General features: G+C 40.7%; 48 protein-coding genes and 1 pseudogene (1 of these 49 running past the window's edge). 23 read left to right on the top strand and 26 right to left on the bottom strand.

The genetic code is table 11. The features are described 5' to 3' along the window. Window positions 1–150: 150 nt before the first annotated feature. Entirely contained in the window at window positions 151–1,434 is a 1,284-nt protein-coding gene (locus CWB85_RS12745) for a LysM peptidoglycan-binding domain-containing protein (RefSeq protein ID WP_138555091.1), read from the bottom strand. A gap of 66 nt (window positions 1,435–1,500) precedes the next feature. After that, window positions 1,501–2,364, bottom strand: coding sequence for a LytR/AlgR family response regulator transcription factor (locus CWB85_RS12740; protein ID WP_138555094.1), 864 nt, complete (start codon window positions 2,362–2,364; stop codon window positions 1,501–1,503). A 183-nt stretch (window positions 2,365–2,547) separates the two neighbouring features. Here CWB85_RS12740 and CWB85_RS12735 point away from each other — a divergent pair, with 183 nt between their 5' ends. Beyond that, window positions 2,548–3,828 (top strand): acyltransferase family protein, encoded by a 1,281-nt coding sequence (locus CWB85_RS12735; protein ID WP_138555090.1) that lies wholly within the window; start codon window positions 2,548–2,550, stop codon window positions 3,826–3,828. A gap of 129 nt (window positions 3,829–3,957) precedes the next feature. On the opposite strand, the gene CWB85_RS12730 is transcribed toward CWB85_RS12735, so the two are convergent. Both CWB85_RS12730 and CWB85_RS12725 read right to left on the bottom strand, forming a co-directional pair. Then, window positions 3,958–5,274, bottom strand: coding sequence for a sensor histidine kinase (locus CWB85_RS12730; RefSeq protein WP_016710462.1), 1,317 nt, complete (start codon window positions 5,272–5,274; stop codon window positions 3,958–3,960). 2 nt (window positions 5,275–5,276) lie between these two features. After that, window positions 5,277–6,695, bottom strand: coding sequence for a sigma-54-dependent transcriptional regulator (locus CWB85_RS12725; RefSeq protein WP_138555089.1), 1,419 nt, complete (start codon window positions 6,693–6,695; stop codon window positions 5,277–5,279). Between the two features lie 224 nt (window positions 6,696–6,919). Between CWB85_RS12725 and CWB85_RS12720 the strand changes: the two genes are divergently transcribed. The 5 genes from CWB85_RS12720 to CWB85_RS12700 all read left to right on the top strand — a co-directional run bounded on the left by CWB85_RS12720 (window position 6,920) and on the right by CWB85_RS12700 (window position 14,429). Next, window positions 6,920–8,173 (top strand): efflux RND transporter periplasmic adaptor subunit, encoded by a 1,254-nt coding sequence (locus CWB85_RS12720; protein ID WP_138555088.1) that lies wholly within the window; start codon window positions 6,920–6,922, stop codon window positions 8,171–8,173. A gap of 11 nt (window positions 8,174–8,184) precedes the next feature. Next, window positions 8,185–8,889, top strand: coding sequence for an ABC transporter ATP-binding protein (locus CWB85_RS12715; RefSeq protein WP_016710465.1), 705 nt, complete (start codon window positions 8,185–8,187; stop codon window positions 8,887–8,889). A gap of 1 nt (window position 8,890) precedes the next feature. Next, complete coding sequence (locus tag CWB85_RS12710; RefSeq protein ID WP_138555087.1) at window positions 8,891–11,293, top strand: ABC transporter permease; 2,403 nt, start codon at window positions 8,891–8,893, stop codon at window positions 11,291–11,293. Window positions 11,294–11,395: 102 nt separating this feature from the next. Beyond that, window positions 11,396–13,816, top strand: a complete 2,421-nt coding sequence (locus CWB85_RS12705) for an ABC transporter permease (RefSeq protein WP_138555086.1) — start codon at window positions 11,396–11,398, stop codon at window positions 13,814–13,816. 166 nt (window positions 13,817–13,982) lie between these two features. Continuing rightward, on the top strand, window positions 13,983–14,429 hold the full coding sequence (locus CWB85_RS12700; protein ID WP_138555085.1) for an REP-associated tyrosine transposase: 447 nt from the start codon (window positions 13,983–13,985) through the stop codon (window positions 14,427–14,429). Window positions 14,430–14,573: 144 nt separating this feature from the next. Here CWB85_RS12700 and CWB85_RS12695 read toward each other — a convergent pair whose 3' ends face one another. Then, on the bottom strand, window positions 14,574–15,104 hold the full coding sequence (locus CWB85_RS12695) for a sugar O-acetyltransferase (protein WP_138555084.1): 531 nt from the start codon (window positions 15,102–15,104) through the stop codon (window positions 14,574–14,576). A 12-nt stretch (window positions 15,105–15,116) separates the two neighbouring features. Beyond that, entirely contained in the window at window positions 15,117–16,019 is a 903-nt protein-coding gene (locus CWB85_RS12690; RefSeq protein WP_138555083.1) for a pepsin/retropepsin-like aspartic protease family protein, read from the bottom strand. 213 nt (window positions 16,020–16,232) lie between these two features. On the opposite strand from CWB85_RS12690, the gene CWB85_RS12685 reads away from it, so the two are divergent. Continuing rightward, window positions 16,233–16,991: a DeoR/GlpR family DNA-binding transcription regulator gene (locus CWB85_RS12685; protein ID WP_016710471.1), complete on the top strand. Its 759-nt coding sequence runs from the start codon at window positions 16,233–16,235 to the stop codon at window positions 16,989–16,991. A 114-nt stretch (window positions 16,992–17,105) separates the two neighbouring features. Next, window positions 17,106–18,926, top strand: a complete 1,821-nt coding sequence (gene glmS / locus CWB85_RS12680) for a glutamine--fructose-6-phosphate transaminase (isomerizing) (protein WP_016710472.1) — start codon at window positions 17,106–17,108, stop codon at window positions 18,924–18,926. Between the two features lie 141 nt (window positions 18,927–19,067). Here glmS and CWB85_RS12675 read toward each other — a convergent pair whose 3' ends face one another. From CWB85_RS12675 to CWB85_RS12665, 3 genes are all read right to left on the bottom strand, one after another. Beyond that, entirely contained in the window at window positions 19,068–20,459 is a 1,392-nt protein-coding gene (locus CWB85_RS12675; protein ID WP_016710479.1) for an MATE family efflux transporter, read from the bottom strand. A gap of 277 nt (window positions 20,460–20,736) precedes the next feature. Then, window positions 20,737–23,961, bottom strand: a complete 3,225-nt coding sequence (locus CWB85_RS12670; RefSeq protein ID WP_138555082.1) for a TonB-dependent receptor — start codon at window positions 23,959–23,961, stop codon at window positions 20,737–20,739. Window positions 23,962–24,360: 399 nt separating this feature from the next. Next, window positions 24,361–25,902 (bottom strand): phosphoenolpyruvate carboxykinase, encoded by a 1,542-nt coding sequence (locus CWB85_RS12665; RefSeq protein ID WP_138555081.1) that lies wholly within the window; start codon window positions 25,900–25,902, stop codon window positions 24,361–24,363. Window positions 25,903–26,397: 495 nt separating this feature from the next. Between CWB85_RS12665 and CWB85_RS12660 the strand changes: the two genes are divergently transcribed. The 4 genes from CWB85_RS12660 (at window position 26,398) to CWB85_RS22795 (ending at window position 30,172) form a co-directional block, all read left to right on the top strand. Then, window positions 26,398–27,591, top strand: coding sequence for an alpha/beta hydrolase-fold protein (locus CWB85_RS12660; protein ID WP_138555080.1), 1,194 nt, complete (start codon window positions 26,398–26,400; stop codon window positions 27,589–27,591). 192 nt (window positions 27,592–27,783) lie between these two features. Continuing rightward, on the top strand, window positions 27,784–29,082 hold the full coding sequence (locus tag CWB85_RS12655; RefSeq protein ID WP_016710483.1) for a DEAD/DEAH box helicase: 1,299 nt from the start codon (window positions 27,784–27,786) through the stop codon (window positions 29,080–29,082). A 185-nt stretch (window positions 29,083–29,267) separates the two neighbouring features. After that, entirely contained in the window at window positions 29,268–29,768 is a 501-nt protein-coding gene (locus CWB85_RS22800) for an NYN domain-containing protein (protein ID WP_249314861.1), read from the top strand. A 29-nt stretch (window positions 29,769–29,797) separates the two neighbouring features. Continuing rightward, on the top strand, window positions 29,798–30,172 hold the full coding sequence (locus CWB85_RS22795) for a hypothetical protein (protein ID WP_249314859.1): 375 nt from the start codon (window positions 29,798–29,800) through the stop codon (window positions 30,170–30,172). 128 nt (window positions 30,173–30,300) lie between these two features. Here the strand turns inward: CWB85_RS22795 and CWB85_RS12645 are convergent, their stop codons facing one another. Further along, the gene (locus tag CWB85_RS12645; RefSeq protein ID WP_138555079.1) at window positions 30,301–31,707 is read right to left on the bottom strand and encodes a 5-methyltetrahydrofolate--homocysteine methyltransferase; all 1,407 of its coding nucleotides are present in this window, start codon (window positions 31,705–31,707) and stop codon (window positions 30,301–30,303) included. A gap of 31 nt (window positions 31,708–31,738) precedes the next feature. After that, entirely contained in the window at window positions 31,739–34,156 is a 2,418-nt protein-coding gene (locus CWB85_RS12640; RefSeq protein WP_138555078.1) for a TonB-dependent receptor, read from the bottom strand. Between the two features lie 196 nt (window positions 34,157–34,352). On the opposite strand from CWB85_RS12640, the gene CWB85_RS12635 reads away from it, so the two are divergent. The 7 genes from CWB85_RS12635 (at window position 34,353) to CWB85_RS12605 (ending at window position 39,978) form a co-directional block, all read left to right on the top strand. Continuing rightward, window positions 34,353–34,838, top strand: a complete 486-nt coding sequence (locus CWB85_RS12635) for a Fur family transcriptional regulator (protein WP_064713886.1) — start codon at window positions 34,353–34,355, stop codon at window positions 34,836–34,838. After that, window positions 34,835–35,263: a MerC domain-containing protein gene (locus tag CWB85_RS12630; RefSeq protein WP_016710274.1), complete on the top strand. Its 429-nt coding sequence runs from the start codon at window positions 34,835–34,837 to the stop codon at window positions 35,261–35,263. The genes CWB85_RS12635 and CWB85_RS12630 overlap by 4 nt, the downstream gene beginning before the upstream one ends. Then, complete coding sequence (folE2, locus tag CWB85_RS12625) at window positions 35,260–36,174, top strand: GTP cyclohydrolase FolE2 (protein ID WP_016710275.1); 915 nt, start codon at window positions 35,260–35,262, stop codon at window positions 36,172–36,174. Before CWB85_RS12630 ends, folE2 begins: the two co-directional genes overlap by 4 nt. A 159-nt stretch (window positions 36,175–36,333) precedes the next feature. Beyond that, on the top strand, window positions 36,334–37,110 hold the full coding sequence (locus CWB85_RS12620; RefSeq protein WP_138555076.1) for a hypothetical protein: 777 nt from the start codon (window positions 36,334–36,336) through the stop codon (window positions 37,108–37,110). Continuing rightward, a complete protein-coding gene (locus CWB85_RS12615) occupies window positions 37,107–38,204 on the top strand; it encodes a hypothetical protein (RefSeq protein WP_138555075.1) in 1,098 nt (365 codons plus the stop codon). Before CWB85_RS12620 ends, CWB85_RS12615 begins: the two co-directional genes overlap by 4 nt. A gap of 118 nt (window positions 38,205–38,322) precedes the next feature. Continuing rightward, on the top strand, window positions 38,323–39,324 hold the full coding sequence (locus CWB85_RS12610) for a 5'/3'-nucleotidase SurE (protein ID WP_138555074.1): 1,002 nt from the start codon (window positions 38,323–38,325) through the stop codon (window positions 39,322–39,324). A gap of 9 nt (window positions 39,325–39,333) precedes the next feature. Further along, a complete protein-coding gene (locus CWB85_RS12605) occupies window positions 39,334–39,978 on the top strand; it encodes a hypothetical protein (RefSeq protein ID WP_138555073.1) in 645 nt (214 codons plus the stop codon). Between the two features lie 48 nt (window positions 39,979–40,026). Here the strand turns inward: CWB85_RS12605 and CWB85_RS12600 are convergent, their stop codons facing one another. Both CWB85_RS12600 and CWB85_RS12595 read right to left on the bottom strand, forming a co-directional pair. Beyond that, window positions 40,027–40,272, bottom strand: a complete 246-nt coding sequence (locus CWB85_RS12600) for a DUF3297 family protein (protein ID WP_171039015.1) — start codon at window positions 40,270–40,272, stop codon at window positions 40,027–40,029. A 79-nt stretch (window positions 40,273–40,351) separates the two neighbouring features. Further along, window positions 40,352–40,798, bottom strand: coding sequence for an energy transducer TonB (locus CWB85_RS12595; protein WP_171039014.1), 447 nt, complete (start codon window positions 40,796–40,798; stop codon window positions 40,352–40,354). Window positions 40,799–40,968: 170 nt separating this feature from the next. Between CWB85_RS12595 and CWB85_RS12590 the strand changes: the two genes are divergently transcribed. From CWB85_RS12590 to CWB85_RS22640, 3 genes are all read left to right on the top strand, one after another. Further along, complete coding sequence (locus tag CWB85_RS12590; protein WP_138555070.1) at window positions 40,969–43,047, top strand: TonB-dependent siderophore receptor; 2,079 nt, start codon at window positions 40,969–40,971, stop codon at window positions 43,045–43,047. Then, on the top strand, window positions 43,037–44,182 hold the full coding sequence (locus CWB85_RS12585) for an acetyltransferase domain-containing protein (protein ID WP_138555069.1): 1,146 nt from the start codon (window positions 43,037–43,039) through the stop codon (window positions 44,180–44,182). The genes CWB85_RS12590 and CWB85_RS12585 overlap by 11 nt, the downstream gene beginning before the upstream one ends. An 83-nt stretch (window positions 44,183–44,265) precedes the next feature. Beyond that, window positions 44,266–44,634, top strand: a complete 369-nt coding sequence (locus CWB85_RS22640) for a hypothetical protein (protein WP_016710284.1) — start codon at window positions 44,266–44,268, stop codon at window positions 44,632–44,634. A 21-nt stretch (window positions 44,635–44,655) separates the two neighbouring features. On the opposite strand, the gene CWB85_RS12575 is transcribed toward CWB85_RS22640, so the two are convergent. The 7 genes from CWB85_RS12575 to CWB85_RS12545 form a co-directional block, all read right to left on the bottom strand. Continuing rightward, window positions 44,656–45,966, bottom strand: coding sequence for a mechanosensitive ion channel family protein (locus tag CWB85_RS12575; protein ID WP_016710285.1), 1,311 nt, complete (start codon window positions 45,964–45,966; stop codon window positions 44,656–44,658). Window positions 45,967–46,108: 142 nt separating this feature from the next. After that, window positions 46,109–46,552: a dihydroneopterin triphosphate diphosphatase gene (gene nudB / locus CWB85_RS12570; RefSeq protein WP_016710286.1), complete on the bottom strand. Its 444-nt coding sequence runs from the start codon at window positions 46,550–46,552 to the stop codon at window positions 46,109–46,111. 65 nt (window positions 46,553–46,617) lie between these two features. Then, window positions 46,618–47,346, bottom strand: a complete 729-nt coding sequence (locus tag CWB85_RS12565; protein WP_138555068.1) for a sulfite exporter TauE/SafE family protein — start codon at window positions 47,344–47,346, stop codon at window positions 46,618–46,620. A 12-nt stretch (window positions 47,347–47,358) separates the two neighbouring features. Beyond that, entirely contained in the window at window positions 47,359–48,048 is a 690-nt protein-coding gene (locus CWB85_RS12560; protein ID WP_016710288.1) for a pirin family protein, read from the bottom strand. Window positions 48,049–48,168: 120 nt separating this feature from the next. After that, window positions 48,169–49,065 carry a LysR family transcriptional regulator gene (locus tag CWB85_RS12555; protein ID WP_138555067.1) on the bottom strand — a complete coding sequence of 299 codons (897 nt, stop codon included), beginning with the start codon at window positions 49,063–49,065 and terminating at the stop codon, window positions 48,169–48,171. Continuing rightward, the gene (locus CWB85_RS12550; protein WP_138555066.1) at window positions 49,058–50,911 is read right to left on the bottom strand and encodes a monovalent cation:proton antiporter-2 (CPA2) family protein; all 1,854 of its coding nucleotides are present in this window, start codon (window positions 50,909–50,911) and stop codon (window positions 49,058–49,060) included. The genes CWB85_RS12555 and CWB85_RS12550 overlap by 8 nt, the downstream gene beginning before the upstream one ends. 107 nt (window positions 50,912–51,018) lie before the next feature. Next, complete coding sequence (locus CWB85_RS12545; RefSeq protein ID WP_138555065.1) at window positions 51,019–51,441, bottom strand: DoxX family protein; 423 nt, start codon at window positions 51,439–51,441, stop codon at window positions 51,019–51,021. Window positions 51,442–51,575: 134 nt separating this feature from the next. Between CWB85_RS12545 and CWB85_RS12540 the strand changes: the two genes are divergently transcribed. Further along, window positions 51,576–52,121 (top strand): hypothetical protein, encoded by a 546-nt coding sequence (locus CWB85_RS12540; protein WP_138555064.1) that lies wholly within the window; start codon window positions 51,576–51,578, stop codon window positions 52,119–52,121. 1 nt (window position 52,122) lies between these two features. Here CWB85_RS12540 and CWB85_RS12535 read toward each other — a convergent pair whose 3' ends face one another. From CWB85_RS12535 to CWB85_RS12510, 6 genes and pseudogenes are all read right to left on the bottom strand, one after another. Further along, window positions 52,123–53,013 carry a DUF4097 family beta strand repeat-containing protein gene (locus tag CWB85_RS12535; RefSeq protein ID WP_138555063.1) on the bottom strand — a complete coding sequence of 297 codons (891 nt, stop codon included), beginning with the start codon at window positions 53,011–53,013 and terminating at the stop codon, window positions 52,123–52,125. 195 nt (window positions 53,014–53,208) lie between these two features. Continuing rightward, window positions 53,209–54,051: a DUF4198 domain-containing protein gene (locus CWB85_RS12530; protein ID WP_016710294.1), complete on the bottom strand. Its 843-nt coding sequence runs from the start codon at window positions 54,049–54,051 to the stop codon at window positions 53,209–53,211. A gap of 60 nt (window positions 54,052–54,111) precedes the next feature. After that, window positions 54,112–54,615: a DUF2271 domain-containing protein gene (locus tag CWB85_RS12525; protein WP_016710295.1), complete on the bottom strand. Its 504-nt coding sequence runs from the start codon at window positions 54,613–54,615 to the stop codon at window positions 54,112–54,114. Further along, window positions 54,615–55,247 (bottom strand): PepSY-associated TM helix domain-containing protein, encoded by a 633-nt coding sequence (locus tag CWB85_RS12520; protein ID WP_138555062.1) that lies wholly within the window; start codon window positions 55,245–55,247, stop codon window positions 54,615–54,617. Before CWB85_RS12520 ends, CWB85_RS12525 begins: the two co-directional genes overlap by 1 nt. A gap of 236 nt (window positions 55,248–55,483) precedes the next feature. After that, window positions 55,484–55,864, bottom strand: a pseudogene (locus CWB85_RS12515) (YbaN family protein); the annotation flags it as partial. Between the two features lie 239 nt (window positions 55,865–56,103). Beyond that, window positions 56,104–57,385, bottom strand: partial view of a TonB-dependent receptor domain-containing protein gene (locus CWB85_RS12510; RefSeq protein ID WP_138555060.1) — the 3' portion only. The gene runs 1,349 nt beyond the window's last position; the window shows 1,282 of its 2,631 coding nt (coding positions 1,350–2,631); the start codon falls outside the window, past its right edge — the gene reads right to left on this strand; its stop codon occupies window positions 56,104–56,106.

Raw genomic sequence — 57,385 nt, 5'->3', positions numbered from 1 at the left:
AATCTACCCAATACCCCACCTCCCAATAACACAACAAAAACTCGAAACTCGAAACTCGAAACTCGAAACTCGAAACTCGAAACTCGAAACTCGAAACTCGAAACTCGAAACTCGAAACGAAAATACTATCCACAGTCCTCAGGGTTAATTTTAACTATTAGATAAAAACACTGTGAGCTTATCACCTACTTTTAAACGGTCGCCTGAAAGGCTGTTCCATTGTTTTAGTTTAGTGATGCTGACTTTGTAATGATTGGCTATTTTCCATAAGCTTTCGCCTGATTTCACTTTGTGCTCAATTTGTGTATCGGCTAACTGCGGTAGCACCAACTTTTGCCCAATACGTATGGTACTACTTTTTAAATTGTTGAATGCTTTTAGTTGGTTCACGCTCACTTTGTAGCGCTTAGCTATCACACTTAAGCTATCACCACGTTTAACGGTGTACTGTTGCCATTGGCTGTAATCGTTGCTTTTTTGGTTTGCGATCATGGTCTCAAATTGTATTTTCTCACTGGCAGGAACGACGAGGTGCGGCGCATCAATAATTGCTGGGAAGCGAATAACCCCGTAGTTTAAAGGCTCTAACAGTTGCCATTGACTTTTATTATCTAAAATGACTGAACCAGAAATGGTCACTGTGGCGATTGCATCTTTATTTGCTATGGCAGGGAACGTCATCTTTTGACTTTTTAATAACTGCGCCGCAGCAAGTAACTTTGGTACATATTGACTGGTTTGTTTCGGTAGTTTTAAGCTAAAAAAATCTGTTGGTTTACCTTGTTTTTTATTGTTACTGATTGCTCTAAGTACACGTCCTTCACCTAAATTATAGGCTGCAATAGCATGATACCAATCACCATCAAAGCGTTTATATAAGTACTCCATAAAATCAAGCGCTGCACGAGTGCTGTCGATCACATCTTGGCGACCATCGTACCAAGGGCTAATTTTTACCTTAAAATATTTAGCTATAGAAGGGGTTAGTTGCCAAAGCCCAGATGCATGTTTGTGCGAATAGGCACTGGCATCAAAGTCACTTTCAATCAGTGGCATTAGTGCTAATTCTATCGGTAGATCCCGCTTTTCAACTTCAGTGACTATGTAGTAAAGGTAAGGCTCAGCACGGCGACTTATTTCATCCATGTAATTTGGGTGGGATAAATACCAAGCAATGCGCTGCTGCACTTCTGGGTGACTAGAATTGGCAAATGTTAGCTGGGCTCGGATACGTTGCCAAACATCATCAAGCTCCTGAGGGCTCAAGGGGGCTATTTGTGCAAGATCTTCGTTTTGTTCACTAAAGATCGTTTTAGGGTTTGCCTTAACTTTCACTTCAGGTTTAGGTTGTGAGGCTGGCTCTTCTTGTGTAGTTTCACAACCGGTTAAAATAATAACTAAAGGCAGAATGCGGATAAATTGACTTGAAAACACGTACTACACTACTCCAAAAATATGAATGTGGCTAACCTAAAGCAGACTAGCTTAACATAGAGTGATTTATACCCAAACGGCAGATGAATTAATCTGTCCCTTAAATTGCTCTTTGTAGCGACGGGATAGGTTAAGTACTTTTCCTGTTATTAACTTTACTTCGCTATCGCCACTGGATAAAGGCGTTATTGATTCAATCGCATCGAGTCTAATAGCATGAGAGCGATGAATCCGGCAAAAGCCTTGTGGCTCTAACCGAGATATAAGATGGGTCATGGTTGCACGTAGCGGGTAAATCCGAGTGCCAATATGCAGGTTTACGTAATTGCCGCTAGACTCAAGCCAGTCAATTTGATCAGTACAGATAATAAATTCTTTACCTAGTTTTTTAACGAGTAATCGGTCGAAATTCAAGTCCTGCGGTGCGTCCTCTGCATGTGTGATTGGTGTGGCTTGACCGGTTAATTGGCCAACAACATATTGATACGTTTTAATAACCACGATTAAAAACAAAAACCCCCATAGGTCTTTACGGTATTCATAGAGTAGCTCAAACCACACTAACCCAAAGTCATACTGCATGCCTTGTACGTTATAAATGATCTTGCGAATAGCGACCATGATCCCTACATGTAGTAATGAAAAAATAACACTCGCAATGAAATAAATGAATAATGAACGTGTTATTTTTTGCCAATTAAGGGGTTGGGCTTGTAATAACCAAACTAAAGCAGGAAACAACAACAAGGTGCCAATAGCGCTGGAATATTCCCATACAAACGGCTCCCAGATCATAAATGGGAGTTCGCCATCGCGCTGAGCTTCCATAATGTTTGAGCTGGCATTAATCGTGTTGTTGATAAAAATATAACTAGATAAAAAAAATGCCGCATACCAAGTTTGGTAGCGTTGAAAGTGCGTTAAGGAGATCATTATTATTGTTACTCTTTAAAAGCCTTATTATCAGATTACCAACATAGTGAACAATCACCAAACTTATCATCCCTGTTATCCACCGTTTATCCCTACTGACTGTTTTCTCAGCCTTTTTTTATTGTAATACGCAGTGTGTTGTTCATAGTTGCTATTAATTAGTCGCAAGTTAAATCTAATATGAAACTTAAAATAGTCATTAAAAACACAGCCCGTATGCTATTACAGCCATGGCTACATGTGTTTAATAAAACCGTTGAATTGCCACTGCGTCGCTATGATTTAGATTGGCTGCGAGTACTTGCCTTTGGTCTACTAATTTTTTATCACACCGGCATGTTATACAGTGAAAACTGGGGTTTTCATTTTAAAAGCCAGTATTTATCCAGCAGCATTGAAAATATTATGCTCTTACTGTCGCCATGGCGGATGGGACTAATTTGGTTTATTTCAGGTGTGGCGCTGCGCTTTATTGTTGCGCGTTTTAACCTAGGTATGTTTTTAACTACGCGCAGTGTAAAAATATTACTGCCTTTATTGTTTGGCATTTGGTTTATTGTGCCTATCCAGCTTTATGCGCAAATGAGCCAAGAGGTTGGTTTAGCTATGAGCTTTTGGCAGTTTTACAGCCAGTTTTTTGATTTAACCAATCCGTTATTTGAGCACTATCAAGCAGGTATTTGGCCGCATGTTGATGTAAACCACCTGTGGTATTTACGTTCCTTATGGCAATTTACTTTATTGCTGGTGTTAGTGCTGCCGTTGCTTCATCATGCTACAGTGCAAGCAACAATCACGCGTTTGTGTAATCGATCGTTACTGATGATTTTCATCACCTTGTTACTGCCGCTGTGTATTTTAAAGTTGAGCTGGCCAAGTGATACATTCAGATACCCCATGGGCGCGCTGTTTTTATTATACGGTTACTTGCTTGCGTGGCAGCCTGCATTTTACAGCCAGCTACTTCGCCATTGGCGAGTGTTACTCGGTGCATTTATTGTTGGTTATTTGCTTGTGGTAGTGGGTTATCACATGATTTGGCAAAACCCTGCTGCTAGCCAATGGCAAATTACCAGCATGGACATGCTGTATACAACGCAAAGATTAGTGGGCGTGTTGTTAATGCTGGCATTAGCAAAACGCTTTTTGAATCACGATCACCCTAAACTGGCTTTATTAAACTCAGCTGTATTTTCGTTTTACTTATTACATCAAAGTGTAATTATTGGTCTTGCGTTTTATTTATCGAAGCTGCAATTAGGTGGTTTTGTGGAGCCATTACTTATACTGAGCCTCACTTTCATTATTTGTTGGCTAGTATTTATTGTTGCGCGCCGAGTCGATCTATTAAGCCCATTGTTAGGGGTTAAAGTCACAGGTAAATATAAAGCATGGCAAATTAAAGTGGGCTTTGGTTGCGGACTTATATTGATAAGCCCGCTGATCTTTAGGTTGATTTAATTACCTGTATTTCAACCTTATTGTCGCCGTAAACGACGACCTACGAGATATGCTGTGCAATTTTGTAGGTCGTGTTTTAGCGCGAAAGTGCCAATGCTAATGAGTCATCATCTTAAATGGTGCCTACACTCAACCAAACACACATCTAAAGCATGCGCCTTGTGGCTTTTGCACATAAATTAAATCACCTCCGTGGTTGAGCATAATTTGCCTAGATAGGCTTAAACCGATGCCGGAGCCTTGTTGCTTGGTGGTAAAAAATGGCACGAAGATCATATCAACCACATGTTCGCTGATGCCTGGGCCGTTGTCGCTGATTTCTATATAAAGTTGTTGGCTGGTGTTTTGTGCCAAGCTAATTTCAATCCTTGCTTGAACTGCATTCTCAGCGCTGTATTTTTGGCTACTCTTTAGTACTTCAAGTGCATTTTTTATTAAGTTTACTAATACCTGCTCTATTTGGCTGCTATCAAGCATTACTAGCTGGTGATTTTTAATCGACAGTTCAATATGGGTGTGTTGATCGTGTGCTTGTTGCTGATGTAAAGCGACTATGCGCGATAGCATATCAGCTAAATTTGCGGGCGCTAAGTTGGGCTTAGGTAAGCTACTCACTTGGCGAAAACGAGCAATAAAATCACCTAAATGTGCCGTTCTTGATGCTAACGTGCTTAGTGCAAGCTGTAAGTCTTGTTTATCTTCAAGCTCATCAAAACATAACTCTTGTGGTAGTAAATTGCTACAGGTATCAGCTAACGATGAAAGTGGCGTAATAGAGTTGGCAATTTCGTGAGTGAGCACTTTAGTTAAGCGTTTATACGCTTGTTGTTCTTTGAGCTGTAATTGGTCGTGAATTGACTGTAAGCTCACTACACGGCGAACTTTACCTTGTATTTCAGCGATACTAAGTTGAATTGATAGGGTGTCGTGCTGCTCGCCATTTTGCCAGTAGGTAGTGCTGCGGATACTATGTTCGGCGTTTAAAATTAACTCTCCCACAGCGCCTAACTCATGTAAGTGTTGAAAACTCTTCCCCAGTAATTTACTAACGGCTGGGTTTGATTCGATTACCTTACCATTGTCATCACATACCAATACGGCTAAATCAACATGGATGAGTAAAGCTTGTAAAAACTGCGCTTGTTGCTCGGCATTAAACCGTGCTGTTTGCATTTGTGTTTTTACTTGCTCAAATTGCTTAAGCATAGGGTGGTGTTGGCCAAGTCCCAAAGTGCTGTCGCCATTGGCAAGGGCACGAATGACCATTTCAGCTTGTTTTTGTTGGCGCTTAAACAGCGTAAAAATATGCGCTATTAACGCCATGGCGACTAAAATTATTAACAATGTCGTCGCTGAAAAGCCATGTGTTTGTAATACATAGCTAAGCAACGCACTTGCACTTATAAGTGCGATAATATTAAACGAAAGCAATAAATTAGCACGCATGATTACAACCCATATTTTTCAAGGCGGCGGTACATAGCACCGCGGGTTAAACCGAGCGCTTTGGCGGCATGACTAACATTACCTTGATGGTGCTTAAGTGCTGCGCGAACTGTGCGTTGTTCAAGTATCTCTAAATCGAAAGTATCGTACTGCACCTCACTGTTTAATCGCCCAGAGCTTTGCTCTATATTGTTGGCGTTAAGTACTGCTATGTTGCCAACCACTGAGTTTATATCTAGAGTATCCCCTTCAGTTAAAATAACCGCTCGCTCTATTGCGTGGGCTAGCTCTCGGACATTGCCTGGCCATGAATACTGGCAAAGTGCGTTCATATCATGATCGCTAATGGTTAAGTCACGCTTATATTTTTGCGCAAAGTGGTTTAGGTAGTAATCAGCCAATAATGGAATATCATCACTTCGCTCACGTAATGCCGGTAGGCGAATTTCAACGGTGTTTATTCGGTATAACAAATCTTGGCGAAAACGCCCTTCAATAACTGCTTGTTCAAGGTTATCGTTAGTGGCACAAATTAGGCGGATATCAATATCAACTGCTTTACTGCCGCCAACAGGCGTAATTTGCCTATTTTGTAGTGCAGCCAGTAATTTAGCTTGATGCTCTAGGGGTAAATTACCCAGCTCATCTAAAAATAAGCTGCCACCTTGGGCAAGTTCAAATTTACCAATTCGATCGCTTTTTGCATCGGTAAACGCGCCTTTTTTATGGCCGAATAGCTCGCTTTCAAATAAATTCTGCGCCACTGCGCCCATGTCTAAACTCATAAAGGTTTGGCTGTGCCGCTTGCTTGCTTGATGAATGGCGTGCGCGGTGAGCTCTTTACCTGTGCCGCTTTCACCGGTTATTAGTATATTGGCATCAGTTTGTGCGGCTTTTTCTATAGTGCTAAATACCTGTTGCATAGCCGCACTTTGGCCCAAAAACTCGAAGCTTGGTGTGTTTAAAGCTTGGTTTAACTCTTGCTTTTGCCGCGTTAATTGACCGACTTGCTGCTTGTCTTTGGCGTGTGAAAATGCGGCGGCGACTGCGCCAAGTAATTGCTCGTTTTGCCAAGGCTTGGCAATAAAGTCAGAGGCCCCCGCTTTAATTGCATCGACTGCCAGTTGAATATCGCCGTAGGCAGTCATTAACAAAACAACGATATTAGCGTCTTGCTCGATGATTTTTTTTAGCCAATAAAAGCCTTCTTTGCCACTGATTGAGTCTTGAGTAAAGTTCATATCAAGCAATACTACATCAATTGGTTGATCAGCTTTGCGTTGCTCGTCAATGATGCCTGCAATCTCAAATGGGGTGTCAGTGGTTTTAACACTTTGATAGTGCTGTTTGAGCAATAACCGTGCAGCAATGAGGATATCCGGGTTGTCATCAACAATTAAAAGTGAGCCTGTGTGTTTCATGATTATTATTTTTATAGGGTTTTATTTAGCCTAAAACAAAAAAGGAACAGTGTCCATAAATGGACGTTCATAAAATAACAAAGTGTTCTATTAGCGGACACTATGAATATGTGAATAATTAAATGTAACTTTAACTAATTGAATTTATTAGTTAAACAAAGTTGGCACAGTGATTGTAATAACTATCGGTAATTAGTTATTAAACCTGTATCAAGGTAGCCAACATGGACAAAAAAATAGAACGCTCATTTACTCAAAAGTATTTTAAAAAATTCACCTTTGCAGCGCTGGCTTTAGGTGTTGCTGCCGCTGCATACGGTTTTACGCAAAGCAGTGATACAGGTCGTAGCCAGAATATTGATCGTAGCAGCCTTACGGTTAGCACGGTTAAACAAGGTGCCTTTAAAGATGCACTGAGCCTACGGGGTCAAGTGGTACCAAAAACCAGCATTTATCTCGATACTATTGCTGGTGGTCAAGTAGAAGAGCGCTTAGTTGAACAGGGCGAGTATGTAGAAAAAGGCCAACCGCTAGTGCGCTTAAGCAATACTAACCTGCAACTAGATGTAATGAGTCGCGAAGCGCAGGTAACTGAACAGCTTAATTTTTTACGCAACACGCAAATGACCATGGAAACCAGCCGTTTAAATTTACGTCGTGACTTATTAGAAATCGAGCTAAAAATAACTCATTTAACACGTCGTTTAAAACAAACAAAGCCCTTGGTTAAAAGTGGCGTATTGGCGCAAGACCAACTTGCAGAGCTAGAAGAAGATTTAAATTATTACCAAGCGCGTAAAGAGCTCACCCTTGAGCGCCAAAAACAGGAAAACTCAATTCGTGAGGTGCAAGTGGCACAGCTTTCAGACAGCGCTAAAATGCTGGAAAAAAACCTGCAGTTTGCGCGCAGAAATCTCGACAACTTATTAATCAAAGCACCCGTTTCAGGTTACCTAAGCGAGCTTGATGTGGAAATTGGTGAATCTAAAAACAGTGGCGCGCGGTTAGGCCAAATAGATATTCCTAATGAATATAAATTAGTGGTGCGCCTTGATGAATTTTATTTAAACCAAGTGCAGCGTGACATGACCGTGATGATTGAACTTGAAAGCGGCACGGTGAATGCCAAAGTGAGCAAAATTGATAGCCGCGTACAGCAGTCACAATTTCAAATTGAAGTGGATTTACCCAGTAACACCAAAAGCATTAAGCGCGGCCAAAGTATTGATATTGAGTTAATGCTGGGAGGCGATAAAAACAATGCCTTACTGCTTAAACGTGGCGCCTTTTTTACCAATTCTGGCGGTAACTGGGTTTATGTAATTGACCCTAATGGTGACAAAGCACTGCGTCGTGATATTCGCTTAGGCAAGAAGAATCAACACTATTTTGAAGTGCTTGAAGGGCTAAACGCGGGAGATCGAGTAATTACCTCAAGCTACAGCAATTTTGATAAAGCACAGCAACTACAATTTTAAGGATAATAACAATGATTAAATTAACTAATTTAAGCCGCGTATTTCGTACTCAAGATGTTGAAACTACAGCGCTCAGTAATATCAATCTAACTGTAAATGAAGGTGATTTTCTAGCGATTATGGGGCCGTCTGGCTGCGGCAAATCAACACTACTTTCTATTTTGGGTATGTTGGACTCACCAAGCTCTGGCAGTTTTGATTTTGCGGGAACTGACATTGCAGGGTACAGCGAAAAGCAATTGTCGGAGCTTCGCAAAGCCTCTATTGGTTTTGTATTTCAAAGCTTTAATTTAATTGACGAGCTAACCGTTTATGAAAACGTAGAGCTGCCATTACAGTATCAAAAAATATCAAAAAGTGAGCGTAAGCAACGCGTTGAAGCGATTTTAAAAAGAGTAGGTATTGATCATCGCGGTGAGCATTTACCTCAGCAGTTATCAGGTGGTCAACAGCAGCGGGTAGCCGTTGCGCGTGCATTAGTGATTAACCCTAAACTTATTTTAGCCGATGAGCCAACTGGTAACCTCGACTCTAAAAACGGTGATGAAGTGATGGCCATGCTACGCGAATTGAATAAAGAAGGCACCACGGTAATTATGGTGACTCACTCAGAAAAAGAAGGTGCCTATGCTGACCGCCTAGTACGCCTACTAGATGGCCAAGTGATGCTTGATAAGGCGAATGTTGTACAGCAAAGTGCTGTTGAGGTTGCTTAACATGTTTATTAATTATTTAGTAACCGCCTTACGGGCATTCAAACAGCAAAAACAGCACTTTTTACTCAATATAATTGGCTTGAGTGTTGGCTTAGCTGCGGCAATTTTAGTGGCTATGTTTGCCTTTAATGAAGCCTCGTATGACGAGCAACAACCTCATGCGGATCGTGTGTATCGTATCTATCAATATTTTCCGTCACTGGGTATGGGAGCACCAGTGGTCAATAAAGATGTGATCGCGTCTTTTAAAGACATGACTGAAATTGAAGACATTATGTCACTTGAAATGGTCCCGCCTGGCTCTGAATTTGTGCGTGATGGCGTTGGCTTTAAATTAGAAAATGTACTCGCGGCGAGTAGTAATGTGGCTGATTTCATCAATATCGATATTGTAGCTGGGGAACTGGCAACAGTACTTGCAACGCCAAATATGATTGCACTCAATGAGCAGTATGCAATACGGATTTTTGGTAGCACAGCGATTATTGGTGAAACTTTAATTCAGGGCAAGAAGCGTTGGCAAGTTGGTGCGGTATTTGCTGATCTGCCAGATAATACTCACTTTTTCTTTCAAGCGTTAATTAAAGAGACTCCTGCAAATAATTACTATCAGAACAATAATGGTTATTCTTACATTCGTGTTGCGCCAGGTACTAAGGTAAATAAATTGGCTAGCACTCTTGAGCAGCGTTATACAGAGGTTGCTTATAATGACTCAGAATATGATTCCACACAATTGGCTCTGCACCCATTAACATCTTTACATTTAACGGCAAGCTCTAGTTATGAAATGAAAATGAATGGTTCACTTTCAACGCTGCGTATTTGTATTGGTTTAAGTATTTTGTTGGTGCTGCTAGCGGCTTTTAATTTTATCAATATGAGTATTGCGCAATCTGCAAAGCGCGCAAAAGAAGTGGGGGTGCGTAAGGCGCTTGGTGCGAGCAAATCACAAATTGTTAGCCAGTTTTTAGTTGAATCACTGCTTATTACCATTATTGCAGCACTGATAGCGTGCATGCTGGTTGAGTTACTTACACCGACTTTTAATCAATTAGTTGACCGTCAGCTAGCGCTTAATTACAGCTCAGCTTTAGGGGCAGCAATAGCCTTTGTTGTCTTGTTGGTAGGTTTACTAGCTGGGATTTATCCAGCGATGTTTATGTCGGCTTTTAGTGCTAAGCGGGTGCTCAGTGGCGATATGCAACGGGGACGAACAGCCATTGTCGTTAGAAAAAGCTTATTGGTTTTACAGGCTGCATTATCGGTTGGGTTGATTATTTCGGCACTGCTATTGCAACAGCAACTAGCGCATTTACAGTCGCTGCCAATTGGATTTGCTAAGGAAGGTAAGTTGATTGTCAGTGATATCGATGCGGGAGATATATTCTACAACCAAAACAATGTGCTGTTAGATCGCATTAACGCTATTAATGGTGTGAAGCAAGCTAGTGTTATAGACATTTCTTTAACGGGTAACTATAACTCATACCGTATGTTTACTGCAGATAATGGTCAGTTTAGTAATCAAACATTACCATTTGTTGGCGCCGGTACAAATATAGTAAGTGCATTGGATTTATCACTAATTGCAGGGCGTGATTTTAGTAAAAAAATGGCAGCTGATTGGTTTAATAAAGTCAGTGATACTCAAGCTACTGCGTCTGCAATATTGACTGAATCTTTAGCTAAGCAGGCGGGTTATGCTACACCCGAAGATGCGATAGGTAGTGTTTGGCACACAGACACGGGCTTTGGTCAGCAACTAACAGTCAACGTTGTTGGTGTGGTTAAAGATATTAAAGTGGGCAGTGTCAAAGATGCGCAACCAGCGACTATTTTTATTTGTGGCTATACCAGCAGCTGGATGGGAAGAATTGTTATTAATTTAGATTTAGCACAGCTCCCCCATGTTAAAACGCAACTTGCTACTATTTTGGCCGAAACGCTTGATATTTATGACCCAAAAATAGAAATGATGGCGGACAACTACCGTGCACTTTATCGTAATGATGAACGTGCAACTGAGTTTGTCACTTTATTCTCCGGCTTAGCTGTATTTTTAGCGTGTGTTGGCACATTTGGTTTAGCATCATTTTCGGTATTACGCCGCCAAAAAGAAGTGGCGGTACGTAAAGTGCTTGGCGCATCACGCATCAGCATTATGAACCTACTGGCAAAAGAATTTTTAATTTTAGTACTGGGAAGTGTAGCCATAGCATACCCGCTAACCTATTGGCTGGTGGGTGATTGGCTTGCCAATTTTAACGAGCGTGTTGATCAAGCGCTGTGGGTTTATTTGGTTGCTGCTTTGAGTGTTGCTGCAATCACTTGGCTGACTGTTGCAAGCCTTGCGTTTAAAGCCGCCAGTACAAGACCATCGCTGACGTTACGGTATGAGTAATTCTGCTTTATTGCTATAACATTCGTGGCGGAAATTAATTTTTATTCCGCAAATCTATTACTTTAATCAGTGAAAACATTATTAATTCACAAGGAATAAAAAGTGCTCGTAAACTATTTTAAAACGGCGATTGGTGCCGCTAAACGTCAACCGTTAATCTACAGTCTCAATCTATTTAGTTTAAGTGTGGGTTTAGTCGCTGTTTTTTTTATGGCGTTATACATTAATTATGAGTTTAGTTATGACCAGCAATGGCAAGATAGCGAGCATGTTTATCGAGTTGAACTACATAATAACCAACAAGGTACTCACTCAGCCTTTGTTAACGCATTGCTGGCTAAAAGCTTTGAGAGTATTAGTAATATTGAATCGGTACAAAAGTTAGCGCCAATGGATTATTGGTTTTGGTTTGAGCAGCAGGTCTCTATTAATAATAAGTCGTTTAAATTAACTAAAACGATAGCCGCAACACAGAATATTACCGATATATTTTCATTCACTATGCTTCACGGAGAATTATCTACAGCATTAAGAAAGCCAAACAGTATTGTTTTATCAAAATCGGAAGCTATCCGTTTATTTGGTGAAAGTAATGTTGTGGGTAAGCGCTTACAACGTGATGCGGATACTTTAATAGTAACTGCTGTTTTTGCCGATTTAGCGCAGAATACGCATCTCGATTTTCGCTCTATAGTGCCGCTATCTGAACGATACCTTGGTTATATTCGAGAATATCATGACGATAGTTTTGTGTATGTAAAGCTCAATGCAAGTGCACAAATTAACGTCATAGAGCAGTCGTTATCGCAGCTTATGAATCAGCGTAAATTAGCAAAAGAGCCTCAGCTAACCGTTAAGCTTAATCATATTAGTAATATACATTTGCAAGGTGCAGGAACCGAAGAAATGAAAGCAGGTGGCGCGATAGAGTCGGTATTGATTTGTATTGCGGTGTGCGTGGTGTTGTTATTAGTTTTAGCTATTAATTTTATTAATATGAGTGCTGCAGCACTAAGTAAGCGCGGTCGAGAAATAGGGATTAAAAAGGCGCTTGGTGTTACTTGGGGGCAATTGTTTGGTCAATTTTCGGTAGAGTCATTTTTGTTGGTAGCTTTCACTATATTATTGAGTGTAGGCGTATGTGAGCAATTGCTTCCTTGGTTTAGTGATCTTGTTGGACGTCCTTTGAGTATCAGTCAGGCTTGGTGGCAAATCGCTATCATCGCATTTTTTACTTTGTTTTTTGGGATGTTGCTCACAGCCTATTCGGTATTTATTGTTGCGAAAAAGCCAATAACCTACTTATTAAGCGGCAGTATGAGCAGTGGTAGAAAAGCATCAAAATTCAAATCAACCTTGATCATATTGCAAACAAGCTGCGCGATTGTACTTATTATTGGTGCAGTTAACCTTAATAAGCAGCTTGATTTTTTACAAAATCTACCTGTTGGTTATGATAGTCAAAATCGCTTGTATATTCCTAATATAGATAGATCCGCCTTTGAGCCACAGAGTTCATTACTCGCTAGAATAAATACGTTACCTGATGTTGATAGTGCCACTTTTGTTGATAGTGATTTAACGAAAGAAATGCCTATTTCTATGCCTATTAGTTGGGTTAATAAGCGAAATAATGAAGCATCAGTGCATTTTTCTGGTGTGGGTTATCAAGCTGCACAAGTATTAGGTTTATCGCTAATAGCGGGGCGTGACTTTTCTGCTGAATTTGGTGGCGATTGGTATCATAAAGTTACCAAGGTTGAGGCTGATAAAAGTTACGCCGCCAGTGTTATTGTTACCCGTAGTTTAGTGGCTCAAATGGGAATAGAAAGCGCTGAGTTGGCTATTGGTCATTCTTTCACGAGTGTTGATTCAGGTAGATTAAACACTTTTACTATTATTGGCGTGGTGAATAACGTAAAAATAGGAAATGTTCGACAAAGCACTAAGCCTTTATTTTTTGCGTGTGGTTTGTCATGGATGGGCAAGGTTGCTATTCAAACACGGTTAAAACCAGCAGCCAGTTATGCTGTTAAAGCCGAAATAAATCAGTTAATAACCAAAAAATTAGCTATGGCCGAGCTATCAATTGAAAATTTGGCTGATAATTACGGCGCTATTTATCAGCAAGAGCAGTTTTTAGGGCGAGTTATTAACCTATTTACAGGGCTATCGATATTACTAAGTTGTATAGGCGTTTTTGCATTAGCGGCTTATGGCGTAAGGTCACGGCAAAAAGAAACCTCAATACGAAAAGTATTAGGGGCTTCGCGCTTAGGTTTAATTAATTTATTCGCACGTGAATATTTATATTTAGTGTTAGTTAGTACTGTTGTAGCCTTACCGATAGCTTACCTCTTTGTTACCGATTGGCTTGCCAATTTTAACGAGCGTGTTGATCAGTCGCTGTGGGTTTATTTAATAGCAGCCCTTAGTGTTGCTGCGATTACTTGGCTCACGGTTGCAAGCCTCGCGTTTAAAGCCGCCAGTACAAGGCCGTCGCTTATCTTACGTGATGAATAGATAAGTCATTATATAAAATTAGTTACAATCTTCTAACTAAGGCCTTTCGTTTACCGAGAGGCCTTTTATATTATAGTCGCCATGAATGACGGACCTACCGTAGGACGTGCTTTAGCGCGTAAATAGGCTATATTTTATTTCTGCTTTAGGAAAAGGAATTTATCAAATGAGCTGGAGTAACTTAAAGAAAGGGCGTGTATCAATTCAATCAGGCGAATACTTCATTACATTTACATGCCACCGCAGAGAAGGGATATTTAGTAATTTCGATCATGCTAATATCTTTTGTAGATGCATTGCGAGTAATGAGCTCAAGTATCAATGCCGTTGGTTAACTTGGGTTTTAATGCCTGATCATTTCCATGGTTTGTTGCAGCTTAAAAACAGTGAATTAGGGGTTGTAGTGGGTCACTTGAAAGGCGCATCAGCTCGGGAAGTTAATAAAGTACGAGATTTAAATCAGCCTGTATGGCAAAGAGCGTATTATGATCATGCGCTGCGAGAAGAAGAAAATAGAGTTGAAATAGCAAGGTACATTGCTGCAAATCCTTTGAGGCGCAAGTTGATCACTAGAATTGGTGATTATCCGTATTGGAATTCAGTTTATTTGTAAATTTAATATCGCAGGGAGTTGTCGCCGTAAACGACGACCTACAGGATGTGTTTGAGATTATGTAGGACGTGCTTTAGCGCGTAAAGTGTAACTTGGGTTTTTTGTGTTCTTGTCGCCATGAATGACGACCTACAAAATATACGATCAAACCTCTTTAATTTTCACTGCGGGATTACCAGCAACTACTGTATTTTCGGCAACATTTTTGGTGACGATAGAGCCTGCGCCCACGACAGCATTATCACCAATGGCAACCCCCGCTAACACTATAACCCCCGCGCCAATCCACACGTTATTGCCTATAGTTATTGGCGCTGCAAAGTTTTCTTTTTGTAGCCTTTGCTTAGGCTCAATTGCATGAGAAACGGCCAATAGCTGAACGTTTGGGCCAATTAAACAATCGTCGCCAATGCTTATTGCACCCTCATTAATTGGTGCATCTAACACAGTGCAGTTAATGTTTATAAACGTACGATCACCAACTTGCACTTGTGAGCCATAGTCGAAGTGGAAGCCAGCTTCAATGATCACTCCTTCACCACATATTGCAAACAAACTCTTAATACGTTTTAAGTTGCCTTTACTCGGGCTTTTTGAAAATAACCGGCAAGTCTCATGAGCTGTTTTACGCAGCTCTAAATATGATTTATCAAGGTTGTTGAATTTAGTATTCATTATTACCCTTAATTATTTTTCGTCAGGCAAGCCAATATGGGCGTGGCCATTTTTATAATCAATAGTTATCAAAAAATGCTTTAGTACATCATAACCTATCAAGCCTTGAACCTTACGTCCTTTAATACGTGACCCTGTCGCTTCGTATTGGCTTTCTAGATACGCTTTTTGTCCTTCAGCAGGTATACTGACTAAAACATTTTCAAGCTCAAAAGGGCCAAACTTTAAAGTCGGTATTCGAAAACTTTCTGTTGTTGCTATTGAGTTTGCTCCCATGCTAATGCCTGATGTGATATCTAAATTATCCAACCAACCCATTTGCCGAGCTACTTTACGCTCAATGACTAGACCGCCGTTATTCCCAGTATCAAGTAGCAACCAGACAGATTGACCATCTTGCAAGCCAACTTCGACTATGGGCATGCCTGACCCTTTCTGCGTTTGCATTTTAATATTTTCAAGGTCGCGTAACTTAATAGAATCATGGGTTATTAAACGCATTTTTTGGTTTGGGTAATCAAGCTGCATTACAAACTGATTAAAAAAGCCTGCGCCAAATAGTAGTGAGGTAGTGTGAAATCCCAAATTAACTTCGGTTAAATTATCAAGTTCAGTATTAATGCCAAAAAAGCTAGTTGGTACGTTATTGTAGGATTTCTTATCTTCAATACCATAAATCCCCTTAACCCTGACTTTTTTACCTTTATCAAAACTTAATTGGTGTTTATTGATAAAGCGCGGGTTAATAGCATTGAGTTGCGCACCTGTGTCTAATAGTGCGTAGCCATCTATACCTGCCACAATAACGGGTATTTTTACATGACCACTTTCGAGCGTAAAATCAATCCACTGCGTTGCGCCGGCAATACTATTTACACTGTAGAACAGCATGCTTAATAGAAGTAGCAATTTCATTTTAGTCCTTTAAATTATTGTTATTTATACTAATGAGTGTATATAAGTTACACCCTTAAATCGAGAGTAGTTTGGTAAGATCTGGGTATCAATATCAAAGAGTTTGCTTCTAGTTAGATTAAATAAGCCGGATTTTTATACATTTACTTGCCATTTACTTAGTTTCGTTTAAAATCCCCTAACTTTCGAAACGAAACTTAAATGGTTCACTTAATGACTAAACGAAACACTCAGCAACGTCGTCACCTTATTCTTACTCAAGTTAATGAGTTAGGTGAGGTAGCCGTAGATATTTTAGCTGAACAGTTTCAAACCTCTGAAGTAACCATTCGTAAAGACCTAACTGCGCTTGAAAAAAGCGGCTTACTATTGCGCCGTTATGGCGGTGCAATTGCGTTGCCACAAGAAATCGTTAGTGATGATATTGATTCAAAACGTAAAGTAGCGATTGCTAAAGCCGCTGCTGGGCTGATCAAAGATCATAACCGCATAATAATCGACAGCGGTCGCACAACGGCGGCGATGATCCCAGAGTTGGGTAATAAGCGCGGTTTAGTGGTGATGACCAATGCAATTAAGGTCGCCAACCGATTGTTAGCGCTTGAAAACGAGCCAACACTTTTGATGACTGGGGGCACTTGGGACCCGCATTCTGAGTCATTCCAAGGCCAAGTTGCAGAGAACGTTTTACGTTCGTATGACTTTGACCAGCTATTTATTGGTGCAGATGGCATTGATGTTGAAAGAGGGACTACCACTTTTAACGAGCTGGTGGGTTTAAGCCAAGTAATGGCTGAATCTGCTCGTGAGGTAATTGTGCTAGTTGAGTCTGAAAAAATAGGTCGTCGAATACCCAATTTAGAATTGCCTTGGCAGCAAGTCACCACACTCATCACAGATAGCAATTTGGCGCTTGATACCCGCCAAGCAATTGAAGCGTGTGGCGTACAGTTAATTTGCGCTGAGCTATAGATTTTATAAATTCGTGTTTATTACAGGCCGACAACACCTGTGATAGGCATTTAAATATTAAACAACACATACAAACCCAAAGTTAACGCTTTGGCATGTGCAAAAGGAGAGACTATGTGTGGAATCGTTGGGGCTGTTGCAGAACGTCCAGTAAATAAAATTTTAGTAGAGGGTCTAAAGCGCCTTGAATACCGTGGTTACGACTCAGCAGGTGTGGCACTTTTAGAAGGTAATACGCTGAATACTGTTAAAGCGGTTGGTAAAGTCGTAAACCTTGAAAACGCGCTAAATGAAGCAGGCGTTAAAGGTACTACCGGTATCGCACATACACGCTGGGCTACTCACGGCAGCGTGACTGAAGCTAACGCGCACCCGCATATTTCAAATAGCGAAATTGCTTTAGTGCATAACGGTATTATTGAAAACCACGCGAGTTTGCGTGAAGCGCTTAAAGGCGACGGCTACGAGTTTTTATCAGAAACTGACACAGAAGTAATGGTGCACTTAATCCATCAACTTCGCCAGCAACATACAACTCTATTGGCAGCAGTACAAGCAGCCGTTAAACAGTTTGAAGGCGCCTTTGGTACTGTAGTATTTGATAAAGCTAACGATAACGAAATCATTGTAGCTCGTTCAGGCAGCCCACTGGTTATAGGCTTAGGCCTTGGTGAAAACTTTATTGCCTCTGATCAGTTAGCATTATTACCAGTAACTCGTAGCTTTATTTACCTTGAAGAAGGTGATGTCGCGCGTATTACTCGTGATAGTGTAGAAATCTTTGATATAGATGGTAATGCCGTTGAGCGTGAAGTGATCGAATCAAACATCACTCAAGATGCATCAGGTAAAGGCGAATACCGTCATTACATGCTTAAAGAAATTTACGAACAGCCACTTGCTGTACGTAATACACTCGAAGGGCGTTTAAATGATGACCGCGTAGCAATTGATGCTTTTGGTGACAGTGCACAGCAGATTTTTAAAGATGTAAAACATGTACAGATCATCGCCTGTGGTACGTCTTATCACTCGGGTATGGTTGCCCGCTACTGGCTTGAGCAATTTGCAGGCGTAAGCTGTAATGTAGAAATTGCCTCTGAATTCCGCTATCGCGAGTCTTTCGTACATGAAAACAGCCTACTTGTGACAATTTCACAATCTGGTGAAACAGCCGATACTTTAGCAGCCCTGCGTTTAGCGAAAGAGCAAGGCTACATGGCCTCAATGACCATTTGTAACGTGCCTGGTTCATCATTAGTACGCGAATCTGATTTAGCCTTTATGACTAAAGCTGGCGCTGAAATTGGTGTTGCGTCGACTAAAGCATTTACCACGCAATTGGTTGGTTTGTTAATGCTTACTGCGTCTATAGCGCAAGAGAAAGGCTTAGATCAAAGCGTAATCGTTAACGCGATTAAAACCTTACCAAACAAATTAGAAGAAGCATTACTGCTTGCAAATGGTATTGAAGACTTAGCAGAAGAGTTTGCTGACAAGCACCACTCACTGTTTTTAGGCCGTGGTTCACAATACCCAATCGCAATGGAAGGCGCGCTTAAGCTGAAAGAGATTTCATACATTCACGCTGAAGCTTATGCAGCCGGTGAACTTAAGCACGGCCCATTAGCGCTTATTGACGCCGACATGCCAATTATTGTTGTAGCACCAAACAACGAATTGCTTGAAAAGCTTAAATCAAACGTAGAAGAAGTGCGCGCTCGCGGCGGCATCATCTATGTATTCGCAGATAAAGATTCACACTTTGCATCAGACGACACAATGCGTGTGATCAACGTAAACCACGTAGATGACGTGATCGCCCCTGTTGTATATACAATCCCACTGCAGTTACTTTCGTACTATGTAGCAGTGATAAAAGGCACCGACGTTGACCAGCCACGCAACCTAGCAAAATCGGTTACAGTTGAGTAAAATCAATTAGTTAGTATGTGTTTTTTAAAGTAAAAAGACCCCCAGTAATTGGATAGCCCAACTATTGGGGATTACTTCATAATGCGCTTTTTTGTTTAGCAGTGCTCATGTTCTTTAGGGGGGTTTAAATTGCTGCAGTTGTTATGGTAGCGCCTCTTCTCTATCTAAGTTTCCATCGGGTTTTAGCTCTTTTTGTTGAACTGCTGTGAGTGCACGATTGAGCCATAGCAGCCCAGATAAAGACGCAATAACACTGCCAACTACAATAGCTACCCAGACAGTCCAAATTTCTAACGCGAATACGTTAATGGTAATAAAGCTGATAACGAGAGAAATGCCGATTCTTGCAAATGTAATCCAGAAACCTGGCCATGACTTACCTATACCTTGAAAAATACTGGCTTCAATAAAGGCAACGGCAAAAAAGAGATAGCCTAATGGTACGATACGAAAATATTGCAGAGCATACTCTGTGACAAGCGGATCAGCTGTAAAAATGGCTACGATATAAGGAGCAAAGATTAACACGAGCAAGCTAAACAGCAAGGCGGAGCCTGAGCCGTATCGTACAGACATATTTAAAACTGCACGAACTCTGTCGTGATTACCTGCTCCGATATTTTGTCCAATCATCGACATTGCAGCAAAACCAAAGCCAATAGCGGGAATAAAAGCAAAAAACTCTATTCTAAAACCGATAGCAAAAGCGGCAGCCCCAGCTTCTAAAAAAGTGGCTGACACAAGAAACATTAATGCAGAAAAACCTAATGGATTAAGCACTTGATTGAGCGATGCAGGCAATCCAATATCGATGACTTTTTTTACCGACGACCAACTTAGCTGTAAATACTTTAGGTGTAGTGGCACCATCATAGTGGGTTTCATCAATAACCTTAAAGCTAGCACGATAAAAACGGCTTGAGAGATTAAGGTTGCATACGCAGCACCTGCAATCCCTAGCGCTGGGAAACCTGCAAAGCCAAAAATAAAAATGGGATCAAGCACCATATTAATTATAGTGGAAAGGGCGAAGAGTTTAGTCATGGTAAAATTATCACCCTGAGCATTGTAAGAAATCGAGATCATCATCATTAAAAATGTCAGTATCGATCCCGCAGTAATTACAGTGAAATAGGGGGTTGCTAGCGGTAATATGTCGCCAACTGCGCCAGAAATAATCAGAAACTCATTACGGAAACTAAAAATGATCAGGGTAAAAAGCAGTGCTGCAATAACGGTTAATAGAAAACCTTGACCGAGCACTCGCTCAGCGGTGGCTATTCTTTTGGCGCCAATATTTTGTCCAACTAAGACAGATGTGCCAACAGAGATGCCCATTGCCAAACTTATCATTATAAATAAAATTATTTGTGAAATTGATACTGCGGCAATGGCAGAAGCTGAAATTTTCGCAACCCAAAATGCATCCACTAAGTTGTAGAGGGAATGAAAAAACATTGAGAGCATCATAGGCCATGCCAAAGACCATAACTGCTTTGGAATAGGGCCGCTTGTTAGGTTTTGTCCTTGCATTGTTAAACCTTCCTTAATTTAAATGATAATAGGTTTTCTACTTAGTCGTATGAGCAGGCGTGCATTCGACATCGTTAAATACTAGATAAGTTTTAGATCCGGCTAAAGCATTGTATTCAATATTATCGTTTTTGTCTTATTTAGGTACATTTATATTGAGGTTATGCGGCATTTAATATTTTGATACATAAACATTTATAAATTATGTAGGACTGATAAAAAGAGATTAGTTAAAACGGCGCGTAGTTTTATTGCTACGCGCGTTTGAGTTGGTTGTTTAGAATATTGCGCGAACGCTTAGCGCGTAACGTCGGTCTGTAGTAAAGCTAAGAGCTTCAGTTTTTGTTCCGTCTTGATCTAATTGATACTGAGTTTTTGTTTCTGTATCGAGTAGATTGCTCGCTTCAAAGCCTATTTTCCAATGATCATTGATTGTGTAGTATAAGCTAGCGTCCATCATGCCTGATGCTTCAGCGTAAGCTGGTACGTATTCTTCAGATTCACGTAGAGTCAACAGATACTCTGAGCGCCAAGTATAAGCGAGACGAAACGAAATGTTTTCGTATTCATACATACCAATAATATTTAAATTTTGGTCTGAATACCCTTGGAGCGGTAAATCACTAAATACACGGAAAGTGTTGCGATTATCTGCGATAGGATTACTATTTTCATCAAAACCAAGAGTACCAGCGGATACCTCGTTGGGGTCTTCTAAACCATCTTGATCTATATAAGTGTAGTTAAACTGCAAACCTAAGCCGCTAAATGCGCCAGGTAACATGTCATAGAATTGAGAATAAGAAAACTCAGCCCCACGGATGGTGCCAGAGCCCGTATTTGCAGGGCCATAAGCAGATACATCGTAGGTTTCATCATTGAATGTCACGTCCAAATCGAAAGCTCTGTTACGAATAATGTTACTTAGTTTTTTATTAAACAATCCCACAGTGACATAGCCTGCTGGAGCAAAATACCACTCCGTTGATAGGTCAAGGTTTATTGATTCTTCAGGTTTTAAATTTGGATTGCCTGATAATGCTGACAGCTCAATATCATCAAGTGCAACAACGGGGTTATTGGCTTCGTCGTAGTCTGCGCCTGGAGTTTGTAGGCGGCGTGTATAATCTAAATTAAGAATACTGATGTTACGGGCGTCTACTAAGCTTGGGTAATAAAGTGCTTTCGATGCACCAAATCGCACAACGACATCTTCGCTTACGCCAAAACTTAAGTTTAGACTAGGTAAAATAGTGTTGTAGTCGGTGCCGTCAACGGTACTTAATTGAGATTCACCATTGGCAATATCGTAGTAACGCTTATATTCATCTTGTTGCATCACTTGGTTTAATGACGTGCCTGGCTCACCGCGTTTAATGACTTGTGGCTGTACAAAGGCACCTGTTGACTCCAATTGATAGCTAACATAGCGCAAGCCAATATTACCAGTGACTGGAATCGCTAAATCTATAAAGTCAAAATCGCTGCGAATATAGAACTCACTTCGCTTTTCATTAGTTGAACTAATGTTATGCGCTGCAAAAGGTCCTTCAACCCGGTTTTCTTTATCTGCATAGGGCACGTAAGTACCGGAGCATGTACCACCGTTAGCTGCGCTATTGGTCGCATTATGCCAACCATCTTGACAACCTTGGCGCAAGGAATCAGCGTAGTTTCTTACTAAATCCATGCTAGGGAATAGAAAGTTATTTACATTACCTTGTAGTACTTGACCATGGTAATAGTCTGAAAAGTCGACACGCTCAAATAGCTCTGGGCGATTAACTGCAGCTGCAGCATTGCGGTCTGCTTGTATCCAAGGGGTACCGATTGCCGACCATCCCTCATAAGCTGTGTCGCGTACTGTTAGGTCTTTATCTGAAACATAGAAACCTGCTTTAATATTTGTAAAATTACCATCAAGTTCATAATTTACATCAAATTTAAAGCTATTTGCCGTTGCTGTATTGTGCTCTTCTTGCTCCATACCACTGCCTAGAAATAAATTAGGCACTGGACCGTCCCAGTCTTCATTTGGCGACCAACCTGCAGTCATTATGTTATCACTGAGAAACTCAACGGTTGGCCTATCGCCGCGCATATCAAGGAAATACGGTGATACAGCATGAACATGATTGCCTCTAGTTTGACCTGACATGCTGTAATTGTGGACTATTTTTTCTGAGTCTACATGTTGGTAATCGAACTCTAAAGTTAGTCTATCGATAGGTTTTAAAACAAGGTTAAAAGAGGTGTCTTCTACGGTGCTTTCATTGTAGTTCCAACGGCTACGGTAAAAGAAAGGTGTTTCAGGGCTAACGCCAAGTGCAATACCTGATGTGACAAAGCCATTCTCTGTCGTTAATGGATAGCCATTTTCTGAGTCATCTTGCCAATTTTGCGATGATCCCATAAAGCCTCTAAAGCCCTGTGCAGCCTGTCCTATTTGACGCTCATCCCACTCTAAAGATGCTTTTGAATTGATGTGCTCAACCGTTGCGACAATTTTGTCATCATCACTTGCCCATTGTAATGAACTGGTTAAGCCCGTTCGTTTTCGGTCATTTGTTGCTGTGCTCATGTGGATCGCTGCAGGCACATACCAGACACTATTTGCAGGTTGACCAGGAAGTGCAGCACCATCTACAGGTGAGCTTGGGTCCACGCCAGTGATGCCTCCCCATTGATCAAGTGTCGGTATGAAGGAGTCACCACGAGCATGAAAGTTACCTAAGCCAACGCCATCACCGCGGGTTTTATATTCGGATTGAGATGCGGCAATTAAAAAGCCAAACTTACCCGCATTGGTTTCCCAATTATCAGAAAAAAGCGCTGAGAAAGAAGGGGTTGTTTCTTCGCGAAAATCACTATAGTTTGCTTTGGCGTTAAAAGAGATGATGCGATCGGTGGAATCAAAAGGTTTACGGGTAATTAAATTTACAGTCCCTGCAACACCACCAGAAATAAGATCGGATGTTTGATTTTTCACTACCTCTACGGCACTGAGTAATTCGGCAGGAAAATCTTCATAGCTTAAGCCACCATTTGGGTTCGCACTGAATGCGTCACGGCCATTTACTTCAGAGCGCACTCGGTCTAAGCCGCGTACCAAAACGCCAGTACCTTCATCAGCATAATGCTTTGGATCACTTGATGATGCAAAACGTTCAATTGTGACACCTGGCACACGTTGTAAGGCCTCTGTTACAGATTTATCAGGCAATGCACCAATATCTGAAGCAGTAATGACATCTTTTACGGTATCGGCATAACGTTTAAGGTTTTGTGCGCTATTGATACTACCTCTGATCCCTGTTACTTCGATGACTTCCATAGCTTCGTCTTTACTTTCAGTAATGACATCGCTGTCATTTTGTTGCGAAGTTTGAGCCGCAAGCAGTAGTGGGCATAAGCCCAATAGCGCATAAGAAATCGCTAAGTTAAGCCGATTTTTAGTGCGTTTTATATTGTTATAATTGCTATCGATGACTAATTTTGACATGGTTTAATCTCTTTTGTTTCTTTTTATAACCAGTGTTAGCTTGACCGACTAAGAGCCAGAGAAGCTATTCCCTTTAACCGACATTACGACCCTAATATGCCCAGTATTTTGTACCATTTTACGAAATGGGTTGTTCACATAAAGGTACAAAAGTAACATTTTATTAAAAATGCACTGTTACTTTTTAACATAAAACAAAATAAAGTAAATGTTTTCGGGTAAAATAATTTAAATAGTACGTGTTGATTATTTAGGCGAGTACAAGAGTTTTTGGTGGTAAGGGAGAAAAAACAAATTACGCGGTGGAGGCTAATTCCGTTTGATCATGAATAATGTTTTGTATTAGTAAACGCAAAACGCCAGCAGATGCTGGCGCTTAAAGTTCGGTTTTAAAGCATGTTACTGTGCTTTTGGCCCTGCATTTTTAATTTCGTCTGACACATCGTATTTAGCGAAGTTTTCAGTGAAATCGGCTGCAAGTTTAGCTGCATATTCAGCGTATTTAGCTTTGTCAGCCCATGTATTAATAGGGTTAAGTAGCTCGCTGTCAACGCCAGGAACTGCAACAGGAACATCGAGGTTTAGAACGTCGATGTGTTGAGTTTCAACACCAACAAGTTTGCCAGATACAATTGCATCAACAACGGCGCGTGTTGTTGGGATATCAAAGCGTTTACCCGTACCGTAAGGGCCACCAGTCCAACCAGTGTTAACTAAGTATACTTTAGCGCCAAACTCACGTACGCGCTTCATAAGAAGCTCAGCGTAAACACCTGCTGGGCGTGGGAAGAATGGAGCACCAAAACATGTTGAGAATGTTGATTCAATATCACTTGTTGAACCAATTTCAGTTGAACCTACTTTTGCTGTGTAGCCACTTAGGAAGTGGAATGCAGCAGCTTCTTCGGTTAATACAGATACCGGTGGTAATACACCACTTACATCGCATGTTAAGAATACAACAGCCTTAGGTTCACCAGCGCGGTTTTCTACTTTACGTTTTTCAACATGCTCTAGTGGGTAAGCTGCGCGGCTATTTTGAGTTAGGCTGGTATCGTTAAAGTCTGGTACGCGATTTTCGTCAAGTACCACGTTCTCTAAAATAGTACCGAAGCGAATGGCATCCCAAATAACAGGCTCGTTCTTTTGCGATAAATCAATACATTTAGCGTAACAACCGCCTTCGATGTTAAATACACTGCCAGGTGCCCAGCCGTGTTCGTCATCACCGATTAAAAAGCGAGTTGGATCTGCTGATAAAGTGGTTTTACCTGTACCAGATAAACCAAAGAATAATGCTGTGTCACCAGCTTCACCTACGTTGGCAGAGCAGTGCATTGGTAATACACCTTTTGCTGGTAGTAGGAAGTTCTGTACTGAGAACATTGATTTTTTCATTTCACCGGCATAACGCATACCTGCTAGCAATACTTTACGTTGTGCAAAGTTGATAATAACTGTGCCATCGCTATTTGTGCCATCACGCTCTGGATCACAAACAAACGAAGGTACATTCATTACCTGCCACTCGGGTAAATCAGATGCATTATAAGATTTAGGTTCGATAAACATGTTTTTGGCAAAAATATGGTGCCATGCAGTTTCTGTTGTAACAACAACAGGTAAATAGTGCTCAGGATCAGCGCCTACTTCAAGGTGAGAGATGAAGTGGTCATTGCTTTGCACATGTGCTTCTACACGTGCCCATAAAGCGTCAAATTTATCTGCATCGAAAGGGCGGTTTACATTACCCCATTGAATATCATTTTCAGTGCTTGATTCTTGAACAATAAAACGGTCTTTTGGAGAACGGCCAGTTCTGTGACCAGTCTTAGCAACAAAAGCTCCATTTGCGGCTAAAGTCCCTTCGCCACGACGGATCGCGTGTTCGACAAGTTCAGCTGCAGTTAGATCGACAAAACGAGTAGCGCTTGAAGTCATGTTTATACCTAAATTGTGTGAGATTGAACGGGATAGCTCTGGGGTTCTTGTTTCCCTTTAAGCTGTAATTATAGTAACAGATGGATTAAGGATATTCGAGCCTATGAAAGGCCTAAAAACACATATATTTAGTAAAAAACATGAATAATTTCAATGATACCGGTGTCATAAAAACCATTAAATTCATGACACCGGTATCAATTTAATGCACAAAAAAAACACAACAAATTTGCTTGTAGATTATTGAAAAGGTCTAGGTACAAACCTAGGCTTTTTATCACTATCATTATGATGAAATCTGTTAGGCGGTATTTTGAGGGGGTGGGTGTTACTTACCTTTTATAGCATCTACCTTCGCGCTGCTTTGACAATTTAAAGTAACCTAACTGATCTTTAATTGTTTTTGTAACTAAGCGAGCATTACGCTCAATACGCTTTTTTTGTGTCTAAAAGTCTGTTAGCTTAAGTAACTTATTTTTCTCTAAGGGATTAGTTATGCGGTTATTTGCTGCCATTTGTTTTATTAGCTTTAGTATTTTTATTTTTAGTTCACAAAATGTCCTTGCACAATCTGATACTAAACAACAAAGTGCTGATTACTCTGTGCACACGCATACATTTAAATCGGCTGTTTTAAATGAACAGCGCACAGTTGTCGTTCAGTTACCGAAGAGCTATCAATCTGAGCCAAATAAGGTATATCCAGTTATTTATCGCTTAGATGGCGCGGGTAATATACCGCTTGCCAGTGCGGTAATTGAGCGTTTACAAAATGATAATCGTGCGCCTGAGGTTATTATTGTCGCTATTGAAAACACTAATCGGCTCAGAGATATGTATCCTACAGTGAATAAAGAGCCGCAGGGTCCTGTTGGTGAAGGGGGCGGCGCGGCAAAATTTTTAGCTTTCTTTGAGCAAGAGCTTATTCCTTTAGTAAATAAGAACTATCGTACGCATAATTATAAAGTGATTGCTGGCGCCTCTGCTGGTGGTGTATTTGCGCTGTATGCGTTGCAGGCCAAACCTGAGTTATTCCAAGCGCACATTGCTTATAGCCCTGCAGTTTGGTGGAATTATGGCGCAATGGTAAAAAGCACAAAATCATTTATAGCTAAAAGCAAAGAGCTTAACAATTACGTTTATATAAATATCGGCGAAGAAGCCGGCATCATGCGCGAACGATATGATGATTTACAGCAATCACTGCAATCGAATAAGTTGGCAAATTTGCGTTTCTTTAGTGATGCGTTTGATGGTATCTCGCATGGCTTAACCACTGCTGCTGGGGCATTTAATGCCTATTACAACTTATTCTTGCCAAAACAAATGCCGATAACTGCTTTAACTGATGATATAGCCTCTATTGATGCTTATTATCAAAACTTATCTCAACAATGGGGTGAGCAGATTGCGCCACCAGATCGCGCTGTTAGATCACTCGGTTATAACTTAACGGGCAGCAAACAGTTTGCCCGTGCAATTGAGGTGTTTAAGTACAATATAAAAAACTATCCAAAATCAGTCGATGCACTTTCAGCCTTATCTTATGGTTATGAAATGCAAGGCGATACTCGCCAGGCGCTTGAACAGATGGAATCTGCTTTAGCAATTGCAGATGACTCATATCCTTATATAAATTACTTAAAAGAAACAAAAGCTAGGCTGCAAGCAGAACTGAGTAAGAGCTAATAATATAATGGCTTCAAACTCTATTAAAGCTCAGGATAAACCTGAGCTAACAAATACACAGACATGCTCGTGACTTGCAGATCGAAACTCGTAGCTGTTATCTAAACCACATTAAAATCACTAATCTCTACTTAACGGGCAATAAATACGCTAAAATTGCAGGCTATTTTTAGTAATGAGCCCGCACCTTTTATGACCTCAGCCGCAAACCCTAGCAATTTCAACGAACTTGGCCTTATCCCAGAGCTAATTGCTCGATTGTCTGATCTTGAATACACGCAACCTACGCCGATTCAGGCAAAAGCAATTCCCAGTATCTTGGCGGGAAGTGACTTAATTGCAGGGGCGAATACCGGCTCGGGTAAAACGGCCACGTTTGCATTACCGATGCTACAAATGCTGTTTTTAGCGCAAGGTGCGAATAAAACACCGAGCAAAGGTAACTTTGTTTCAGGGCTTATTTTAGTGCCTACGCGCGAGCTTGCTACGCAAGTGGCTGATAGTGTTAAATCATACTCAGCGAACTTTAATGGCGCGATTAAAACGGTAGCGGTGTTTGGTGGTGTGTCGGTTAATACGCAAATGCAGGCACTTCGTGGTGGTGCTGATATTATCGTGGCAACACCAGGTCGTTTGCTCGATTTAATCTCAAGCAATGCCATTAAGCTGGATAAAGTGAGTACATTGGTGCTTGACGAAGCTGACCGCATGTTAAGCCTTGGCTTTACTGAAGAGCTTGCTGAGCTATTGGCATTAATGCCAGCTAAAAAGCAAACCATGTTGTTCTCAGCGACTTTCCCTGAGCAAGTTAAGCTATTAACGCAAGAGCTGCTAAACGACCCTGTTGAAATTCAAGTGCAAAGCAAAGACGAAAGCACTTTAGTACAGCGTGTATTTACGGTAAATAAAGGCGAGAAAACCACAGTTTTAGCGCATTTAATTAAAACTCATCAATGGCGCCAAGCATTGATTTTTGTCAACGCTAAAAAAGACTGTGAGCATTTAGCGGGCAAACTTGAAAAGCGCGGCGTGAATGCGCAAGTGTTCCACGGTGATAAAGGCCAAAGCGAGCGTACCCGAGTAATCGAAAAGTTTAAAAACGGTGAAATAGACGTGCTAATAGCCACTGACATTGCCGCCCGTGGTTTAGATATTGCCAAGCTGCCAGTAGTTATTAATTTTAACCTACCACGTAGCCCCGCTGATTATATGCACCGTATTGGCCGAAGCGGCCGTGCTGGTGAAGTTGGTTTAGCGTTATCACTGATTGATTATGAAGATTTTCATCACTTTAAGGTGATTGAGAAGAAAAACAAACTACGTTTAGAGCGCGAAGAGGTAGCAGGCTTTGCTGTAAACCAAGCCAACCTTGATGCGGCAGAGGCGCTTAAAAACGACAAGCCAATGGCCAAGCCAGAAGGCACTGGTAAGAAAAAGAACAAAAAAGCCAACCAAGAAGACGATGTATGGAGCGGCTGGCGCCGGAAATAGTTTTTACGTTGTTGCTTAGTAATTATTTGTTAGCTGTTTAATTGTTGACGAAATAGTCATTTTTGACTAGTATTGTTTTTAACAACTAACCCTACTTCCACGCGTAGCATTGAGTCTCCTGGATATAGGGGGGAAAAGCCGACCTTAGTGTCGGTTTTTTTGTCACTAAAATTTAAGGATAAATTTTGAAGACTCGCATATATATTGATGGATATAATTTATACTATGGATGTCTTAAGCGAACTCCTTATAAGTGGCTGGATATATTTAGACTATTTGACAGCTTTATTCTCCCCAGCTCAACAAATGAAATCCATACTAGTGATAATCTAAGTATTAAGTTTTTTACTGCTGATATTATAGAAAAAGCAGCTATGTCAAAAGATTCATTAGCTGATCAGCAGGCATATCATCGAGCTTTAACTTTTCATAGTCTCAAAAATCAGTTAGAAATCATTAAAGGTTATTACTCTATAAACCCAACCCGCGCATTTAAAATTGACGAAAATGAACCTAAAAAGCCCCCAAATGAATGTGAATATGTAGATATTTGGAAGTTAGAGGAAAAGCAAACCGATGTAAATATTGCCGTTGAGGCATTATTTGATGTGTTAACAGATGAGTCAATTGAGCAAGTCGTATTCGTCACTAATGATACTGATTTAGAAAGAGCTCTCGAAAAATAAAATCTCTTAATAAAGTTAAAATTGGGTTAGTGATCCCTACAACGGATAATGTTCGCTACCCTAATGAGAAGTTAGATATACACGCTGACTGGACTCGTAAGAATATTCTTATTGATGAGCTAAAGCTGTCGCAGTTACCGCGAGTGATTCAAGGAGGTAGAAAGCCAGTTACCAAACCTATAGGCTGGTTTGGTCAGCCTGAAATTCTTGAGGAAATAATGCTAACTTTATTAAAAGTTGAAGCTAACCGGACTAAGTGTTGGCGTTGGTTGGAAAAACCATTACCTAGCTTTGATGATTTACCGCCATTAGCTGAGCCACCAATTCAATTACTCGATAATGAAGAAACAGCAAAAATAGTACTGAGTTATGCCAAAAGATACACTCAGTTATTTAAAAGCTAGGCATATAAGACTTTTCGAAATATTCTCGATATCACCTAAATAAAAAATGCCGAATAATAAAATATACTATTCGGCATTAGACTCTTATAATTTAAGCGTTTAATTTAACGGTTAAATACGCTACAAGCTTAATGATCGTGGTCGTGATCTTCTTCCTCTTCTGCAATACCTAACCAAGTGATTGCAGCTGGTGGGAATGTTAGCTCTAGTTCACCTTCAATTTCTAAGTCTTCTAAGTGTACTTTGACAATGTGCTGAGCGATTGGGTCGGCTACGTAAGCAAAGTGACCGTTTTGCGCTACTGTCATAGAGAACTTCATACCTTCTGGCATGGTGGTGACATCTTCTTCAGTGATATCTACTTTTCCTGCCAGTTCCCAGTGCATGTGGCCGTCATGTTCATGGGCTTCAAGTACGTTTAAAAAGCCTAAGCTATCAAGTACTAAAAAGTGCTCACCATGTGCAGAGAATGAGTAAGATACCGGGCTTGCGCCTTCATCAAGTTGCCACTCAAGTTCTTCCATTTCAGCTTCACTTGGGTTGATACTAAAGAGTGTTGCTGTACTACCACCGTGGGCAGAAGCAATACCAATGAATGTCTCGCTATCTTCGTGGCCATAGAGTGTACCAATGCGTAAATCACCAACAGCTTCAATATTAGCCACTTTTACAGCTTCATATTCGTCATCATGTTGATGGGCAAGGAGTACACCGTCACCACAGCCAAATGCTACATAGTCTTGGTTTTGTGCTGCACCGTGTAAATCTGGGCAGGTTAGCTCTAATGTTTGCTCAAGTTCGTATTCGCCATCATGCAAGTGATAAACACCCACTTGATCAGGCAGCACTTTTGCGTTTGATGTGCTTTCGGCGTCATCGCGGCGAATAGTCGATAGTAAGTGTTCACCACGCGGCTCGGCAACACCGTGCATATTGATGTCATAAGTGATGCCTGGCAATGTTGCTGTCTCGTTGCTGATATCGTTATCTGTTAATACTTCAACAGATGCCACGGTTCCAGTATCATCGTCACCATCATAGAAAACCGCTAACATACCATCGTGATTAACTAAGTGTGTAGGGCGGCTGCCACTGGTTAGCTCGTAATCACTAAATGCAGGGCCTTGTTTGTAGTCATGTAGATGATCGCCGTGGTTTTCACGCCATAAACCACCGTCGATAAAACCAATGTAGTCTTGGCCACGGCTAGCAATGAGCGCATATCGATAGCCAGGTGAAACAGCTAACGTATTGGTATCATGAATGAGGCTAAATTCATCTAATAAAGCGTTGTCATCAAGGTCAAAGATGCTCGCAGTGTTGCTGTTACCAGCAAGTACAGCAAGACGACCTAGTGAATCAACGGTGTAGTCGTCACCATGGTCATGATCATCGCCATCACCGTGATCGTGGCCATCATCAGGATTCTCAATGGGATCTTTTTCAATAATGGTGGTTTCAGCGTCACCACATGCGGTGATTAAGGATGTACTGATAGCAAGTGCAAGCAGTTTTAATCTAAATAAGTTAGTCATGTTATTTTCCCTTTAATTGTAATTTTTTCGTTTAGAAGTAGCCGCGGATGCCAAGTGCAAAGCTGCGTCCAGGACGCGGTGCAATATCTTTTAAGAATGAGCTATGCACGCGTGCTTCTGTGTCAGTTAAGTTGGTGCCTCTTAAGTACAGTGACATATCTTGATTAAGTACCGAGAGGTCGTAAGAAATACTGGCATCAACCATGGTGTAGCCATCAGTGGCGGTTTCTTCTGCGGCGATACGATCTTGCTCTTGGTAGCGTGTTACGTGAATGTGAGCACTTAAGTTATCTGTTTGATAACTAAACTCTGTACCAAAACGAAGTGGTGGCGTACGTGGTAAATCGCCACCATCTTGTAAGCGAGCGCGAACGTAATCTGAGAATAGATCTAGTTTAAATTCATCCGTTAGTTGCCAAGCAACTTGCGCTTCAAAACCATGCAAAACAACGTCATCTGTTTTGAATAGGTAAATAGGTAACTCTGAAGAGTGATCGTGTTCATCTTCGTGAGCATGCTCATCACCGTGGTCGTGATCATGGCCGCTTTCACCATATAAACCTGTGTCGATTTGGTAATAATAGTTATCTACTTGGTTGTAGAAGGCATTGAAAATGAAACCAATATCACCCTCTGTTTTACGGAAAGTTAAATCAATATTGTTGGCTGTTTCTAAATCGATAGGGTTATCAGATAGTTCAAAATGGCCATCATGAATATCAAATAGTGCACCCACTTCATAAGTACCAGTTCCAATGTGTGGACCAAATGATAATAACTCAGAAGCCGACGGCGCACGTTCAGAACGTGAAACTGACAGGCCTAAGTTATAACCTGGGGTAAAGTCCCATACAGCACCTGCTGATAAGCTGACAGGGGTAAACTCTTGCTCAACATCAAATACACGGGTGTACGAGCTTTCAGAACCGTGATCATGTTCGTGGTCATGCTCATCACCGCCTTCATCGTCATGTGCGTGAGCACCAATATCAGGTAATAATACATTTTCGGCGTTTAAGGTTACGCGCTCAACGCGGCCACCTAGTTGTACTAAAACGTCGCCAAAGTGTTTTTCTTCCATTAATGCGATGGCAACGCTTTCTGTTTCAGAAGGTGGTGTGAATGCTTCTGAGCCTTGCGCTTCTACATCACTGTTTTTGTAATGAAAGCTAATGCCACCATTCCACTCATTCCATTGGCTGTGCATAACATCAACGCGGAACTCGTTGGTTTCGTTTTTAAAGGTTGTACCTACCGCGCCATGTTCAATTTCGGCATGTTCGTAATCAGTGTGACCAACACGTAAGTTAATTTTATTAAGCCACTCATTATCAAAGTTATATTCAGCTAAAAGCTGAACTTTTGTTTGATCTAGGTCAGCGAATACCGCTTCTTCTTCGCTGTGTTCTTCTTCGCCACCGTGAGTGTGGCCTGGGATGCCGTATTGACGGTTGAATTGCTCAACAGCCATGCCCACATAGCCTTGGTCGAATAAATAGCTGGCACCGACAGTAAAGCCCTCAGATTCTTCATTGCTGTTTTCAACAACGTAATCGCCACTGTGTTCTTCGTGGTCATGATCATCGTGTTCAACTTCAGGGGCTACAGGTACTTCATAGTCATCAGCTTCACGCCAAAATGCATCGGCATAAAATGCGAATGAATCAGTACCAGTGGTGGCATTAAACGAAGCCACTTTTTGATTATCAACAGAGTTGTGTTCAAGATTCCATTCGCCACGAGTTATGCTGTCTGTTGGTACACGGTTATCAACCACATTAACAACACCACCAATTGCGCCACTACCGTAAAATAATGTTGCAGGGCCACGTAAAACTTCAATTTGTTGTGCTGTTGATGCTTCTGAAGCAACTGAATGATCAGGGCCTACTCGTGACACATCACTGACATCAAGGCCATTTTGAGTAATAAGTACACGGGGGCCACTTAAGCCACGAATAATAGGCGTACTAGCTACTTTTGCATGAAAGTTGGTATTAACACCAGGCAGCTTTTCAAGGCTGTCGCCAAGAGTTGCAGCTTGTTGACGTCTTAATTGTTCGCCAGATAAAACACTAACAGGAGACGCTGATTCCATTGCAGACATATGAATTGGGGTGGCTTCAATGTCAATCACTTCGATTGGAGAACGTTTTAAATTAAATGTAATAGATTGTTTTTCATTGTTATTTATTGTTATGTCGCTATGGAGGTGAGCATAACCTGGTGCAACAATGTGAAGCTCTTTTAAGCCATTTTTTAAATCTGCGATGACAAATTTGCCGTTTTCATCTGTGGTGACTGTTATATCTGTTCCTTCCACTTCTACAGTTGCGTTGGTGACAGCATTTCCTTGATTGTTTAGAACAATCCCTTCGATGGTTTTTGCAAGCACACTTGCAGGTAACAAAGCTGCTATGAGCACAGCTAATTGAGATCTTCGTTTCATTTGACTACCTTGTTGGATGTTATACTATATCAATTGTGCTTGAAATGTTATATTGTATCAAGTAAAAGTTGAGTGTTGTTAACAAAGGCACCAATCAGGGCTTTAAAAGAAGTATTTAAAACGGCTTATGAGCTCATTACAAAGGACAAGGAATGGGGAAAATAAATTCAAGAAACTCCGATTTAGTGTGGCTTCTATGAATCAACAGCAGTTAAAAAAAACAATTCGTTTTGCAAATATAAAGTGTGCGACTGCTGGAGGAAAGTTCACTGAAAAACGCCAGCAGGTTCTAGAAATTTTATTAAAAGCAAATAAGCCGTTATCTGCTTATGAGCTGACAGAGCAATTTAATAAAGTAATGAGCGTGCCTATTTTGGCTATGTCAGTTTATCGAATTTTAGACTTTTTAGAATCAGTCAGTTTAGTGCATCGCTTGAAGTCAGAAAATAAATTCATGGCGTGTACGCATGTAAATGATGGCTGCTCACATCAATTATCAATGTTTTTAATATGCAGTAAATGTAACAAGGTGATTGAGATGAGCGATGTCGACGACAAAATAAAAGCATTGTTTGCACAAGTAGAGTTATCAGGCTTTTCGCCACGTGAAACACAATTAGAAATTTCAGGGCTGTGTCGCCAATGTAAGCCAACTATTGAACAATTAGAGGAAAAACAATGAAACCAACGCAAAGTGTGATGGATAAACTCGCCATAGGGCTGTCAATAATGTGCACAATCCACTGTTTTGCAACACCTATTTTACTCACACTGTTACCTAGCTTTGCAGCACTACAGCTAGATAACGAACAGTTTCATATATGGATATTAGCGGCCGTTATACCGACCAGTGTACTTGCATTGAGTTTAGGTTGTAAAAAGCATAAACGCTTTCGTTATATGGTGTCAGGGTTTGTTGGTGTGATTTTAATGGTACTCGCAGTGACTGCTGGTGAGGCGTTATTCGGTGAGTTGGGTGAAAAGTGGCTTACGCTTGTTGGTGCGGCTTTTATTGCTGTTGCGCATTGGTTTAATTATCGCCAATGTTTAGCTAAAGATGATGAAGAGTGCCCATGCACTGGTAGTGTATCGGAGCAAGCAAATTGAAAGTGACTTTACCTGATGTTACATCGAAACAACTGACAACAGCTTCGTTACCTTTAAAATGGGTGGGTATGGAAGGTATTGCGCTGCCTATCACACTCGTTGAGCAACCTAGTTCATCACTATCTGCTAAAGCCAATGTATTTGTGAGTTTAGATAAGGCGGATGCAAAAGGCATTCATATGTCGCGGCTGTATTTGCGGTTAAAAGAGTCATTAACCAATGAACCTCTCACGATGGATGCTCTAGCAACGTTATTACAGACCTTGGTGAGCTCACAAGAGGGATTAAGTTTAGCTGCAAGGCTACAATTAGACTTTGAATTAACTATACGTAAACCTGCGTTATTGAGCGGCCAGTTTGGTTATCAAACTTATCCGGTGAGTATTCGCTGTGAATATATTAATGAGCAGATAATTACTGAGTTATCGTTGAGTATTCCCTACTCAAGCACTTGCCCTTGTTCCGCTGCATTATCAAGACAAGCGATGAGTGATGCAATTGCCGCGCAATTTAGTGAAGAAGTCGTATCAAAAGAGGCACTGTTAGCGTGGATCACTTCGCAACAGGGTTCAGTTGCAACACCCCATAGTCAACGTTCATTTGCTTATTTAAAAATGCAATGGCAGCGTAATACTCTACCCAACTTTTTAGCGATGATTGAACACTTTGAAAGCGTTATTGGTACGCCAGTGCAAACGGCGGTAAAGCGCGAAGACGAGCAAGCATTTGCTAAATTAAACGCCGAAAACCTAATGTTTTGTGAAGATGCCGCAAGGCGGATAAAACAAGCGCTGGAGAATAACGAGCAAATCTCAGATTACTGGTTTAAAGTAGAGCATCAAGAGAGTTTACATGCTCACAATGCAGTGGTGGTTGATCATAAATTTCCACATGGCTACGCAAAGCTATAATGCTTTAAAACACGGCTAAGCAATACTATGTCATACAAATGACATAGTATTGCTATAAATTTATCATTCTTTACGTTGTGTTTAAGTGATATGCAAGGCCGAAATTCATTGCTTGTAAGTAAGTATTTGCTGACTTTTATTGTCTTTAGTATAGCTATTTTGGGGCTTTCAAAGCATCAAGTAAAAGATATTACTATTGGCCAATTATATGTTCAGCAATGCGATGTAGTTAATGCAAAAGGCGACCAGGATTTTAATGTTTATTTACCCGTTAATTTGCGGGTGTCTGAGCTTGCTAAACAATTATGTGAAGACACTTTAAAAGGGAGTATTTATAGTAGAGTCAGTATTTCTTGGCAGCCAAGAGAGTCCCTTACGAGTGATCTGATCATCTCTCAACAGTTTAACCTGATGATGCATAGAGCGCATGCGATCACTGGGTTACTGCCAAACTGGAAAGATTTTTATTTGCAGAGCATAAGCTTACCAAGCTATGAAACTTTTTGGTTTTCGCATAATAAAAACATTAGTGTAACTCCTGACTATTTTACCAATAAGCGTATAGGTTTATTAGCAGATAAAAAAAGTGCCTCCGGGTATTTAATGCCAATGAGTCAGATTACTCAAGCCGGAGTCACCCTTACCAAAGAACAATTACATTTATACCCGAACAGAGAGGTATTAATAGATGATTTTCTTAGAGAAAAAATAGATCTAATGCCTAGCACAATGCATATACAGCAGTTAATGGAATGGCCTGTAGAAAAAAGGCTCTTAATTACTGAACCAAACGCGCAGTTAAGTTGGTTCATTAGCAATAACACACCACAAAACCTATCAACTGCACTCACCGTTGCCGTTAAAGAGTATCAAACGAAGCTATTTAGCGGGTTACCCAGAACAACTTACGCAAAGCCTAAGGTCACTACGCTATGAAATTAAAAGCAGTAGCGATTTATTTAGTAGTTAGTCTTTGTTTGAGTTTGCATGCATGGCACAGTGCATCAAGTTCCTTAAAACAGCTCTTAATGACAGAACTACCTACCTTAACAGATGCATCTTTAAGAAATTCACTAGATGAACAGCAGGAATTAAATCGTATTAGTAAACAGCTAGTTACTACTTTACAGTTTGTAGCTGTAGACAACATATTACCGATTAAATTAATTGAAAGACTTCAAGTAACTCAACTTCAATTGTTAAAAGTCACTGAAAGAAATAGCTATGACTCTGCCTTAAAGTGGACATTCAATGGGCAGAAAATTGCAATGCAAATTAGTACTAAAGCAGACTTCAAGTTGGTAAATATAGCGTTGGTAAGCTTGCTACTAACTTTTGTATTTTGGCAGAGTCAGTTAGTACTCAATAGACTTTGCACACTAATTAGTAAAGATAGGGATATGACTAAGCACAGTAACAGCATAGATGCTAAAAATAATCTGCAACATGACTGCGCTGCATTTAAATTACTATCGAGTAAAATAACGTTGCCTGCAGATGAACTAAAAGCAATATGTGAAAAAGGTGACGTCAAAATGCTTTCAACCAATCAATTACATTGGTTTATTATCGCTATAAATAATGATTTAAGTATTGAAAGTGCGTTAACGGTGGCTAAGCAGCCTGACTCCTTAGTATTTGATCTTGAAAATCAATGCGTCATTATTCATGGCTTACATATTCGCTTAGCCAAAACACCTTTATTTTATTATTACTGGTATGCGCAACGCGAAGTAAATCATCTACCTCCTTATTTAAACCCACCATTAAATAAACCTGATATGGAAAGCGCCCAACAACTATCAAAATTAATGTCTAAATATAAAGGTCACCAAAAAGCGATTAGAGATTTACAAGAAGGAGGCTTAAAAGGAAAAACGCTAGATCAAAACCGTAATAAAATAAAAGCGGAATTACAAAAAGTATTGGGTGAATTAGCTGATGAATACCTTTTTATCAGTGAGCGCGATATTAAAACTGCACGTTATAAGTATCGATTAAATGCACAGGGAAAAAGCATAACAATATAATAAATATATGCTTTTAATTTTAAAGACATCTCTAAAAAGTCAGAGATATCTAATTCACTAAAATGTCATAAGTGCTTTCTATGGTATTGGCAACTAAACCAAACTCAATGGAAGTATCATGAAAACTTACTCTTTATTAGCCGCAGCAATCACAGCTGCAACATTATCAATGCCAGCCAGCGCACTTAATATCGTGCTAACAAATGACGATAGTTGGAGTACTGGGAATATCCAAACACTATTCACTAAACTGACCGAAGCGGGGCACAGTGTGGTGATGTCTGCACCATGTACAGGACAAAGTGGTAAAGGTGGTGCAATTCACTTTATGAAGCCTGTGAATGTTGACCGTTCTAAAATTGAACAAAATCAGGTTTGTATTGGTGATACAGATGAAACAGTCGCTTTTTCAGACTTTGTTGAAGGCACGCCAGTCATGGCTGCACTTTATGGCGTTGATGTACTTGCACAGGAAAAGTGGGGGCAGTTACCCGATTTAGTTATTTCGGGGCCAAATGAAGGGAATAACTTAGGTTATATGACGAATAACTCAGGTACGTTAGGTGCAGCTAATGTAGTTATTGCACGTGGTATTCCTGCAATTGCAGTAAGTGCATATGATGCAGATGAAGCCAAAGCGCCACTTGTAGCAAACGTGGTTGTTGAGTTAGTGGATGAGTTGGTTAAAAACCAACAGCCAAATCAACCTTTACTACCTAAGTTCACGGGCTTAAATGTTAATACTCCAGAAGATATGAGCAATCACCAAGGCTATAAGTTTAGTCAAGTTGGTTGGAATGCGGGTGGTCTTGAAGTGAAATTTGCAGGTGATATGTCACAAGATCAGTTGGCTATGGGCTATGTAGCACAAGGTATCTTAGCGCAAGGCTACGCGGCAACATTCGAAGAAGCTTATGCCATAGCTCAAGCGCAATATAGTGGTAAATCAGGGGTTTCAATCGCTCAAGACCAAGGTTTAGTGAATGATGAAAATGAGCTGAGTGAAGGTGTTTTAATTGAGCAGGGTTACATTACGATCAGTACAATTGAAGCGAATGTTCAAGCTAGCCGTGCAAAAACAGCGCTTAGCCAAATCAAACTTAATAACTTGATTAAGTAGGGCGCTGAAATGAAAAAATTATTATTTTTAAGTGCTATTGCATTGTCACTATCTGGATGTAACTTAGACAATGATCCGACAGAGGAGGAGCTTACACATGAATACCTCTCTGATCACGTAGGTCTATATGAAACAGCCTATGAGCTTGAAGGACACGCAATGTTAGCGCGCCTTGCGGTGAGTGATTTAGGTGCTACTTTGGTGTTAACAAATGATATGGAAGTTTCAATTAGCCTATCCGCAGAAGTTGTAGATCAAAATTTAGAGTTTGCTTCACAGCAAAGTTGTACTGATGTTGGTTCCGGCTTTAGCTGTACTCTTACTTCGCAAACAATTAATTTAGCACGTATTGATACTCGCCATTATACTGCGGTTAATCAATTAGCTGGAGATTACAGAGTTATTGCTGAAGAACAAGTAGCCGATATAAACCTTGATAGCCAAGGTACTTTCGTAGCTCAGTTTCAAGGCTGTAATATAACGGGAACAATTAGCACTGAAAATACATTTTTTAGTGTTACCCCAGCTGCCAACTCTTGTGGATCGGAGCATGCTGTTGGCGTTGCTTTCAGTAACAATTATGAGTTTGATCCAACAAGCTTAGAAGTGTATTTACCGGGTAGTGTTTTGTCTGGTGAATGGGTGAAAATGTAATAGCGATAAAAAAGCCGACGCAAGTCGGCTTTTCTATCTAAGTAGCTATTACTTATAAAAAACTTCTACAGTGCCTTTTACTTTCATAAGTAAAGGCTGGCCGCGACGGTCAAGTGCTTTAGGTGCTGCGATTTTGATCCAACCTTCGCTGATACAGTACTCTTCCACGTCAAAACGCTCTTTGCCATTAAGAGTTACACCAATTTCATGTTCGAAAACTTCTTCTACATAAAACTTGCTGCGCGGGTTGATAGATAATTGGTCTGGTAACTCTGGTTTATTTGTATCAGTCATAATTGTGATCTGCATTGAATAGATTGTGCGCTATTGTAGGCAATACAAGCCTTAGGCTCAATATACTGATTAAAATAAATTAACTACAGACTTGTTCCGATTGCTTGATACAGTGGTTAATTATTTCATCACGAGTGAGGTCACTTTCAAAGCAGTAATCAAAGCGCATAGTGAGATTAGTTGTTTGTTCTTGCTCAGGCCAATGCCATTTACGCACGAGTTGTCGAGTGGCTGTTTGTAGTTGGCGACCAAAACGTTTTGGATCAGTATTATTTATTTTAATATTTTTCACTGTGCCATTTTTTGAAATAACAAAGCTGGTTTCTGCACACCCCTTCCCCTGAATATTTAATAGTTCAAGTGGGTATTCATGATTGGGGATCTTCTGTAGCCGGTGCCACACACCTTGTTGATCTAGGAATTGAGCTTGGATGTCTGCAATGGGCCTTTTATCAGAAATATCATTGCTTTGTGAAGAAGCAGCAAATGAAAAAATTAAGCAGGTGGAGTACACGATAGTTTTCATAATCATCCTTAAATATTGCTCAGAAGTACAACTTTAGCGCATTCTATTTATGATTAATAGCTTGGGTTTTAGGCTGATTTATTTCTTTAAATTGAACGTTATAGTATATCGTTAACGTTGCAGTATGTTATATTATATCTAAATTAACCGAGCAATTATAAAAGTGGATCATGAAGTACTCAGCATTAACTCTCGCATTTTTAGCAATTTCTTTCGGCTCCGCTGCTTCTGAGTCAGATATAGAAACCATCACCATTGCACATAAGCAAGCCTTTCGGGGTGATATTCCGCTTAAAGAGCTACCGCAGTCAATTACCACATTAAGTAAAGAAATGATGGTTGATAATGGCATTACCAAGTTTAGAGATGCACTGGATTTTTCAGCGAGTATCTCTCGTAAAAATAACGGCGGTGCACTGTGGGATAGTTATTCTATTCGCGGTTTGTCAGGTAATGAAAATATGCCGTCGGGTTACTTAATCAATGGCTTTAGTGGTGGTAGAGGATTTGCGGGTCCACGTGACGTGTCAAATATTGATTATATTGAAGTACTAAAAGGGCCCGGTTCGGCTTTATATGGTCGCTCTGAGCCTGGCGGCACAATCAACATTATTACTAAAAAGCCGCAGTTTTATCAGCAAGGCCAATTAAAAGCAGAGCTTGGTAGTGATAATCATAAACGTGTGCAAGGTGATTACACTAACGGCCTTACAGATGATATAGCGTTTAGAATCAACGGTGCTTGGCAAGATAGCGATAGTTTTCGTGATTACGTACATCACGATAAGTTTGTGATCACGCCTTCGCTTTATTATCAACTTAACGACAAGTCATCATTAACATACGAATTTGAATATGTTGATCAGCAACAAATGTATGACCGTGGTATTGTGGTTCTTAACGATAATTTTGATACTGTGCCTGAAAACCGCTTCTTAGGTAATCCAAACGATGGCCCTACTAAGGTTCATTCACGTGGTCATCAACTAAGTTATGACTATGATATTAGTAGTGATTGGACATTATTACTGGGTGCAAACTACCGTACAGCAACGTTAAATGGCTATTCTTCTGATGCGGAACTTTCGCCATCACGTCAATCATTGTTTGATGATGGCCACACCTTAACCCGCCAACATCGCTATCGAGATTATGAGTCTGAGGATTTAAGCTTGCGTTTTGAGCTCAGTGGTAACTTTGAGTTAGCGGGTATCACTAATCACGTTTTGCTTGGTGCTGATGCTTATGATTACGAACTTCGTACAGGGCTGTATCGTTATCGTGGTGGCAATGGCACGTATACCATTGATATTTATGAGCCAAATTACAGTACTGGCCCTGGTCCTGATGTTGAAATGCAGTATGAAAACAACGAACAGCAAAACGCATACGGTATCTACATGCAAGATCAGCTAGATATTACCGAGCGCTTTAAAGTGATGGTGGGTTTGCGTTTTGATGAGATTGAACAAGACATCTTCGAAACTAAGTCAGGTGTTGCCTCAAATAGTAAAGAAAACAGAGTCAGTCCTCGCTTTGGTATGGTGTATGAGCTAAACGATGCGATTAATCTTTATACCAGTTATTCAGAAGGTTTTTTGCCATTAAGTGGCACTGACGCACAAGGCGAACCGTTTGGTTTTGAAGAAAGTGACTCGTTTGAAGTGGGCATGAAGTTTAGCTTTGAAAAAATTAGCGGCACTATTGCATTATTCGATGCCAGTAAGAGCAATATGTTGGTTGCCGATCCGGTGAACGTTGGCTATTCCGCACCAGTAGGTAAAGCGACAAGTAAAGGTTTTGAAGTTGATGTAACAGGTAATTTAGGAGCTAATACTGAGTACACAGTGTCTTATGCCTATGTAAAAGCTGAAACAGCGAACGATGTAGTTAATGTTGATTGGTTAGTACCAATTCCCAAAGGCAGCCCTTTAGTTAATGTACCTGAAAATAACTTTTCGCTTTCACTAAATCATGATGCCCGTGTATTTGAACAAGACATCAAAATTGGTGGGCATTATCAATATATTTCAGACCGACTCGGCGACCCTGCTGATTTAACGTTCCGCTTACCGAGTTATCAGTTAGTGGGTTTATTTGCTAAATGGCAAGCAACCGATCGTACGGCAGTGTCACTGAATGCTGATAATGTATTCGATGAAAGTTATATCGCCAGTAGTTACAACGCTTTATGGGCTTATCCTGGTGCGCCAACCCAGTTTAAGCTAGGTTTATCTTATGACTTCTGAGCAAATTAAAAACCGTATTCATAGTATCGACATCATGCGTGGTGTGGTTATTTTACTAATGCTTGTTGACCACGTTCGTGAACGGTTCTTTTTGCATATGCAGGTGTCTGATCCTATGGATGTAGACACCACCAGCCCAGGGCTTTTCTGGAGTCGCTTTGCGGCGCACTTTTGTGCGCCCACCTTCATATTTTTAACCGGACTTTCGGCGTGGCTTTACAGCCACCCAGCGAATGGTGTTGCGCGCTCAGCCCGTAGCTTTTTGATTAAACGGGGGCTGTTTTTAATCGCACTTGAAATCACGGTTATTTGTTTTTCATGGATGGGCTACTTTCACACTATTTGGTTGCAAGTCATGTGGGCAATTGGGTTGTGTATGCTCACGCTCGCGCTGCTTATTAACTTGCCGCAACGGGTGTTATTGGTGTTAGGTTTACTCATTGTATTTGGTCACAACTTACTTACACCAATTAGTTTTAGCCCTGATGAATGGGGTTATACCCTGTGGACTATATTGCACGATCGTGGTTATATCTCTCAGGGTGGATTAATCGATGTAAAAATTAGTTATCCCGTATTGCCTTGGATTGGGGTTATTTTATTAGGTTACTGTGCAGGCCCTTTATATGCTCCTAGTCGCGATAGCGATGATAGAAAACAGTGGTTAGTGGGTTTAGGCTTAGCTTGTGTTGCACTGTTTGCTATTTTACGTGGTTTTAATATTTATGGTGAAACTTTGCCTTGGCAACAGTTTGCAAGCAGTTCTGAAACCTTAATGTCAGTATTTAATGTGACTAAGTACCCACCATCATTAAGCTTTTTACTTATAACGCTCGCAATGATGTTTTTTGGTCTTTGGCTATTTGAGCGACCGTTAAATCGCTTTTTAAATGCACTGCGTACCTTTGGCTCGGTGCCAATGTTCTTCTATATTGTGCACCTTTATGCGTTACTTGTACTTTATGCAATTGGTCATGCCATTTATGGTGCTAATCAAGGGCGTTATTTTGGGGTGGATCACATTGGCTGGATTTGGCTTATCGCCGCCTTATTAGCTCTAGCACTTTATTGGCCCACTCAATGGTTTAGTGCCTATAAACGCAAAAGTAAAAAGCCGTGGTTAAAGTATTTATAAATTACCCGCAATCGTTATAACGCAGCATGTTTATCCATGTGCTATACCTTAGCTTCGGATTAGCCATAACAAGGATAATTAACATGAAGAAATTAAGCCTAAGCTTCGCATTACTGCTACCGTTTGCTGTTAATGCGGGTATTACTGACCCTGATTGCACCGCTGAAAAAGCGGTAAAAAGTGCTGCGACTAAAGCCGCTATTGGGGTGGGTGGGCGTTGTAACCCTGCCGAGACTGCAAAAGATAGCGCCGGCAAAGTGATAGAAAATGCCCTACCAGATGACGGTGTTGCAGGAAAAGCAGTTGATAAAGCAACTGGGCGTAACGACACGCTTAAAGACAAAGCGGCAGATGCTGTTGATGAAAAAGTAGACGAAATTGTGCCAGACAAGCTGCAAAAAGACAACGATGGCAAAAACATCAAAAAGACAGTAAAAAAGAAAATAGAGTAAGCGGTGTTAACACCGCTTAATTTAAACCTTACTGACAAAGCCTTCGTTAAGCACTCTAACTTCGCGTTGTGGGAATGGAATTGCAATATCATGCGCTTTGAGAGTTTCTAATATGATTAGCAATAAGTCGCCACCAACGCGATTTTTACCATCATCTATGCCTTGCATCCAAAATTCCACAAACATATTAATCCCGTTATCACCAAAGCTATCTATTTCGCAATCAGGGCGTTCTTCAAATGGCACATCAGGGCCACTAATAACTTGAGGGTGCTCAGCAACCGCGTCTTTAATAATCTCGACCATGGCGCGAACATCAGTGGCGTATGCCACACTAAAATCGACACGATAACGTTGTTTAGGATCTTTGTGCGTCCAGTTTGTGAGTAAAGACGAAATGAATGTTTCGTTAGGGACTAGTATGTCTTTACCGTCATAGGTTTCAAGAATAGCATGGCGCATCTTGAACTCTCTTACAAAGCCACTTTTACCGTTTTCTAGCTCAACAAAATCACCAATGGTGAGAGATTTATCGAGCAAAATAATAATACCAGAAATAAAATTAGAGGCGATTGATTGCAGCCCTAAGCCAAGGCCGACACCTAGCGCGCCGCCAAACACTGCCAATGCAGTAAGATTTACTCCCATTATATTCAGTAGCAACAATGCGATAATGCAAAATAAGCCAACTTCAAAGAGTTTCGTAAATACTTCGCGGGTACTGATATCCAGTGTTTGCTGATTACGAATGATAACTTTACCAACATTACTAGATGCTCGGCCTAGCCAAAATAAAATAGCGCCAAAAAATAACACCCGAGTCAGCCCATATAAACTGACTTGAATATTACCTAGGTTTATAGAAACTCCTTCAAGAGCTTTAATAAATACCGGTAAAAAGCCAAGTAAGTGCAATAGTAATATAGGCAAACCAACCAGCTTAAATAGCGCTGACATAAAGGGGCTATTAACAAACTCTTTAATAATAGAGTAAGCAAACAATAATATGGCAATGCTGAGTGCAGTATTCATTAACCATACTTGCAGATCCGCAGTGAGACCTATAGAAGTAAATATTTTCAGTAAAATGATTGCTGCCAGCGGGTAGACGATATTACTGAGTCGAAACAGCATAATGTTGATCGGATGTTCTGACGCTACTTTAGTATGCTTATCGACTCGCTTCTTTACTGTTTTTGAATAAATCCAGTAGGCTACAGCATAGCTGGCGATGATCACCAGTATCTGTAGATAGGTTGCTGGTTGGCTAAGCATTGATTGGATCAATAACCAAACAGACTCAAATTGTTTGGAAAAAAACTCACTATCCATAAAAAAGACTTTTTTAGGTAAATTCAGATGCTTTACTATGGCTGATAAGTTTGAAAATTTACAGAATAATTAACGACACTTTTAAAGCTTATTATGTTAACTCGATGGCGTGTTTAACAAAACACTGATAAATGACTTAGGATTATAACGCCAGTATTTCATCGCGGTTACTCGGTGACCACGCTTTCTCAGCTGCTTGTTGTTGTGTTAGCCAAACAAAGTCAGTGTGCTCATTAGGATCTAACACAATAGTGATATCATCCGGCACGCAAATACTAAACACATGTTCAGTATTGACTAACGCGTTGGCTTGATAGCGATGTCGCCATGATTCCCTAATTGTATATTGATTCGTTTTTTTGTGATCTTGCATAGTCAGACCCAGCGCGCGGGCATCTATCCCTGTTTCTTCTAAAAGCTCTCGATACGCTGTTGTTATAGGCGTTTCGCCTTCATCAATCCCCCCTGTTACAGATTGCCAAAAGTTGGCATCATCAGTGCGTTGGATCAGTAAGCAATCTTTATTTTTTTTATAAATAACAACCAGTACAGAGAAGGGTTTGCGAAGTGGTTGATTATCTAACAAAGTGGAACCTCAAAGACAGTATGTTACATGAGTGTACCTGAGCATGAATTATTTAACTAGCCAGATCACTTAGCTAATAACCAGATGCCTAGTAGCAGCAACAGGAAATTCATCATTCTTAAGAACTGTGCGGTATTGAGCTTGCTTTGTAACCAAATCCCTAAACGGTTGCCTATAAAAGCAATAGGCAAGCTAGCTAGGGCTATTAATACCCATTTTACTTCGATTAAACCAAGGCTAATAAAGCCAATTAGTTTGATGGCATTCATCATTGCAAAAATAATCGCAACAGTGGCTACAAAACGTTTTGGGGGGAGTTGAATGGTACTGAAATACATAATCAGTGGCGGTCCTCCCGCATGTATTAAAGTGCTGGTAATACCGGCTAAACCACCCATAGATAACGCACCTATACGGCTATTTAGGGCGCTTAAGGTAAATTGGCTAAAGGCTAAGCTGCGAATAGCAAACACAATACATAAAATAGCAATTGTGGTTTTTATAAACGCCGCATCAAGCCAGCCAATTAGAATGTGAGCCGTTATAACACCAGCTAATAAACCTGGCTGTAAGCGTTTAAGTTGTTTTATATCCCATTGTTGCCAGTAACTTTTTAAGCTAAACACATCGGCAACTATAAGTACGGGCAGCATTAAACCAATTGCAGCCACAGGTGGCATAATAAGCATAAGGATAGGCACAGAGAACACACCAAGCGCACCGGCAAATCCAGATTTAGATACGCCGGTAAGTAATACCACAAATGCGATGATCGCGAGGGTTGTAGCTGTCATTAACTTCCTTATTTAAGCTGGTAAATCAAACCATAATGCCTCTAGCTGGTCTTTAGCTGTGAGTGTTACGCGCTGTTCACTATTTAAGGCAAATGCATCGCCTGAGCTAAAGGTATCAGCATCGGCCTCAACAGAGCCTGATATTACATGAAAATACCCTTTACGATGGTTGGTTTGCAAGTCATATGTTTGCCCAGTAGTTAACTGTAAACGGTATAAACTGGCATCTTGATTTATACTAACGCTGCCTTGTTCGCCGCTTGGTGTGACCAGTGGAGTGAGGGGCGCAGTTTGAATAATGCTTTTTTGTTCATAACTTGGCGTGATACCGCGCAATTTAGGTTGGATCCAAATTTGTAAGAAATGCGCTGTTTCTGAGTTCGAAGCATTATACTCGCTATGCATGATACCACTGCCTGCGCTCATGCGCTGAATGTCTCCTGCGGGCACGCTGTATTCATTGCCTGTGCTGTCTTTATGTTTTAATGCACCCGCAATGACATAAGAGATAATCTCCATATCACGATGCCCGTGAGTCGCAAAGCCTTGACCAGGGCTGAGCTTATCTTCATTAATTACTCTAAGAGTTGAAAACCCCATATGTTTTGGATCAAGGTAACGGCCAAATGAAAAGCTATGCTTACTTTGCAGCCAGCCAAAATTTGCTTGTCCACGTTCGTGTGCTTTGCGTATATAGTGCATAACTTAACTCCTGATCAGATGCTAACTTTAATAACAGCAGTATAAGTTTTATGTGAAAGATTAAAATCGCTTTTAAAAGGACTATTCATTCTATTTAATAGAATGAATACCCTTAGTTAATTAACAATCTAGTTCAGTCTGCATTACTTGATAGCGTAACTCACCAATGAATGTACGAGCGGCTGGGCCGAGACGGTCACTGTCTTTAAAGAGCAAGTGAAGCATGGCACTGCGTTTACTATTGTGGCTAAGGTTAAGGGGTTTGAGCTGATTTTGAGCTAATTGATTGACGATCGCTGTGCTAGGCAGCCAAGCAAAGCCCAAGCCGTTGCTGATCATGTCGATAGAAGTACGCATATGACTGACAGTCCAGCGTTGGTCAGCACCTAGCCAGCCACCGTCTTGCTTATTATGTAAGGCTGAATCGCGGACCACAATTTGCCGGTGCGATTTCAAGTCTTCAAGGGTGATAGGTCGGGTGATGCTATGTAGGGCATGATCTGGGTGTGCAACAGCCGTAAACTCGATATTGCATAACTCTTCACTAAATCCGGCTTTGCCAGTAAACCCCGATATTGCAATATCTACATTGGTGTTCTCTAGTAATTCATTCGCGCCAGTTAACACTGATTCGTGTAGTTCAATGCGTAGTAATGGATACATGGCTGAGGTGTTATTGAGCACTTTATAAAGTAGTGCTTGGGGAAATATTTCATCGACTGCAATACGTAGCTTGCTTTCAATCCCTTCACTTAAAGTATGGCCAACGGCTTCGACTTTTGCGGCTTCCTCGAGTAGATAATTGGCGCGGCGAAGTATCATTTCGCCAGCTTCGGTGATCACCGTTTTTCGGCCTGCGATGGTAAATAGTTTGACCCCTAGCGCGGTTTCAATTTTACCAACCGAATTATGAATACTCGATTGGCTTTTATGAATCTTTTGCGCCGCTTGGTTAAAGCCACCATGCTCCACAACGGCTCTAAACATACGCCATTGTTCTAAAGTTATTCTAAGCATTTTTATTATGGTCCTCACAATCGCCTTGATCACAGGTATTTAATGATTGGCGTGCTTGTTTATCTTGGTTGAGTACTTGCTTTAAGTCTTCAGTACGTTGGCGTACCGCTACACCATAGCTGTGGTCGTCGCCCCATAGTTTGGCCAGTTGTATAACAGAAGCACGGTCATGCTCTCTAAATAAGTGCCCAGCACGTTGTGCATCTTGCGTTGAATTACCTAGCAGTTGCAACGTTTCAACGCCTAAGTTGATAGCTGAATCAACGGTTTCACGGTTAAAGGCGTCGACTTCTAATTGTAGTAACTGATAAGCATGGCGGCGGTCAATTGCACGAGCAACAATTTTTAATTGTGGGAAATGTTTACGCGCAAGTTTCACTATTTCGAGGGTTTTATCCGCATTATCGATAGCAATTACTAATAATTGAGCTGTATCAGCACCTGCTGCTTCGAGCAGCTCTTTACGCGCGGCATCACCATAATGTACGGTGTTACCAAAGCGGCGCAGCAAATCAATTTGGCTCGGACTGTGATCAAGCACGCTGATATCATAACCTTGGGTACTCAATAAGCGTCCTATAATTTGCCCGAAGCGACCGTAACCGGCGATGATCACATGCTTTGCTGGGCTGATTTGCTCAGGTTTATCAAAATCAGGTTTGGTTGTTGTGTTGTGGCGTTTTTGGAGTGTGTCGTAAAGCATTAAAAGTAATGGCGCGATCAGCATGGAAATTGCCACTACCAAAGTAGTTAAGCTGCTTTGCTCTGGCGTTAATATTTGCAATGTATTAGTCATAGTAAGGAGTACAAAGGCAAACTCACCGCCTTGTGCAAGTGCTAAGGTAAATAACAGCTGGTGGCTGTGATGAATTTTAAAAATACGTGCCAGTGTATATAACACCGCAGCTTTAACTAATATCAGAGCAACAACAAGCAATGCCACTATCGCAAACTGGTTAAATAACAAGCCAAAATCAATCGATGCGCCCACTGCTACAAAGAATAAGCCTAGTAACAAGCCTTTAAAAGGCTCTATGTCAGCCTCTAACTCGTGACGAAACTCACTTTCAGCTAACACCACACCGGCTAAAAAAGTACCAAGAGCAGGTGATAGACCAACGTTTTGCATAATAAGCGCAATAGCCACTACTAAAAATAACGCAAATACGGTGAATATTTCCCGCATACGGGTTTCAGCAATGTATCTAAATAATGGCGCTGAAATGTATTTGCCAGCGAGTATTATGGCTGCAATTACTGTCACTGAAGCGCTAACTTGCCCCCATACCGGCCAATCAGCAGTTAGTGAGTGGCTCATATTGGTGGTGTTTAATTGTGGCTCAAACGCCAATAGTGGCAATAAAGCTAAAATGGGAATAACCGCAATATCTTGAAATAACAATACCGAAAATGCGTTTTGCCCAGCTTCATTCTTTAGCCAGCCTTTTTCTTCAAGGCTTTGTAATACAATGGCGGTTGAAGAAAGCGCCAGCATTAAACCGATTGCCAAAGCACTTTGCCACTGCATTGCAAGTAGCCAATAACTTATTGCAAAAATCACGGCTGCAGTAAGAATAACTTGCAGGCCACCAAGTCCTAAAATTGAATGGCGCAGTTTCCATAAACGAGCAGGCTGTAATTCAAGGCCAACGAGAAACAGCATCATCACTACACCAAACTCAGCAAAGTGCATTACTGAAGTTTGATCGCCCACTAAACCTAATATAAATGGGCCGATTAAAATACCAGCTAGTAAATAGCCAAGCACGGAGCCAAGCCCAAGGCGTTTAGCGATTGGCACCGCAACAATGGCTGCAGCTAAATAAATTAATGCAATTTCTAACATGGATATCCTTTGATAATGCAGGCTAACTTATTCCTAGTATGCCTTAAATTTTGCAAAGAAATAGAGCCCAGTGTGGTTATTGCTCTGGACTCTTATGATGTGAAAGGTTAAGACGGACGGTTTAACAATAGATGATCAATACTAAATTTGCCCGCACCGTGACTTGCTAATGCTAAGAAGCCACCGGCTATAGTGATATTTTTATAAAACATTAAAAACTGTATTTGATCATCCAGTTGAAAGTGAAATAACAAGGCACTTACAACACTAAAAGCGGCAAAGGCAATGGCGGTTAGTTGCGTTAAAAACCCTAGTACTATCAATAGACCACCAATTAGTTCAAAGGCGATAACCAGCGGCAACAAAAACTCAGGTAAGCCCGCGGTTGTCATATACTGAGCTGTAGCATCAAAATATTGTATTTTGCTAAAGCTCGTTAAGATAAATAAAGTTGCCAGACCCACACGGGCAAATAAGCTGCTAATATTAGTGAGTGCTGGGTGTTTTGTAATAAGCGTTAAAATGTTCATATTGTTAATTCCTGTTGTTTATTATGCAGTACTACTGCGATGAATTAAGTTTATGTTCATTCTATGAGGATGAAAATTAGTTATTTTATTGTATATCATTCTGTTTAAGAGAATGTTGCTGGTAAGGGATTAAAATGCACACTACGTTATTTTATAAAATCATACTGATAGCTATGTTTACGCTGGTTGTCTTAACGCAACCGATAAGTGCAGGGCAGCATCAGGTTGTGTTTGATCCTGAGTCCAGTACTCAGCGAGTAGAATTTGAGCAGCAGATCACAGGGAATGAGTTTAACGATTATTTAGTAAGCGGTAATGCTGGTGATATTCTTAATGTAACTCTTACACCTTCAAATTTAAGCAATAATTTTAATATTTTACCCGCAGATAGCAGCCAAGCTGTGTTTATTGGCTCAATTGAGGGGCATTATGTAAAGCATCAACTTGCTAAAGATGGTGATTATATTGTGCGAGTTTATTTAATGCGTAATGCGGCTCGACGTAATGAAAGCAGCAATTACAAACTCACAATTATCAAACATGTGGATGGCAATATGCCCACAAAAACCATGCATCCAAGTTGGGACAGGGATGGTGATGGGATGAATGATTGTGAGAATGATGGCAGTTGTGACCACACGATTGATTACACCAAAGCGCGGCCACAAAAAGGGCTGTAAATTAGTCTAGCTTTACTGGGCCATTGATGTTGTCGATGCTCAAATCGCCAGAGCCATCGTCAATAATCGTAAGGCCTTTGGCGTGATTAACACGAATACTGCCAGAGCCATCCTCAATAGTGACTAGGCCATTTACATGTTCAACATAAATATCGCCTGATTCATCTTCAATGTTGATGTAACTGCCTAACTGTTCAGCAGAAATACTGCCCGAGTTATCGTCAATATCTACGCTGCCAGTGATATTGGTAAGGGTTATATCACCTGAGTCATCTTCAATAGTCATATTGCCAGCAACGTTACGTGCAGTAATACTGCCAGAGTCATCACTGATCTCGACATTGCCAGTAATATTTTGCAGGTCTATATCGCCTGAATCGTCATCAATCGTGACGTGATGACCTTGATCAATACGAATGCTGCCTGAGTCATCATCGATATCAATATTACCCTGTACACCAGCAATATTGATATCACCGGAATCATCATCAATATCTAAATTAAATGAACTTGGCACAGTAATAACTAAATCAATACTAGGTGAATTGCCTTGGTACACCACCATACCTGATGGGTTGTAGTTTTTGGCGACTAATATTGCTTTGTCGCCTTTGTGTTCAAGAGTTAGCGTATAGGGGTCATCACTTTTTGCTGAATAAATCGTTGCATCTACTGTGATTTCAGTCGCAGTGCTTGAGCCAATGACTTTAAGCGAGCCTGCTTCAGCTTCAATGTCGAGTTGTTGTAATTGTACGGCCGATATTGAGCGTTGCTGCTGTTGCTGCATATTGGCTGATGAGGTTGAGACATGCACAATACAGCCACTGAGTAGTAGTAAGCTGGCGGCGATAGGTAGTGATTTAGTTAGTAAAGACAGAGATTTATTCGTCATTTTAGCGCACTCGTTTTTAGTTAGACATTCCATATACGCTAGTAATAGCAAAAACGAAGCCAAAATTTAAGTTTTTGTTTTATAATTGGTTTTGTTATGCAGATAAAACTTACTGACTATAAAGTAGTGTATAGCGCTAACGAGTAGTGAAAATGAAAGTGGTTAGCAAGCGCTAACCACTCGGTTATAAGTTAATTATTCTGGCGCTACATCTAAGGTAGTAAATAATGAATAGCGTACGCTATCGATACCTTTTTCAGATGAATCTTCGCTCACGCTTGCTTCAATCAGGTATAAACCTGGGTGTTGCCATGTATTAGTGAAAAAGCCGTCTTTATCTGTGGTTACTTTAACTTCGCCACGCTCATTACGGTAACGAGTGTCACCTTTTAAAATAGCAAGTTCTACGTTTGCTGCAGGTTTGCCATCTTTTAATAATTGAAAACGCGCCTCTTCACCAACAAATAAATCATTAGGGTGAGTTGGGCCGCTGATCTCTAAGCCCTGACCAAGTAGCGCTGGCTTTGAAGTACCGTTACGACTTACAAATGTATCTACAGTTGCGATTGATTTTGTCGTTCTAATATCAGTGGCGCCAGCTGGTATATCTTTGCTGTCTTTAGGACCAAATACACGACCGCGCTCGCCTTTTGCATCTTTATAAAAAGTCATTATGCGTGGCTCTTGGCTCATCGCAATATGGTAAGTACCTTCGCTGCTTAGTTTAACTGCAGCAGAATTTTTACGTTGTAGGTAGTAAGCGCGAATTTTATCACTGACAGGCTGACCATCAGGACCAAGTGCCATGATCAGGTTATCATCATATTCTGCGCCTTTTTGCTCAGGGCGATATGCTTTGTCTGGCGCAAAAATTTCATTGGAGATACTGGCATCAATCATTACATAATGGGCTTTATCACCAGAAAGAGATGTATGCGACGGCACTAACCAGCGAGCATGAGCATTAGCATAACTAGATGCGAGGGCAGTAAACGTAAGTGCGCCAATAAAAGCGCTTTTTAGTAAATTGATTTTCATGATCTTTCCTTATTTAAATAATGTGTAGCATTTGTTTTACTTGCTAGTTATTTAATGCTGCTATTTAGCTTTGATAGTGACGAAGCTTTGTGAAAACTCTTTAGTGCCATCAATGGTAATTTTGCCATCTTTACTTAAATCAAGCTCAACACGGGTGTAATCTCGGCCTCCTTCTTCACGTACAACTTCTAAATTAAGTAGGTATGTTCCAGCAGTAACTGCTTTGCCTGCTAAGTCAGTGCCATCCCAGTTAATTGTGTATGTTCCTGGGCGTTTTGTAGCGCCAGTGACACCGTCAAAGTTAGCGTCGCTTTTTCCTGCTTTACGCCACCATTGACGTAGGTCTTTAAACCATTCTGCTTTCTCAACCCATAGTGCAACTGTGGTGACGTGTTTGCGCTCAGGTGTTTCTAACCATACAGCCACATAAGGGCGATGATAAGGCTGTACGTCTAGATCAGGTAGAGTAAGTTCAATTTCAAGCTCTGTAGCATGGGCTTGATGTTGAAATAAAGCGGCTGTAAATAATACAACAGCAGCAATTAGGGTATTAAGTTTTAGCATTAAGACACTCCTTTTAGTTGCGGAACCCAGCATAAATAAATGACTGCCGGTGTCGCGATCCCAAGCACTGTTAGCCATATTCCTACTAAGCGTTTTTTTCTATTTTGAAATAAGATAATCATGCCGGTGATAGCAAATAGAATCATTAATATTGCAGATATATCAATGACCCAACTCCATGCCTTGCCGGTATGGCGACCTTTATGTAGATCGCCAATAAGGCTTAAAAAACCACCTGTTTGATATTCGAGATTCAATTCACCGCTAATAAAATCAAGTTCAGCAAAGGCAAAACCTGCAGGCAGTGGGTAGTCGAGCATTACCAGCGCATCTTCTTTTTCCCAATCAATACTTTTTACTTTTGTTAGGCCATGTTCAGCAGCTAAATAAGCCTCTATTTGCGGGTATAAAGAGGGAAGCGTGTCTATATTTGTTTTTGCTTGTGCGATTAGTTCTGTTGGCAGTTGGATGGTGAGTTGACCATCATCTTTGTCGCCTTCAAGCCAATCTACATGGTTAAGAACAATGCCACTTACACAAAATAAGATCAGTAAAAACAGCAGTGCAGTTGATAGGTAAATATGTAACGCACGGCTGGTGCTATATAAAGTTCGTTTATTTATTAACGGCATAAATAATGTAGTTGCTAAGCTATAATTGCTATATGGTAATCATTTGCATTAGCTATAACAACTTTATTTACGAACTTTACATTTGTGTTGCTATATATACGTTGCTATGTAATAGCGCCAGAGACTGGTTTATAGATGATAATAGCGATAGTAATACCATGGATAAGCACAGCCATAAAAATACACAAAAGTTTAATTTGTTTTTGTTTCATCACGTTACATTGCGGCTGTGTGAGAGCCGAAGGGCGCGATATCAAGTAAATCATCACCACAGACTCGATTACTGCGATAAGGTAAATAACCCAACCCGCTGGATCTGACATGAGTAACAATATAAAGCCTAATGACATACCTAAGCCCGCATACCACTTTGCTTTGGTGGGGACAATTTTGTGATCCTGCCAATGTCGCAATGTTGTGCCATAACGAGGATGGTTCAGCAACCAAGTCGCAAGTTTTGGCGATGAGCGGGTAAAACAGGCTAGTGCCAAAATGAAAAAAATAGTGGTGGGCATAACAGGTAAAACAATGCCTACAATACCAAGCCCAACAAGGATTAAACCAAGTAGTTGGTAGCCAATATTTTTATACGTGACTAAAGTTGCCTTTAAATTCATAAATAGACTTAAGCCTGAAAAGTTAAAAATGGGACGATGCGGTTAATCAATAGTACAAGATGACGACATACACTGTCACGCCAAGCCCTCAACACCATAAAGCCACCCTAGAGCTGTGGTAAAACCACAGTCAATACTCAGTATTGGTGTAAATGCACACATTGGCAACGGTTGATTTTTGTGGTTCGAGTTGGATTAATATATAACGGCAGCAATGCTTTGCTGCCGCATAATGAAAATTACAGTTTGATTTCTAAGCCTATGGTGACAGTACGTCCAGGTTCTGGGACAGCAACAATTGAGCCTGCAGAAACAGCGTAACGGTCGGTCACATTGGTGATTGAGGTATAAGCACTAAAGCGTGGGCTAAATGTATAGTCTAAATACATATCAAGCTGATAACTAGCAGGAATATACGCTAGTACATTGGCTGCACCTGTGCCTGACAAAAATCCGCCTGGATGAGACTTATCTGAATGTTTTTTATAAATAAAACCAGCATCAAGAGCATCATCAAAGAGGGTGAAGCCAAGTGTTGCTACATAGTTTTTTTCTGGTGGGATACGCAGTGGAGTTAAGCTGCCTGAAAAACCTAAGTTATTACAAGTTGCTACGCCAGCAAGTTCCGCCATTTGTGCAGAGCAAATTTCAATATTCTGATATTTAGTAATGGATGCCGAGGCATATACGTATTGACTCGTATAGTTAAGCAATACCTCTATACCCGGTAAAGTAAAGCTATCGTAATTGGTAAAGGTTGAGGACGTTTCAAGCCACTCAGGCGCCGCAGGATCTAAGTTGGGTAGATTGGCCGTGGCAATCATATCTTTAATTTGCGTATCAAAATAGTTAGCGGCAATGGTTAATGAATCTGTTGTTACTAGCGCTCCACTGAACTGGCTTTCCACACCGACTTCAAATGAATTAGTTTGCTCTGGGGCAACTGGGTAATAAGGAGAGTATGAGAATACCTCATTTGAAACTGTGGTCTCATACACACTCGGCATTCTATAAGCGTGGCTGTATTTTGCTTTTAAGGTCGTATTGCTAAGTAATTGATAATAAAGCTGCGCAGTAAAATCAGTTTTCTCATCAAATTCTTGGCTCAAGCCGGTTTGATAATCTTCAGTTTCAGCATTGTGGATATTGGCATTAAGTACTAATTCTAGTGCGTCGAAGTCTAGCTGCGCATTGGCAAATAAGCTTTGGCTGGTTTGTTTACCGTTACGTGACGTTGTCGTGCCTGACCAAAAGTTGTCTTCAGAGCCTTCTTTTGGTGTGAGCTTTTCATCTTGCCACGAAAACCCCGTTGTTAGTACGGTAGGAATGGAATCTGCAAGTTTAAAAGTCGCTGTATTATAAACACTGACACCGTGACGTCGGTTTGAGTATTCGTGTAAATACTGCAGTGCATTTGGGCCTAAATTAGATCCTAATGCATTGTATTGTTTAAGCTTTGCATTGGTACTCCACAGATTAACCTTTAAATCAACCTTGTTATTATTGGTGGGTAAATAATGG

Source organism: Pseudoalteromonas sp. S1727 (assembly GCF_005886375.1).
Taxonomy (GTDB): Bacteria; Pseudomonadota; Gammaproteobacteria; order Enterobacterales; family Alteromonadaceae; genus Pseudoalteromonas; species Pseudoalteromonas haloplanktis.
Note: the sequence above shows the minus strand (reverse complement) of the source record. Positions and strands in the feature narration are given on the sequence as shown.

What these genes read in the sequence shown, in the direction of transcription:
- CWB85_RS12535 (WP_138555063.1), bottom strand. Translation starts at nt 53,013, where the DNA reads ATGACGAATAAATCTCTGTCTTTACTAACTAAATCACTACCTATCGCC.
- CWB85_RS12685 (WP_016710471.1), top strand. Translation starts at nt 16,233, where the DNA reads ATGACTAAACGAAACACTCAGCAACGTCGTCACCTTATTCTTACTCAA.
- CWB85_RS12600 (WP_171039015.1), bottom strand. Translation starts at nt 40,272, where the DNA reads ATGACTGATACAAATAAACCAGAGTTACCAGACCAATTATCTATCAAC.
- CWB85_RS12575 (WP_016710285.1), bottom strand. Translation starts at nt 45,966, where the DNA reads ATGGATAGTGAGTTTTTTTCCAAACAATTTGAGTCTGTTTGGTTATTG.
- CWB85_RS12660 (WP_138555080.1), top strand. Translation starts at nt 26,398, where the DNA reads ATGCGGTTATTTGCTGCCATTTGTTTTATTAGCTTTAGTATTTTTATT.
- CWB85_RS12665 (WP_138555081.1), bottom strand. Translation starts at nt 25,902, where the DNA reads ATGACTTCAAGCGCTACTCGTTTTGTCGATCTAACTGCAGCTGAACTT.
- CWB85_RS12555 (WP_138555067.1), bottom strand. Translation starts at nt 49,065, where the DNA reads ATGCTTAGAATAACTTTAGAACAATGGCGTATGTTTAGAGCCGTTGTG.
- CWB85_RS12695 (WP_138555084.1), bottom strand. Translation starts at nt 15,104, where the DNA reads ATGAATACTAAATTCAACAACCTTGATAAATCATATTTAGAGCTGCGT.
- CWB85_RS12520 (WP_138555062.1), bottom strand. Translation starts at nt 55,247, where the DNA reads ATGCCGTTAATAAATAAACGAACTTTATATAGCACCAGCCGTGCGTTA.
- CWB85_RS12640 (WP_138555078.1), bottom strand. Translation starts at nt 34,156, where the DNA reads ATGAAACGAAGATCTCAATTAGCTGTGCTCATAGCAGCTTTGTTACCT.
- CWB85_RS12585 (WP_138555069.1), top strand. Translation starts at nt 43,037, where the DNA reads ATGACTTCTGAGCAAATTAAAAACCGTATTCATAGTATCGACATCATG.
- CWB85_RS12675 (WP_016710479.1), bottom strand. Translation starts at nt 20,459, where the DNA reads ATGCAAGGACAAAACCTAACAAGCGGCCCTATTCCAAAGCAGTTATGG.
- CWB85_RS12590 (WP_138555070.1), top strand. Translation starts at nt 40,969, where the DNA reads ATGAAGTACTCAGCATTAACTCTCGCATTTTTAGCAATTTCTTTCGGC.
- CWB85_RS12630 (WP_016710274.1), top strand. Translation starts at nt 34,835, where the DNA reads ATGAAACCAACGCAAAGTGTGATGGATAAACTCGCCATAGGGCTGTCA.
- CWB85_RS12545 (WP_138555065.1), bottom strand. Translation starts at nt 51,441, where the DNA reads ATGAACATTTTAACGCTTATTACAAAACACCCAGCACTCACTAATATT.
- CWB85_RS12635 (WP_064713886.1), top strand. Translation starts at nt 34,353, where the DNA reads ATGAATCAACAGCAGTTAAAAAAAACAATTCGTTTTGCAAATATAAAG.
- CWB85_RS12720 (WP_138555088.1), top strand. Translation starts at nt 6,920, where the DNA reads ATGGACAAAAAAATAGAACGCTCATTTACTCAAAAGTATTTTAAAAAA.
- CWB85_RS12595 (WP_171039014.1), bottom strand. Translation starts at nt 40,798, where the DNA reads ATGAAAACTATCGTGTACTCCACCTGCTTAATTTTTTCATTTGCTGCT.
- CWB85_RS12605 (WP_138555073.1), top strand. Translation starts at nt 39,334, where the DNA reads ATGAAAAAATTATTATTTTTAAGTGCTATTGCATTGTCACTATCTGGA.
- CWB85_RS12710 (WP_138555087.1), top strand. Translation starts at nt 8,891, where the DNA reads ATGTTTATTAATTATTTAGTAACCGCCTTACGGGCATTCAAACAGCAA.
- CWB85_RS12700 (WP_138555085.1), top strand. Translation starts at nt 13,983, where the DNA reads ATGAGCTGGAGTAACTTAAAGAAAGGGCGTGTATCAATTCAATCAGGC.
- CWB85_RS12670 (WP_138555082.1), bottom strand. Translation starts at nt 23,961, where the DNA reads ATGTCAAAATTAGTCATCGATAGCAATTATAACAATATAAAACGCACT.
- CWB85_RS12550 (WP_138555066.1), bottom strand. Translation starts at nt 50,911, where the DNA reads ATGTTAGAAATTGCATTAATTTATTTAGCTGCAGCCATTGTTGCGGTG.
- CWB85_RS12645 (WP_138555079.1), bottom strand. Translation starts at nt 31,707, where the DNA reads ATGACTAACTTATTTAGATTAAAACTGCTTGCACTTGCTATCAGTACA.
- CWB85_RS12525 (WP_016710295.1), bottom strand. Translation starts at nt 54,615, where the DNA reads ATGCTAAAACTTAATACCCTAATTGCTGCTGTTGTATTATTTACAGCC.
- CWB85_RS12690 (WP_138555083.1), bottom strand. Translation starts at nt 16,019, where the DNA reads ATGAAATTGCTACTTCTATTAAGCATGCTGTTCTACAGTGTAAATAGT.
- CWB85_RS12655 (WP_016710483.1), top strand. Translation starts at nt 27,784, where the DNA reads ATGACCTCAGCCGCAAACCCTAGCAATTTCAACGAACTTGGCCTTATC.
- CWB85_RS12560 (WP_016710288.1), bottom strand. Translation starts at nt 48,048, where the DNA reads ATGCACTATATACGCAAAGCACACGAACGTGGACAAGCAAATTTTGGC.
- CWB85_RS12530 (WP_016710294.1), bottom strand. Translation starts at nt 54,051, where the DNA reads ATGAAAATCAATTTACTAAAAAGCGCTTTTATTGGCGCACTTACGTTT.
- CWB85_RS12715 (WP_016710465.1), top strand. Translation starts at nt 8,185, where the DNA reads ATGATTAAATTAACTAATTTAAGCCGCGTATTTCGTACTCAAGATGTT.
- CWB85_RS12735 (WP_138555090.1), top strand. Translation starts at nt 2,548, where the DNA reads ATGAAACTTAAAATAGTCATTAAAAACACAGCCCGTATGCTATTACAG.
- CWB85_RS22640 (WP_016710284.1), top strand. Translation starts at nt 44,266, where the DNA reads ATGAAGAAATTAAGCCTAAGCTTCGCATTACTGCTACCGTTTGCTGTT.
- glmS (WP_016710472.1), top strand. Translation starts at nt 17,106, where the DNA reads ATGTGTGGAATCGTTGGGGCTGTTGCAGAACGTCCAGTAAATAAAATT.
- CWB85_RS12725 (WP_138555089.1), bottom strand. Translation starts at nt 6,695, where the DNA reads ATGAAACACACAGGCTCACTTTTAATTGTTGATGACAACCCGGATATC.
- CWB85_RS12730 (WP_016710462.1), bottom strand. Translation starts at nt 5,274, where the DNA reads ATGCGTGCTAATTTATTGCTTTCGTTTAATATTATCGCACTTATAAGT.
- CWB85_RS12615 (WP_138555075.1), top strand. Translation starts at nt 37,107, where the DNA reads ATGAAATTAAAAGCAGTAGCGATTTATTTAGTAGTTAGTCTTTGTTTG.
- CWB85_RS12565 (WP_138555068.1), bottom strand. Translation starts at nt 47,346, where the DNA reads ATGACAGCTACAACCCTCGCGATCATCGCATTTGTGGTATTACTTACC.
- CWB85_RS12540 (WP_138555064.1), top strand. Translation starts at nt 51,576, where the DNA reads ATGCACACTACGTTATTTTATAAAATCATACTGATAGCTATGTTTACG.
- CWB85_RS12610 (WP_138555074.1), top strand. Translation starts at nt 38,323, where the DNA reads ATGAAAACTTACTCTTTATTAGCCGCAGCAATCACAGCTGCAACATTA.